Source organism: Cohnella rhizosphaerae (genome assembly GCF_029525575.1).
Lineage (GTDB): Bacteria > Bacillota > Bacilli > Paenibacillales > Paenibacillaceae > Cohnella > Cohnella rhizosphaerae.
The window spans coordinates 1-57,671 of record NZ_JAPDIA010000008.1 but is presented as its reverse complement, the minus strand read 5'-3'; the positions used below and the strand labels follow the sequence as shown (position 1 = coordinate 57,671).

The following is a 57,671-nucleotide window of genomic DNA, read 5'->3' as shown; positions in this document are numbered from 1 at the left end:
ATCTTATAGCGTCAACGCCGGCGACGCATGAAGAAGGCTTGCTCCGGACCGTTCGTCCGGTGCAAGCCTTCTTTGCCTTTCGCTATCGCCGCTCTAGAATCCTTGCGTCTTCAGCCATGCCGCGGCAGCCGACGTCCAGCCGGACGCGTACGGATGGTCCTCCGCCAGTCCGATGCCGTGCACGCCCTTGCTGTATACGTGCAGGTCGAACGGCACGCCTTTCTCCCGCAGCGCGGCCGCGAACAGCAGGCTGTTCTCGACAGGCACCGCAGCATCGTCCGACGTATGCCACAGGAAAGCCGGCGGCGTCTCGGCCGTCACGCGACGCTCCGCGGACATCGCGTCCACGAGCGCCGCGTCCGGCGTCTCGCCGAGCAAATTCTGGCGGCTGCCCGCGTGCGTATGCGGATCTTTGAACGTAATGACGGGATAGCAGAGCACGATCAGGTCCGGCCTGTCCGATGCGCGGTCGATCTCGTCCGCCGCTTCGGGGTTCGGACCTTCCCACTGCGTGCCGGCCGTCGCGACCAGATGGCCGCCGGCCGAAAATCCGAGCAAGCCGATGCGGCCTGGGTCGATGCCGAATTCGGCGGCGCGGGCCCGAACCGTGCGAACCGCGCGCAGCGCGTCGGCGAGCGGCGCCGGATGCTTGTAAGGCGCGACGCGATAGCGCAGCACGAACGCGGATATGCCAAGTCCGTTCAGCCACTTCGCGATCGGCTCGCCTTCATGGGCGGCTCTCGTGCCATAACCGCCGCCAGGGGCTACGATGACGACCGGACGATCGGTCCCCTCGAGCAAATAAGGAAATATAGCGGGCCGATCCTCCGGACCGTCGCCTTCGGCGTAAGGAGCTCCGTCCGGCCAGAGCAAACGTTCATCGGGGGTAAACGCTGTCATTTTCGCACCTCGATCGAATAAGAATCTTTTTTTTCCACTATATCCTAGCATAACGATCTCCGTTTGCCGATAGATTCCGCGCAATTCGCAATCATCCGTTGCCAAGCCCGCCCGCTCGTGCTACTATTGTTAAAATTTAGCGAACGAGAGCTATGGGAGGACGATAGAAAGTGGCCAAATTTTATACGGAGCCTTCACGCACTTTCAGCGAATATTTGCTCATTCCGAATCTGACGAGGCGCGATTGCACAACCGAACGCGTATCGCTGCGAACGCCGATCGTCAAGCACGGCCGCGGCGAACAGCCCCGCCTGGCGCTCAATATCCCCTTCTCCTCCGCCGTCATGCAGTCCGTCTCCGACGATGTCATGGCGGTCGCGCTCGCCCGCAGCGGCGGCATCTCGTTCATTTTCGGCTCCCAGTCCGTCGCCGAGCAGGCCCGAATGGTCGGCAAAGCCAAAGCGTTCAAAGCCGGCTTCGTCGTGAGCCGCTCCAATCTTACGCCGGATCACACGCTCGCCGACGTCAGGGCGCTCAAGGCTTCGACAGGCCATTCGACGGTCGCGATCACGGACGACGGCACGCCGCGCGGCAAGCTGCTCGGCATCGTCACGAGCCGGGACTACCGCGACAGCCGCGACCCGGCCGACAAGCCGATTCGCGCGTTCATGACGCCCTACGCCTCGCTCGTCTGCGGCCGGTCGGGCATCTCGCTTCCGGAAGCGAACGACCTCATCTGGGAGCACAAGCTCAACGTTCTGCCTATCGTGGACGAGACGCAGCGGCTCGAGCACCTCGTTTTCCGCAAAGATTACGACGCGCATAAGGAATATCCCCTCCAACTGCTCGACGCCAACAAAAGCTACGTCGTCGGCGCCGGCATCAACACCCGCGACTATAAAGAACGCGTGCCCGCCCTCGTCGCGGCCGGCGCGGACATCCTCGTCATCGACGCCTCCGACGGCTACAGCGAATGGCAGCGCGATACGATCGAATATATCAAGTCCAACTTCGACATCCCGGTCGGCGCCGGCAATATCGTCGACCGCGAAGGCTTCAGGTATCTCGTGGCGGCCGGCGCCGACTTCGTCAAGGTCGGGATCGGCGGCGGCTCCATCTGCATCACCCGCGAGCAGAAAGGCATCGGCCGCGGACAGGCTTCCGCGCTCATCGAGGTCGCCGAGGAGCGAGACCGTTATTATGAGGAGACCGGCATCTACGTGCCTCTATGTTCCGACGGCGGCATCGTACACGATTACCACATCACGCTCGCGCTCGCCATGGGCGCCGACTTCGTCATGATGGGCCGCTACTTCGCCCGGTTCGACGAGAGCCCGACGCGCAAGCTCAAGGTCGGCAACAACTTCGTGAAGGAATTTTGGGGCGAGGGCTCGAATCGCGCGCGCAACTGGCAGCGGTACGACAGCGGCGGCAAGGAAAACCTGCTGTTCGAGGAAGGCGTCGACTCGTACGTGCCTTACGCGGGCGGCTTGCAGGAGAACCTGGACAAGACGCTCGGCAAAATCAAGTCCACCATGTGCAATTGCGGCTCGATCAGCATCCCCGAGCTGCAACGCGAGGCCCGCATCACGCTCGTGTCCGCGACCAGCCTCGTCGAAGGCGGCGCGCACGACGTCATGATCAAAGAAACCGGCTTGTCCGGGGACTGATACGCGAAAGCTCGGCCCGCATTCAAGCGACGGAATGCGGGCCGAACCGGTTGTCTCGGGGACGGAACGTTGCTTTTTTTTCGATGCATGCCATTATCCCGTTCGCTCAGGCAATCGCCCTCTCATTCGTCTCGTTGCACGCTTGTCCGCCTTTTTGCTTCTTCAATTACAAGTTCAATGTAAACCCCCGGTCCGAGACAGAGCATGCGCTTATCAATAAATGCAGTCGTCTGCCCAACCTCCGCTTTTGATGCAGGATAGCACTAAAACCGCCTTCCGAGCGCAACCCTTCTCATCCCAGCCCCTTCGAACGGACGGATAAACAGCGATTCGAGGAGAAGTGCCTCCTGAGCGAAGGGGATAATGGCATGAACGCCAAAAACGAGCCCATTGATCTGCGGCGAAAGCCGAACCGGCGACCTTTGTTACTAGACGCTTCGCGAATAACGCGAATGCGTCGTCCGCGTCTCGCCGGGTACGAAGGTTCCCTATCTTCCTAAATAATAAAAAAACCCAAGGCAGCACTCCCCTTGAGTTCATAACCCCCCGCAACCTGAATCAGCCGAAGCGCCCGCTGATATAATCTTCGGTCCGTTGGTCGGACGGATCGGAAAACAGCTTCTCCGTCGCGCTGTACTCGACGACCTCTCCGTTCAGGAAAAAGACGGTCTGATGGGACACGCGCGCCGCCTGATGCATGTTGTGCGTGACCATGACGATCGTGTAGCGGTCTTTAAGCTCCTGCGCGAGCTCCTCGATCTTGATCGTGGAGATCGGATCGAGCGCCGACGTCGCTTCGTCCATGAGCAGCACGTCGGGGCCGACCGCAAGCGCGCGGGCGATGCAAAGTCGCTGCTGCTGACCGCCCGAGAGACTGAGCGCGGAGCGCTTCAGGTGGTCCTTGACCTCGTTCCAGAGCGCCGCGGAGCGCAGGCTGTTCTCGACGATCTCGTCAAGCTCGCGCCGCTTCGTAATGCCGTGCAGCCGCGGCCCGTATGCCACGTTGTCGTAGATCGACTTCGGAAACGGGTTCGGCTGCTGGAACACCATGCCGACTTTTTTGCGCAGCGTCTCCACGTGTACGTCTCCGCCGTAAATATCGGTCCCGCCGATCTCGATGCTGCCTTCCACCCGCGCGCCGGGAATCATGTCGTTCATCCGGTTCAGCGTGCGGAGCAGCGTCGATTTGCCGCAGCCCGATGGACCGATAAACGCGGTTATCGCCCGCTGCGGAATTTCCAGCGAGACCTGCTTGAGCGCCTGAAAAGCGCCGTAAAACAAATCCAGCTTGTTGATTTCGATGAGCGCCGTTGCTTGCACGATAAATTCCTCCTTGACTACGATCGATACGATAAGTCCGATTAGATCGAGCCAGCCGAAAAAGGGCTAGCCCTTCATCCTGCGCGCCTTCATCCAGAGCGGCACGCGGAATACGAGGTTGATCGCGAGTACGATCATAATGAGAACGGCCGTCGCCTTCTGCGCGATGTCGCCGGCGTCGGGGACGATCGCTTCGGACTGGACGTACCACAGGTGCACGGCTAGCGTCTCGCCCGGCGACAGCAGGTTGAAGTCCCATAACTCACCGGAGGTGGTGACGCCAGCCGTCAATATGATGACCGCGCTCTCGCCGAAGGCGCGTCCGGCGGTCAGGCAGATGCCGGTGATGATGCCGTTCAGGGCGACCGGGATGAGCACGGTGCGAATCGTCTGCAAATGCGTGGAGCCGAGCGCGAACGAGGCGTTCTTAAGCTCCGTAGGCACCGACCGCAGCGACTCTTCGGTCACGCGCGTCAGCATCGGCAGGTTCAGGAAGGCAAGACTGACCGCTCCGCCGAGTATGGTCAGATCGAGGTGGAAAATGTCCACGAACAGCGAAATGCCGAACAGGCCGAAGATGATCGAAGGCACCGAAGAGAGCCCCTCGACGCAAATGCGGATAAATGCGATAAAGCGGTTGTCCGGCGCGAATTCCGCCAGATAAATGCCCGCGGCCATGCCCAGCGGGATCGAGATCGCAAGCGACAGGAACAGAATATAAAACGAGTTGAACAGCGCGGGGCCGATGCCGCCGCCTTCTTCGATCTCGCTCGGCAATCCGGTCAGGAAGTCCCAGCTCAGATTCGGCAAACCCTTGCGCAGCAGCATGAACAGCAGGCCGAGAATAAAAAAGGATGACGAGAATGCCCAGCGCCCAGACGAAAACGTTAAAAATCCGGTCGTTTCTGGCGGCGGCGCTTGACGATCTCGCGAACGCGTTCGGGCGGCGAACGGCCGCGGCTCCCGGATTGGAGCCGGGTACCGGCGCGATCGGCGCGCCGTTTTTGGAGGAGTCGCTCACGAGGCCTTCGCTCCCTTCTTCTGGAGCAGACGGACCGCGACGATCAGCAGCAGCGAGATCGCGAGCAGCAGGAAGCCCATCAGATACAGCGCATAGTTCCAGGTGGAGTCGAACTCGACGCTCGTGATTTGCATGACGATGTTGCTCGTCAGCACGGCCGTCGGCGTGAAGAGGCTGTCGGCGAGCTGCGGCGTGTTGCCGATCACCATGACGACGGCCATCGTCTCGCCGATCGCGCGCGCCATGCCGAGGATGACCGCGTAGACGATGCCGCTGCGCGCGGCAGGCAGCACGACGCGAAAAATCGTCTGAAAGCGCGTCGAGCCAAGCGCGTACGAAGCGTCCCTGTATTTTTTCGGCACCGCCGAGATCGCGTCATCGCTGATGCGGGCGATCGTCGGCAGCACCATGATCGCCAGCACGATCGCGGCGGCGAGCAGACCGTCGGCCAGGTCGCGGCCCGTCAGCTCGCGAAGCATCGGGATCAGTATCGTAAGGCCGAGATAGCCGTAGACGACGGACGGAATGCCGACGAGCAGGTCCATGATGGGACGCAGCGTGCCGCGCAGCCAGACCGGCGTGATCTCCGCCAGAAACACGGCGATCAGGACGGCGATCGGCACGGCGAGCACAAGCGTAAGGGCGGTCAAGGCGAACGTGCCGAATATGAACAGCAGCGCGCCGAAGTGTCCGTTTTCGGGATCCCAGTTGGTCGAGAAGAAAAATTCTTTAAACGAAACCGTCTCGAACGTCATGACGCCCGTCCTGAACATCAGGATCAAAATGCCGAACAGGACAAGGCAAACGAATACGGCCGCGGATACGCAGACGATCTTGAACGTCGAATTGAAAAACTTAAGCCGGGATCTGCGGTCAAGCGGATCGCCGCCGGCCTGGCGCAAGCTGTTGCCCAGCTCCGCCGGCGCGATGACGCGGCTTTGCGCGTTCATCTCAAGCATTGGACGAATCTCCTCTCCCAAGTCAAAACGTAAAGAAAAAGCCGGCCTTAAGCGCTTTGACGCTGCAGCCGGCTCGATGGCGCGATACGATCGTTATGGCCTTGCTTACTTGACGGCGGCCAGCGGGATGAACTTCAGCTTTTTCAGCGAGCCGTTCTGGAACTTGGCGCTCTGAATGTACTCGATGAACGCCTTGGTTGCGCCCGTCGGCTGGCCCTTCGTCATGAAGTAGCCGATGCCCCATACCTTGTACGTGCCGTTCAGTACGTTCTTCTCCGTCGGTGCGGCGCCGTTGATCGACAGAGCCTTCATCTTGTCGGTCACGTACGGAAGATCGATATAGCCGATTGCGTTTGGCGTCGTCTCGATGGCGGTCTTCATGTCGCCGCTCGAGCCCGTTTCCTTATAGTTGTCGCCTTTCGTCATGAAGTCCTGGCCGCCCAGCGCCTTCATTTGGAAGTTGACGCGCGTGCCGGAACCGAACTTGCGGTTGACGACGACGATGTTGGCGTCCGAGCCGCCGACGTCCTTCCAGTTCGTCACCTTGCCGGAGAAAATGTCTTGCAGCTGTTTGGTCGTCAGGTTGCTGACGCCTACGTTCTTGTTGACGACGGCCGCGAATACGGTAACGGCGACCGGGTTAGCCACTTGGCCGTCGAACTTCTTGAATCCGGGCACGTCGACGGATGCATCCCAGTCTACCGCGCCGATGTCGGCGATGCCTTTGCGCACCGATTGAGGACCGGCGATCGAGCTGACCGCGGACGCCGAGATTTTGACCTTCGGGTTCAGCTTCTGGAATTCGCTCTTCGCCTGCAGCGTCAGCGGCAGCAGCGCGGACGAACCGTTGATGACGATCTTGCCTTTTAGCGAGCTGGCCGCGGAAGCGACGGATGCGCCGCCGGCCGTCAGGGAGACCGCGAGCGCGATCAGCGCGGCGGGTTTGAACCATTTTTTCATCGGAATAAGTGCTCCTCTCGTATTTGAAAAAGATTATCGTGCGATCGGCTTCCAGGTGCCGTTCGCGTTCACGTACAGGCCGTCTTCAAGCGCGATGATCATTTGCGAGCCGTTCACGGCCAGACCGGATGCCGAAGCCGGCACATTGTACAGCAGCTTCTTGGATGCCGTCGCCGGATCGATTTCGTAGATCGCGGATTGGGCGTCGCTCACTGCCGTCAGGGCGTAAAGCTTGCCGCCGGACAGCACGAGTTCTTCCACGTCGCCTTCGGCCAGCAGGGTTGCCGTCTTCTTGTCCTTGTCGACCGATACGACCGTAGCGTTCGCGTTTTCGTCCGCCACGCTCACATAGTACACCACGCTGCCGTCGGGAGAGACCACGAACAGCTTGTCGTCCTTCGCCGAGGTCAGCGCGACCGCGGCCGGCTTTTCAGCCGTCGTGTCGAACAGGTTCACTTGTACCTGTTCGCCGCTTGCGTCGATGGCAACCGTATCCTTGTCCAGATCCGTGCCGTCGGCGGTCGCCTTCGGCGGCGTCGTGACCAGGTACGCGAACCGTTTGCCGTCCGGCGAGACGGACAACGCGGACTTGTAATCGACTTTGTCTTCCACGACTTTCGAGATCGTGCCCGTCGCTACGTCAACCTTGGCGATGACCGAGCCCTTGTCGCCTTGCAGGAAGTAGATCGCGGAGCCGTCGGCGGACCATGCAAGCTCGGTCTTGATCGACGTATCGCCCGTGATTTGCTTCGTTTGCTTGCTTGCCAGATCGATCGCGTACACGGCGCCTTCCGCGTCCGTATAAGCCGCCATGGCGCCGCCCGGCGCAACGACCAGGTCCGAACCGCCTTCGCTGGAGAGCAGTTCCGCCGACTTGCCGGTCGCGACGTCCACCAGATAGTCCGTACGCTTCGTGTCCGACTCGACGGAGACGATCGCTTGTCCGGCGTTAACGAAGCGTGCATTTTCGCCGCCCGCGAGCAGCTTGATCGTGTTGATCGCGAGCTTGCCGTCCTTCAGCGCCATCGTGCCGCCAAGCGCTTGTACGAACGGCTTGACCGCTACGAACGAGGTTCCGTCCAGCACTTTCGCCGCTTGATTCAAGTTAATGATGCTGCCGTCGACCGATGCTTGCTTGACCCCCGTCTTAAAAGCAAAGGAATGCGAATCCAGCGTAACCGTCGTATAGCCGTTAACCGTCGACAGCTTCGCGCCGATCGCAGCGACCAGATCGCGTACCGAGACCAGCGTCTCGCCGTTCGACAGCACCGTGCGTACTTGCGCTTCGTTGTAGTTGACGACGAATACGGATTGCTTGACCGTCAGCGCTGCGGTTTTTGCCGTGACCGACTTGCCGGAGACCGCCGAGCTCGCTTGCGCTGCGCCTGCCGTTCCTGCCGCCGCCGTTCCCAAAGCCGCTGCCAGAATCGTTGCCGCGATTGCCTTCTTCATCACCATGTGCGCCCAGTCACCCTTCTTTTGATTGATCTGTAACTCATTATAGGCAGGTTTTGTAAACCGGGATGGCGGCCTATATTTTGGATATGTAAATTTTTCCGCGCGTTATCATTTCGGGCGAATACGGGACTTCGGAAGCGGTTAAAAACCAAAAAAATCCCGGCGACGCCTCCCTTGCGGGAACGTCTCCGGGACCTGACCGGCCGAATCGGCCTGTGTTTTGTATGCCGCTATTTTAGACGTAATCGATTGTCTTCACTTGATTCAAGCAGGCGACTTTAATTTCCGCGCCTTCCGGCAGTCTGCCTTTCAGGACGATTTCGCGCGTTTCGCCCGCACGGAGGTCGAAGTAGTTGTCCGAAAGCGTGCCGGGGAGATCGACGAGCCCGACATCCTTGGCGAACGCATCGGTCGTCAGCGTAAAGCGCGTATCTCCGTTCTCAAGCGTCTCTTGCGTCGTCCGTACGGTCGCAGGCTTCAGCGCAAGCTGATGCGGCTTGCCCAGCAGATACGTATTCGCTGCCAGCAGGCCCTCGCCTTGATACAGGTTCACGCAGACGATCGTCCGCGCGGGATCGAACCCTGCCACGGAGAACGTGCCGACAAGCGTCGACCGGTGACCTGTCCCCTGTACCTCGTTCACGACGGACTGCACGACGCTGTCCGTGCCCAGATCGTAGAACTCGACGACGATGCGTCCTTCGAAGTCGCCGTGATCGTGAATCAGGTACAGCTCTGCCTCGGCGAGACCCGGCGCGATCTTGGCATACGCATTGGGCGATTGGAAGCTGCGTTTCATATAAAAGTAAGAAGGCTTGTGCACCTTGGCGTAGTCGACGAGCGCCCAGCTGATGGACGGCCACAGATCGCTCCACTGCCAGATGAGCGCGCCGGACGTATCCGGCATCCGCGATACCCAGTGCTCGACGCCGAACCGGAGAGCGTTCGCCTGAAGCAGCTGGTTGACGTACACGAACTCGTCCTTCGCAGCCGGCAGCTTGTAATCGCCGACCGTATAGTAGAACAGGCGCTGGATGCCGTTCGGCGCCTTCTGCATCGCGTCCAGCTTCGGATCGCGCAGCGTGCAGCTCGGATCGACCATGTTCAGCAGAAGATTCGAAGGGTAGGACTGCATGCCGAATTCGGATAGAAAACGGCCGTTCACCTGTCGGTACTCCTCGTACGGATGCGTCTGTCCCCATACATGCCAGGAGTGCAGGTCGCCGTAGTTGCCTTCGAGCTTCGTGTGGTCGAACGTTAGCGAATATGGGCTCGACGGCCAGTACGGCCGAAGCGTGTCGGCCGCGCACGCATCGTGCAGCACCTCGAAGTACAGCTTCTCGCCGTAGCCGTGCAAGCGGCGGGCGCGGCTGCGCTCGACGAATACCTGATTCTCGTTGTTGCCGCACCAGAGCACGATGCTCGGATGGCTGCCGAACTCCGAGATGACGTAGTCGGCTTCCTTGCGCACGAGCCCGCTGAACGCGTCGTCGTCGGGATAGTCGCCGCAAGCGAACATAAAGTCCTGCCAGACCATGACGCCGAGACGGTCGCAGGCGTCGAAGAAGTCGTGGTTTTCGTATGTTCCGCCGCCCCATAAGCGGATCATGTTCATATTCGCCGCCGCGATGCGTTCGATCTCGACCTCGTATTCTTCCCTGGTGTCCAGATTCGGAAACAGCTTCAGCGGGATCCAATTGATGCCCTTGCAAAGAATGGGCACGCCGTTCACCTGAATGATAAATTTGCGCCCCTGCTTGTCGTAGGGCATATCGATTCGAATCTCGCGCAGCCCGACCGTGCGGGACATTGCGGCGACCGCCTCCCCCGCTCTCGTCCAGCACCGAAGCTTCCAGCCGGTACAGCGCCTGTTCGCCATGGCCGAGCGGGTACCAGCGCTTCGGCTGCGCGATCTCGAGCGCCGCTTCGTAAGCGCCGACGCCAGGCTCCAGGCCGACCCTTTCGGTCCGCTCGGCGACGACCGTCTCGCCGTCGAAGATCCGGTAGCGAAGCGCGGCTTCTACGGCTTCCGTGCCGGCCGCGGATAATTGGAACGACGCGTTCACGATCGCCTTGCGATCCGTCAGATGCGTGACCGCATAGCCGAGGCTGTCCGTACGGACAACGTCATAGGCTTCGATCGATACCGGCTTGTGAATGCCGACCGTCACGACCCTGGCGCCCCAATCCCAGCCATAGCCGTATTGCGCTTTGCGGCCGAACAGCCGCGCAGGGATGCCGTTCCATAGATTCAAAGGCTCGCCGAACGCGGCTTCCTTCTCCTTGAGCGTTTTCGTCGGCGAAGCGATGCGGATCGACAGCTTGTTTTCCGCCTGCGCGATCCCCTTGATATCGAAGCGGTAAGCGATAAACATATTTTCGGTCGAGCCGAGCGTTCTGCCGTTAAGCGTCACTTCGGCATACGTGTCTACGCCCTCGAGCACCAGTTCGATCGCATCGCGCGACAGCTCGTCTTCGCCTAACGAGAACGTACGGGCGTAAGTCCAATCGTCGTATTCCACCCACTCGATTTTCGGCTCGAACAGCGTATCGAATTCATTGGCAAGGACGCCCTGCTCCATCAAGTCCTTCTGTACGAATCCGGGCACCGCCGCCCGATAGCGTTCGCCTGTGCGCTCGTTCGAAAGATCCCAGCTTCCGTTCAACAACAACGTCGTCATATTTTTGCTCCTAATCCCGGTAGGCAAGATAGTTTATTCTTGCCCTATTGTACCGTATTCGACTCGCAAAATTTAGGCTAATTGTTATTGTAATTGGCTTTTAATTTGAATAAGACGTTTGCAAAAAAAGAGAAACGTTTAAGTCTGCTTCCGTCACTCATCCCAATAGCCAAGAATCGGCTAAAGTTCGTTCAGGATATCGCGCTGCCGGCTGCCTCGGCTTTGCGTTGGGCGCGCAGACGGCGGACGTAATCCATCGGCGTGACGCCGTATTTGTCTTTGAACATTTGCACCAGATGCCGGGGGCTGATCTTGGACAAGCCTGCAAGACGTTTGATCGTCAGCGGCTCGTAGTAGCGCTGTTCGATGTAGGCGCGCAGATGCTCGAGCGCCAGATCAAGCTCGTCGCTTCGCTCCGCGGCCCACTCGCTCATCACGCGGTGCAGCAGCTCCTGGAACATGAACTGGCCGCGAAACCGCTCAAGTCCGCTATCGCACGTCAGACTGCCGTATACGGCGCGGCTCATCGCGTTGAGCGATACGGGCGGAATTCGCAACGGCTCGCAAGCATGCGGAAACGTCGACTTTTCGGCAGAGCCGTCCGCCATTCTTTCAGAGTCCCGGTCTCTTTTTACGTCGAAATCGAATATAAACAGTTCAAGCGGCCCCTCCCCGTCAGGCAAAAACGACCAATGCGCATAAGGCTCGGCGACATATACGGTCCCCTCGGCGAGCGTCAACGAATTGTCCTGGGTCTGGAGCGCGCCGCTTCCCTCAGTCACGGCCAGGAGCGTGTAGCAGGCGGCATCGGCAGAACGCGGCAAGCCCGGACTGCCGTTCCCGTCGACGATCCGAATTGCGCTACGGAGCTTAAACCACAATTGGTCCAACAAGTTTAATCCTTCAGGCTGCATAAGCGATTTCCCCCCTTGCCCGCACGTAATCCATACTGTCGTTCCGTAATTGGAATAGCGCAATACATGGTCGGCAACGGCATCCTTTCCGGCAAAACGCGCATGATTTGTTTCTATTTTATTGATAATGATTATCAATGTCAAAGTAAAAGTAGAAAAGCCGCCTGCTGCCTTTGTTTGCGCAATGACGCGCAGCGTACGGACTGAGGAGCCCTTATTTTTGTTCCTATCGCGCTTTGCGGCCCGCTCGCGGACCCAGGAGCCTTTATTGCGGGGTTGAAGACCTTTTTTTCCTGGATCTGGGCGAATAACGGCTCTCCAGTCCGATTTGATCGCAATTACACCGTTTTTTACGAAATAGCGTCATCTGAGTCCATCTGGGTCCATCTGGGTCCGGTAGCTTCGCTCGGCTTGCCTTCGCTCGGCTTGCCTTCGCTTACTCCCGCAGTTCTCATATGCCTCTCGCGCTTACCTTGCCGCCTAACGTTATCGTAAGGTTAGCAAGTGAAGCCAGCGGGGGCGATGGGACGCCGTCGCGCCTGTTGCACAGCGTTACTTATCGAGTCTGTGGCGTATTCCGGGACAATGAGGCGCTGTACAGCATTACCTGCCGGAACTGCGGCATATTCCGTGCCGAAGAAGCGTTGAAGGGCATTACTTGTCGACTTTATCGCTTTCTCTCCCATCGGAAAAACCCCCGGGCGAATCTCGCTCCCGGAGGTGATGAATATGTTATCAATTGTGGTTCGGAAATAATCCGCGCGCCCAACCGCTACGACAGTCGCGACAACTGTCCGCCGGCCGGTCGCTCGCCCCGTCTCATCCGATCCGTTCCCTTTCGGCCCGCGCGCGCGCGGGGGGCGGCGTCACCTCGCGCTCCTTGCCCGTATCCGCGGAGCGGTAGATCTCTTCGATGACGGCGACGACGCTGCGCGAGTAGGCCATCGAGCAAGCCGGTTCGCGGCCGTCCCGGATGAATTGGAGCAGATCGTCGAGCTGAAGCTTGAACGCGTCCTCGCCCGCCGCCACCGGGATCTCCCGATAGTCGCCGCCGTCGCTCACCCGCAGCCCTTCGCGGGGATTGAGCTTCAGGATGCCACCCGTGAAGACGAATTCGGTCTCGTCCTTCGGCGCGCCCGGATACCCGGATTGCGACAGCACCGCGGGCAGGCCGTGCTCGTTTTCCAAAAACGCGATGCCGCCGCCCTCCACGTCGCCCCGCGTGCCGTGGCCACTGACGGCGGCCTTGACCTTGACGATGCGCCCGCCGCCGAGCCACTGAATCTTATCGACGGAATGCGCGCCAAGGTTGGCCAGAATCCCCCCCGCCCGCCTTTGCTTTTTCGAAAAACCAGTCCGGCCTCGCATCGCTGAAATAATGGAAGTCGCGCGTATCGCGTATCATGGCGAGCATGCCCAACCGGCCGCTGTCGATCACTTCCTTCGCCGCGAGATTGATGGCCAGATAGTGCTGCGTATGGCCGACCATGACGCGGCTGCCCCCCGCCATCGACGCGCCGATGATCTCGTCGCATTCGCGTACGTTAAGCGCCATCGGCTTTTCCAGCAGCATATGGCAGCCCCGCGCGGCGCAGAAGACGGCAGCTTCCAGGTGGAGGAAGTGCGGCAGCACGATAATCGCCGCGTCGGGCTTCTCCCGCTCCACCATCTCCCGGTAATCGCCGTACGCGCGCAGCCCGTAGATCGCCGCCCATCCCTCCGCGCGTTCCGTCGCCAGATCGGCTACGGCCACGGCCTTAAACGCCGGATGCAGCCGCAGCGCTTCCAGATGATGTCCGGCGATCGCGCCGCCGCCGATCAATACAACCCGGTAGGACACCGCTGTTCCCTCCTTTCGCGAATGGCATTAGAAGCCGAGACCGCTCAGATCCGCCACTTTTCCTTCCTGCTCGGCTTCGTACAGCCGCCAGATGACCCGCAGTCCTTCGAGGCTCGTACGCCCGTCCGTCAGCGGCTTCGTTCCGTTCTGGATGCATGACAGAAAATGCTCGATCTCAAAATGCGTAAATTTGCCGCCCGATTCGTCTTCCATGAGCAGCTCGGTTTCCGAAGCGTTTTCCATATTGGCGTTTTCCGGACGAATATTCGTATGCGCGTACAGCTTGCGCTCCGAGATGTGCGCCTCCAGCATGCCTTCCGTGCAATGCGCGTGAATGCTGTAGCCGAGCCGCGTTCCTCTCGCTCCCCACGTACCGAAGTGATAGCCGAGCGCGCCGTTCTCGAAGGCGATCGCGACGTTGCTCGTCCCTTCCTTTTCCATCCACGGCGTGCCGAAGTTCGTCCCCAGATGCGTGCCGCGGACCGGCTTGCCCATGAACCACAGCATGAGATCGATGTAGTGGCAGCCGTGGCTGAAAAACTGCCCGCCGCCAAGGCGATCGGCCGACAGGCCCCAGTGCCCGTCCGGATAATGCGTATACTGCTCCGTCCAAATGGACAGCTGGAACAGCTCGCCGTAAACCTTAGCGTCGATCAGTTCCTTCAGCTTGACGACCAGCGGCCAGAAACGGACCGGATAGGCCGTCATCAATACCTTGTTCGCCGCTTCCGACGCGCGAATCAGTTCGAGGCACTCGGCCTCCGTGTTGCACATCGGTTTTTCCATGAGCACATGCTTGCCTGCCTGCAGGAAATACATGCCCGCTTCGAAGTGAAGATCGTGCGGCAGCACGACGAGGACGGCGTCCACGAGCTCGGTCAGCTCGCGATAGTCCTCCACCGCGACCGGCGCGCCGTACAGCTCCGCCGCCTTCTCCGCCCGCTCCCGCACGATGTCGCATGTCGCCGCGATCTCCATCCGGTCGGACAGCTTATGAAAGCCGAGCGCATGCGTATCCGACATGCCGCCGCACCCGATAATGCCAAGCCTGATTTTGCTCATCGCTAATCACCTTTCGATGCTGGTCTTGGTTATTGCCTACCTCTACTTTAGGCAATCCCCCCACGGAGCCAAAAGCGACGAATCCGACCTTTGGTTGCCTTTTAAGACTTCTTAGGGATCAGCGACTTCCGCGGTTCCAGGACTGGTTTGGGGCTCTACGCTATCGTCGGCCGCCCGCAGGCAACGGCAGGGGCGTTAAGGCGTCAGCGTGGCGCCCGGATCGGTCACCGTTTGCGTCACGACGCCGTTTTCGCTGCGGATGTAGGCCTTCGACCCATTATACGTATAGCTCCCGTACTGCCGGGTCGTCCCCGCGCCGTCGTGCGCGATCAGATAGGTGTCGGTATACGTATGGCCGCCGTCCGTAATCGTCATTTGAAGTCCCGAAGCCTGCGAAGGCGAGAGCGCCGTCCCGTTCTCGGAGACGCCGAGCCGGGTGACGGTCACCTTGGGCGACATCCCCTTGGCGCCCGGATAGAGGATCGTATCGTAAAAGGCGTTGCCCGTCGCCGTTTTGACGATTTTGATATAAGGCGCCTTCTCGTACCGGCCGGCGTTGTAATACACCCAGCCGGTATAGGCGTCGACCGAAGCGACGGCGCCCGGATCCGCGGGGACGATCGTCATATTGTTATGAATGCTGCCGACAAAACCGATGTTGTCCACGTCGATCGTGCCTGCTGCGCTGCCGCCGTTGCGCTCCACCCGCAGCTCGAGCGACTTGACCTGCGGTTCGCCCATGACGATGGCCGGGTTCGCTTCAAGCGCGAAGTCGCTCCAGGGGGAAGTAGACGGTGCTCCACCCCGTCGAAGCGAGCGAGATCGCCGGCGAGATGTAGCCGTTCAGCAGCAGCCGGAGCTTGTTGCTCGCGTCCCCGTTGCCTTTAACGCGGAGCGAGACGCCTGCGTACAGCCCGTTCGTGGCGATATAGCTGCCGGTCTTCAGCGCGGCGGACTTCGTCGCGCCGGCGCCCATAGAGAAGCTAAGTTTCAGCGCGTTCGCCCCTTCGAACTTGTTCGCCGAATCGAGGGAGAGCGTCATCGCCGGATCGGCCGCCGACCAGGTGTCCAGCCCCATATCGAACGTATCCTTCTCCTGGTAGTAATCGAAGAACCCCAGCTCGTCGATCTGCACGACCGGATTCAAGGCCGTCGAAGACGATCGGATGAAGCGCGTCTCGACGAAGTTGACCTGCTTGACGTCCGCCGACGTGAGCGCCAGCGACGTATTGCTCGCGTTGACGAAGCTGCTCCAGGGCAGGTAGTACAGACGCCAGCCGGAATAATTCATCGTATAGCTCTGCTTCAGCCGCCAGACGTTGGTGGCAGTCCCGTTCGTCGTGCTCATATAAAAAAGTGAAGTTGATCGGCGTGCCCGTCCCCTTGACCGCAAGCACGACCCCGCCCGTCTTCGAGGCGTCGTAGCTCTGCGTCTTGCGGATGTAGTCGAAGTCGCTTGAGGTGCCTCCCGCCGGGAAAGAGAGCGTGTACTTCAAGCTCTTCGCTCCCGAATAGAACGAGGCGGTATCGATGGCGGGCGAGCTGAGCCGGCCCGTCCAGCCGCTCAGGCTGCCGTCTTCGAAGTTCGCGATGCGCTGCGATTCGAAGTTGTCGATATCGTAGAAGTCGTAGAAACGGATATCGTCAAAGTAGACGGTGCCGGAACCGGTGCCCTGGAAGTGAAAGTCGACCGACGTAATGCCCGAAGTCTGACCCGGTCCCATCGCGATCGTGCTGTCGGTCTCCTTCGCGAACATCCGCCACGGCAGGATGAATTGCTTCCAGCCCGCGTAGTTCAGCGACAGCGTCTGGCCGTAGATCCAGTTGCCCGACGAGGTGAGCAGGTACGGCTTGACGGCATCCGCGCTGGAGTTGCCCTTGATCCACAGCGAGATGCCCGAGACGGCGGTCGCGTTGTACGGCGCGTTTTTGCGGAACCAGTTGCTGCCGAGCGACAGGTTGTAATCGACCTTCAAGCCCCGCTGCCCTTCGTACTTCTCCGTATCGACGTTCGCGATCGTCGTGTAGGCCGATTTGGTATAGGCGGACAACGAATTGACCTCGAAATTGTCGATCGTGTCGTTGACTTCGATCGCCTTGGTCGTCGCGTTCACCGAGATCGCGGACGGCGAAAAGTGAAATTGCTGCGAATACGTATGCGAGACCGCGGGGTCCGTCGGCGTCAGCAAGTCGTTCATGATCCAGTAGTTCGGCTTGGCAAAATAAACGTTGCGCTCGGAAGCGAACGGCGCCCGATTGGCGGCGATCGGCGTATCCAGGCTGCTGTAGTCGACGCTTGCCGCCGCAAAATCGTGGATCGCGTCGGTCTCCCAAGCCTTCTCTACCGGCGTCGGATACTGCGAATTGACGTAGTTGTCCATGAAAACCGTATTGTGCGCATTGTAGACAAAGTAGGAAGGATAATTCTCCCAGTCGGAATAATTGCCCTTGCCGGGATCGACGATCATCGGCTCCCCGTTCGATTCGGCAATGATGTTCAGCTGGTCCCGATGATAGTGGCCCGCCAGATATGGCGCCGCGTCAAATACGAAGTAGTGGCCGTCGTTCCAGCCCGTGCGCATCGCGTAGTACTTCGAGTCGTCCAGCCGGACCGACGTAAAGCTCGGCACGGTGGCCGTCACGTTGGCCAGATTCGCCTGCGTCGCGGGCGAGAGCGACCAGAAGTAGGCGCTGCCTATTTTATTGTCGCTCAAATACTTAAAGTCGCCCCGGCTGTACAACGCGGCCCCGAGCGAGAGCAGCGAACGGCGATTGAACGGCTGGCTGTCGCTGATCGGCGGCGTATTGCCCTTCGGGTCCATCATTTTCATGTCCACTTCGAACATTTTCTCCAGCTTCGCGTCCATCGCTGGCGAGAACGGGTCGCCGCCGATGTCGCCCAGCGACTTCATGCGGAAAAACGTCTCGATCATCCATTCGTGGTAGCCGAACGTCAGCTCCTTGAAGAAGCCGTCGCTTAGCACGCCGTCGTCCAGTTGCTCCTGCAGAAATGCTTTGGCACGGGCGTTCCAGTCGGCTGCATGCGAGAATTCGGGGAACATGACGGAAGCCGCGTACAGTCCGTAGCATTCGATGATCTGCATGTTCCCCCGGGCGATAGGCGCCCTCGTAGCCGTACAAGTATTCCGCTTGATCGAGCAGCGATTGAAGGAACAGGTAATTGTCCTCGGCGGTGAACGTCGGAGACTGCACGAAGAACGCATACGCGCCGACCCAGTTGTCCATCCGGATTCCGGTATCGAGCCCGCCCCACAGATTGCCACCCGGGACGTAAAACGAGGCCAGATCGCTGTTGCTGAACGTGCTGAACAGGATCGTGTGCGGCATCGGCGCGTCCCGGTAAAAGTCGCGGAGCGAAGCGACGAACGCCGCTGCGTACGATTCGTCCGCGACGCCGAGCGTGCTGTTCCAGTAAGCTTTGCCGAGATCGAGCCACCAGCCCGTGCGCGCCAGATACTGGGTGAACACGTTGTTCCCCTGCTGCCAGACGATATCGCCGTCGCCGTCGGGATCGAGCTGCCTGTGATCCCCTTCGAACGTAAAGTCGTTGTTTTTGGCCAGCCCGGCCGAAGCGACGATCGCGTCGATCGTATTCGGATACTGGGTATTAAAGGCGTTCATGATCGACGTACGATCGGACCAATTGTAAAAATAGGAGGGGGGACGTTCTGGCCTGCATGTAAGCGAGCAGGTCGGCTTTGGCGCTCTCGTAGTCCTTGACGGCGATATCCGCCTGTACGGCCGACATCGCCGGCTGCGACAGGTCGAGATTCGCGAACAGGTCGTGCGTGTCCGTGAACAGCACCGAGTCGACGTAGACGGTCGATGCGGTCGTCGCACCCGCGTGCTCGATCGACAACGATACTCGGTCGATGTCCGCGAGGTCCGCCGCCGTAGGCGAGACGAAGGCGCCCTGGTAGAATTGTCCCCAGTAGATCGGGATGCGCCGCCAGCCCTCGAAGTCCAGGGCGAACGGCTTGGTGGCAAAGGTCGCTCCCGCTCCGGTATGCAGCCCGGCCGAGAAAAGCTGGCCGGAGCCGTCGCCCTTGACGAGCAGCGAGAGGCCGTTCCATTCGCTCGCGTCCGCTTCGGTCGCGAAGCCGTAGGTCGCCGTCGATACCGAACCGGCCGGCTGCCCGGCGAAGTCAGTATCGATGCGCAGCGCGGCCGCCCCTTCGAACACTTCGCCCGCCCCGGTGCTCTGCGACAGCGTCGAGCTGGCGTCCGCGGTCCACCCCGAGATGCCGTTCTCGAAGTCGGCCACCCGGTCTTCGGCCCAGCGGATGTCGTCCAGGTAGAGCGTGCCCGAGACGGACGGCGCGGTCTCCCCCGAAGCGACGCCCGATCTGGAAGGTCATCTGCGAGACGGAGCTCATATCGGCCGCGGTCGCGACCACGGACAGATCGCCGCTTTTGCGAAAGCCCGACCAGGGCAAGAAGATTCTCGTGAAATCGAAGCTGCCGAACTGCATCGGCGCCGTCTGCCACGTCCCGGTGGCGGTCGTCACCTTAAACGTGTAGCTGCCGACGACGTCCGGTCCCTTGAGCCGGAACTGCAAGCCGTTATAGACGCTCGCATCGACGCCCGGCAGCGTCTTGGATACCGAAGCCGTCGTCGTCGACGCGTCCAGCGCGAAGTCGAGCGCCAGACTGTAAGCCCCCTCGTAAGCGACCGGCGACGCGCTCATCGACGTGATGCCGGACGAGCTCGTCCAGCCGGACGGCGAAGGCCCCGGGAAGTCCTCCACGACCTCGTAATTGTCCACCGCTGCCGCTCTGTCCGGCATCGCCAGCAGCAGCGGTCCGGCAAGACCGAGCGCCAACGTCAAGCTAACGAGCCTGCTCATCCCTTTCATCCAAGCTTTCATAAACCCTTCTCCCTTCGGTCTGATGTGAAGACAGCTTCATTGAATCAGCTTCGACGCCCGGCGGATAGGCCGGGATCCGACCTTTCTGTTCCATTTCCGCCGAAGTCGCAGGCGCTTTTGCGCTCGTGCGGCTGCATACTCGCGCGCTGACATAGGGAGATGGGCGCTAATACTGTTTTGCGCTTATCGGGGCCTTTCCGAGTGTCGCTGAGGTGGCGTTAGTGACATTTTGCACTCATCTGCGCCTTTCCGAGCGTCGCTGAGGTGGCGTTAGTGACATTTTGCACTTATCGGCGCCTTTCCGAGTGTCGCTGGGGTGTCGTTAGTGACATTTTGCACTTATCGGCGTCTTTCCGAGTGTCGCTGAGGTGGCGTTAGTGACATTTTGCACTTATCGGCACCTTTCCGAGCGTCGCTGAGGTGGCGTTAGTGACATATGGCGCTTATCGGGGCCTTTCCGAGTGTCGCTGAGGTGGCGTTAGTGACATTTTGCACTTATCGGCGCCTTTCCGAGCCTCGCTGGGGTGGCGTTAGTGACATTTTGCACTTATCGGCGCCTTTCCGAGTGTCGCTGAGGTGGCGTTAGTGACATTTTGCGCCTATCGGCACCTTTCCTAGCGTCGCTGAGGTGGCGTTAGTGACATATGGCGCTTATCGACATAGCATTTTACTATTTTCCGGGTTACTTCCCTAAAGGCGGTGGTTTCTACGGGAGTTGCGCGGTTTTCCGGCCCCGCTACCATGAGGCTGTCACGTCAGTTGATGGCGCGGAAAGGGCGTTTTGACAGTTCGAAAAAAAAGCCCTTCGCGTGACCGCAAACCATGCGAAGGGCACTTCCGATAGAGGATCAATCCCGCGCCTCGTCGCGATACTCGGAGACGGATTTGCCCGTTACCTTCTTGAACGTCTTTGCGAAATAGCTCGGGTTCTGATAACCGACCCGGAAGCCGACCTCGTAGCTCTTGGTCGAGACGTCCTTCAGAAAACGCTTCGCCTGGTCGATCCGGTAATTCGTCAGGTAGTCGATAAAGCTCTGACCCGTCGCTTTTTTTGAACAGTCTGCTCAAGTAGTCCGGATTCATGAACAGCGAGTCGCCGATGTCGTGCAGCGTGATTTGCTCGTGGTAGCTCTTCTCGATCAGCTTTTTGATATGGTTCACGATCCGGCTGTTGTGGCGGTCTCGGCCGTCCAGAATGAGATCGACCATGAGATCGATGCGCTCCCTGAACCACTGCTTCAACTGATGCAGCGTCGCGAAGTCCGCGAGGTTCAGATAGAGCAGGCGCTTTTCGTCGAAAATATCGGATACGCCTTCGTGCTGCGATTGGAACTGTCTGCACAAAATGATGATCATCTCGAGGCATATCTTGTACACCTGGGCCGGGAGCAGCCGTTCGTCGGACAGCGCCGAGCGGAACAGGTCGTCCACCGCCGCGGCGGCTTCCCTTTTGCTTCCCGAATCGATCGCCGCGATGAGCTTCTTCTCGTATTCGGCCGGGTATTCGGCGGATATGGGCTCGTCCGGCATCGCACGGTAAAGGAGCACCGTCCGATAGCCGCGGAAAAAAACCGCCTGCAGCGCGACCAGCGACTGCTTGTAGGACTCGTTCGCCTGCGTCAGGCTGCGGACCGGCTCGCCTATGCCGATATTGGCGACGACGTCCTCCCGCTCGAGCATCGCGATCGTTCGCCTGCCCGCTTCCGCAAGCTCCTGCCGGAGCGTCCCTTCCCGTTCGAGCGGGCAGACGCAGAGCACGACCAGATGTCCCAGCTGATCGGCCGCGACGAACGCATCGAGCGTGCCGTCGAACTGGCGGAGCAGCCGCTCCTCCAGCCCGAACGGCAGATTGCGCTCCTTCGCCTCTTGCGGCTTGACGGTCGCGACCGCGTATAGGAAGGTTCCGGGGCGAAACGGCAGGCCGGCTTCCGCAGCCGCTTCCGCCAGCTCCTCCTCTCCCTTGCAATGCCCGTACACGATGTCTTTGATCGCTTTCTCCCGGAGCAGCTTCGAGCTGACCCGCTGTCTGGCCTTATTGGACCGCTCCTCGTCCAGCTTCCGCTTCAGCTTGCCGAACTTCTCCTTCAGCTCCGGGAGCTTGGTCGGCTTGAGGACATAATCGAACACGCCGAGTTCGATGGCCCGCTTCGCATACTGAAAATAATCGAAGCCGCTTAGAATGACGAACTGCAGCTCGAAGCCGCGCTCCTTCGCTTGTTCGATCAGACCGATCCCGTCCATCACCGGCATGCGGATATCGGTCAATACGACGTCGGGGCGTTCGGCCGACGCTTCGATCAGCTTCAGCGCATCCGCGCCGTTCGCCGCTTCGCCGATCAGCTCGAAGCCGAGCGACGGCCAATCGACGATCGTCCGGAGCCCGACCCTGATCTTCTCCTCGTCGTCCACGATGACCAGCTTGTACATCGACATCGCTTAACTCCCCTCCGCTTCAAAAAATGGCGGCGCGCCGTAAGCGTCCCCGTCCTCGTGGATCGGAAGGCGGATCACGATCGTCGTCCCCGCGTTCTTCGCGCTGAACACCTCGATACCGTAAGACTCGCCGTAATACAACCGGATGCGCTCGTGCACGTTCCGAATGCCGATGCCCGCGGGCTGGGACGGGCGCTGCTCTTCGATCGAGCTGCGAACGGCCTCCAGCTGCGCCTCGTCCATGCCCAGTCCGTTGTCCGCGATCTCGAGCTCCAGACCGCCGTCCGCCAGCTTGCCCTTGATCGAGATCACGCCGGGGCCTTCCTTCAGCTCCAGACCGTGATAGATCGCGTTCTCCACGAGCGGCTGCAGGATCAGCTTCAGCGTTCGGTACCGGTACAGCCGCTCGTCGATCTGCCACTCCACTTCGAACTTGTCGCTGTACCGTTCCTTTTGCAGAATCAAGTAGTTTTTGACATGGTCGATCTCGTCCTGGAACCAGACGATCTCCTTGCCCTTGCTGATGCTGAGGCGAAGAAGGTCGGACAGGGCGGTCACCATCTCGCTCACCTTGTTCGGCCCTCCCGTCATCATCATCGCTTCCCAGTTGATCGATTCCAGCGTATTGTAGAGAAAATGCGGGTTGATCTGGGCCTGCAGCGAATTCAGCTCGGCTTCCTTGCGCCGGATTCCTTGCATGTAGGTTTCCGCCATAAGCTCGTTCAGCCTGCGCACCATATCGTTGAAGCCGTCCGCCAGCTGCCTGACCTCGTCTCTCGAGCGAATGTTCGCCCGGACGCTCAGATTGCCGCCCGCCACCTGCTCCATCCCTTGGTTAAGCTGCCGGATTCCCCGCATGAGATAACGGAGAAAGGCGTATATGCCTGCCGAGATCGCGAGGAAATCCGCCAGCATCGAGCCCCAGAGCAGCAGGCTGTTCTTGGGCGTTTGCGCGTTCAACAGCCCGTTCGGGATCCGTTCCGCCAACAGCCAATCGGACGCCGACAACGGCTCGGTCAACGTGATCCGTCCCGCCTTTTTTTCCGACGGCGCATCGCCGTACGGGCTTTCGGCCCCAATGCGGGATTTCCACGGATGCGACAGAACCGTCCCGGCTTTGTCCGTCAAATAGAGCGCGGTGGACGTTTCCTCCGGACGCGGATCGTACAAATTTTGCAAAAGCTGCTCGTTGAAGGACAGCACGACGAACCCGATCGAATCGAAAAAACCGACGCCGTCGTAGTTAGTCAGCGCGACGAGCCTTTTTCCGTAAGCCGCGTAGTAGGAGCCGCAAGCCGGCGCGGACGGGAACCAAAGCGTGCGATTGCTCGGGTTGTCCTCGAGCCGCTGCAGCATGCCGCCTGCGAAGGAGGGCGCGCAGCCCTTGCTGTATATGAGTTTCCGGTCGGCGTCGTACACCGCGACCGACAAGGTGCCGGATGCGACCGCCTCCAGCCGCATCGCCGTGCGTTCGGCCGTTCGCGCCCATTCCTCCGCGCCGATCGCGCCGGACGCATACCGGGCCGCTGCGGCGTTAAGGCTTTTTTCCCCGAACAGGTATTGAAGCTTCTGATCGTACGAATCGAGCTCCGCGTCGATGCGCCGCGCGGTGAACTTCAATTGATTCTGATGATGGCTCAGCGTCTGGGAACGAATCGACTTGCCCGCCTGCTCGTTCATGATGAGGATCGACAGGACCATCGGGAGGATGACGATCGACGCGTAAATCAGCGTCACGCGAACCTTGCCCGACAACCCGCGGCTGCCCGCGAGGCGGGAGCCGGAGAACGCTTGGCCGTCCGGCAGCCGGCCCGTTGTCAGATCGCCGATCTGGCGGCGCACCTCGTCAAGAGAGGCCGTCAGGCGCCCCGACACGAATAACGAGAAAAGAAACGTTAAAAAGAAGGAGAGCAGCCCGACCATGACGATCAGAATACCGACTTGGGAGATCTCGTTCAGAAGCGCATGCATGCTCGTAAGACTGACGAGGACGAAAAGACCGTTGGCGGTTCGCTGGGAGGAGACGATATAGGCGTCGCCCCCGATCCGGCGAACGTCGAGCGTTGACGCTTCGCGAAAAAGGGTGGAATCGGGGTCGAGCTGCGCGGCCGCAGGCGCCGCTTCCCCGGTCCCATAGACAAGTCTTCCCGTCAACGTCGCGAGACGAAGATTCACTTGATTGCCTTGAACGAAAGACGGCCACACCGATTCGCGCAGGAAAACGGCCACGACGCCAAGCGTCGGGCCGGCAGTCTGTTCGCGGATCTGCCTCAGATAGACCGGCTTCGCGGCGCCGCTGCCGCTCATGATCCAGCCGGAGAGCGGGTCACGCTCCTCCCACGCCGCGCGGCTCCAATCAAAGCCGGCGCGGCTGAATTCGTAGCCGGTGGAGAACTTGAGATCGCTGCCCGCCCCGGCGGGAACGATCTGCGCATATTCGACTTCTTTGTTCATCTTGACGGCGAACTCGTTTAAGGCGCGTTCGACCGCCGCTCCCGAGCCGGACGAGCCGCCGGTGCGGGCGTATTCGCCCAGCAGGTCGGTGATTTGCGGATCCTCGGCGATGAGCTTCGTCCCCTCGGACAGACGCGCGAAGAAGGAATCGAGATTGCCCCCGATGGAGGCGACCTGCGACCGGCTCGTATCGTAGGCGTTCTGCTTGATCGCGTTGGCGTAGACGCTGTAAAACAGCGAGCAGGTCATAAAGTAGCACAGCAAAGAAAAACCCGTGACGAACAGCGTAAGCTTATGCCTGATGTTCAGTTGCCACACCCCCGCCGGAACGAATGAGAATGCGGTTCGCCGTACTTTCTTTTCTTATTACTATAACGAAAAATGTCGAATTTCGTCGATCTTTTTTCAAAAGAAAGTCCGGTTACCCCTTCGTTCCCGAGAACGCGATTCCCTGCACGAAGTATTTCTGAGCGGCCGCGAACAGTACGAGAATTGGGATCAGCGAGCAGACGACCCCCGCCATGATGCCAGGGTAGTTCACGTTGTAGATGTCGTCGACCATCACCTTAAGGCCGAGCGGAATCGTATACAACCCGGGGCTTCTTAAGTAGAGGAGCGGCGTCTCGTAATTGTTCCACGTCGCGATGAAGGTAAGCACGATCAGCGACACCATGGCGGGCTTCGTCAGCGGCAGGATCATGCTCCAGTAAATTCGCAGATGCCCCGCTCCGTCGATGCGCGCGGATTCGGTCAGATCGTCAGGGATGCCGCGGTAGAACTGTCGGAGCAGAAATACGCCGAACGACGAACCGAGAAACGAAGGCAGCCATAGCGCGGCGTGCGTGTCGAGCAGGCCGAAATTCCGGTATAGGATGAACGTAGGGATCATCGTCACCTGAAAAGGCACCATCATCGTGGAGATCTTGATCAGGAAGAACAATTCCCTGCCTTTAAAAGCGATTTTGGAATAAGCGTAAGCGGCCAGCGAACAGGAAAAGTAGGTGCCTACGATGACGATCAGCGCGACCTTAAACGAGTTGAAATAAAAAAACGGCGAACTTGACGCCCAGGCTCGATCCGGACCAGATGTACCGGTACCCGTCCAGGTCGATCGGATCGGGGATCCATCGGATCGGGAATTCGAACACGTTCTGCGCGGTCTTGAAGGAAGTGGACACCATCCATAGAAAGGGAATGAGCATCGAAGCGGCCAGCGCGTACCGGAAAGCGTATTTGAGCAGCGTTCCCATCGTTATCCTCCGGTGACTAGTGATTAACCCATTTTTTCTGGCCTCTCCATTGAACGAGAGTGATCAGCAAAATGAGGACGAACAGCAGCCAGGACATGGCCGAGGCGTAGCCCATCTTGGAATAGCCGAACGCGACCTTGTAAATGTAGAAGCCGATGACGGTACTGGAGGTTCCGGGTCCGCCGTCGGTTAGAATCTGGATGTTCGACCACATGAGAAACGTATCGATGATCGAAATGATCAGGATAAAAAACGTGACGGGAGCGAGCATCGGCACCGTAATCCGGAAAAATTTGTGCCAGCCGGATGCGCCGTCCACTTCGGCCGCTTCGTAAAGATGCGCGGGTATTCCTTGCAGTCCCGCCATATACAGCAAAATTTTGTACCCGAGCGTCTGCCACGTCAGCACCATGAAGATCGAAGGCTTGACCCAAGCGCTGCTGCCGAACCAGCCTGGCGGATGGTGGATGCCGATGCTGCGCAGCAGTCCGTTGACCGCGCCGTCCGACGGTTGAAGCAGTTGGAACCAGATGAGCGAAACGGCCACGAAGCTCGTAATGTAGGGCAAATAAACGACGGAACGCACGAGGTAGCGTCCCACGAATTTTTCGTTCAGCACGACGGCGCAGACGAGCGCTAGCAGCAGCTGGGCGGGCACGAGGACGAGGAAAAACAGATTGTTCCGCAGCGAAGCAAGAAAGCGGTCGTCCTGGAAGGCGTCCGCGAAATTCGCGAAGCCGATGAAGCGGAGATCGTGCCAGGACGACATCATGTCCCAGTCGGTAAAGCTGATGACGAGCGAGAACAGTACGGAGAAAAGCGTGAAGACGCCGAACCCGACAATGTTGGGCAGGATGAACAAATAGCCTGCGATCGTTTCTTTCGTCCGATATTTAAGCCGCAGCGCGATCCTCTCCTTCGGAAGCAAGCGGGGGGCGCGCACGCCCCTCGCCTTGCTTCCCGATTCCGATTATTTCTTCTCTTTGGCGTAAATTTTCTCCGCAGCCTTTTGCGCGTCGGCCAAAGCGTCGTCCACGCTTTTCTCGCCGGCCAGCATGAGCGACAGCTGATTGTTCAGCTCGTCGAGCATCATGGAGGAGTATGCGTATTGATCGCGGTATTTCGGGAAAATCGGCACGATCGACGGATCGAGCACCTGCTTGTAGAGCGCGGACCGGTCTTTGCCCTGCACGATGTTGCCGTCCTTGTCCTTGTAATAACGCCAGCCGTCGATCAGCACGTTCTGATCGGCGTTCGTCCAGGTCGGTACCCGGTGAACCGCCTTCGCCGACAGCTCGGCGCCCTTGGTGCTGTACCATTTCAGGAACTGATAGGCCTGCTCGGGATGCTCGGAATTTTTCGTCACGGCGTAGCTGACGACGATGTTCGTCGCTTGTCCGGCCGGAGCGCTCGCGTCCCAACGCGGCATTTTCAGAATGACGAACGGGTCCTTGGCGTCCGTCTCCTCCGTCAAGTTGCCTTGCAGCTTGAACGTGTCCATCTGAAGCGCGCTGCTGGAGGCGCCCATCATCGTCGCGAACTTGCCCTTGAGCATGTCGTACAGGGCGATCACCTTGTTCGCCTTGACGTCGGCTTCGGTCGGAATCGTCTTGTCGACGAACATCGCCTGATAGAAATAATCGGCCGCCTGCTTCAGCACCGGATCGTTCGCGTTCGGCGTACCGTCCTCCTTCACGATGTCCCAGCCGCCGTAAGTGGCGATGTCGAAAATGCCCGTCGCGACCATCGGCGCGCGCTGCCAGTGAATGCCGCCGTAAGTGGTCGTCTTGCCGTCAGCGCCTTTGATCGTCAGCTTCTTGAGCAAGTCGAAGTAGTCCTTGAACGTCCATGTGCTATCGTCCGGCACGGGGACGTTCGCCGCCTGCAAAATGTCCTGGTTGAGCCAGACCGCGCTCGGTACCGCGATGTTGGCGATGCCGTAGACGTCGCTGCCGACCATCGTGGCGCGCCCGTATTCCCCGAACTCCTTCAGGTATTCTACGCCGTCCTTCGTGAGCAGATCGTTCAGCTTGTAATACAGCTTCGGCGCCTTGTCGCGGAACGAATCGCGCTCCATGTAAGCCAGGTCGATCTTCTCCCCGCCCGCGATCGCCACGCGGATCTTGTCCAGCGAATCGTCGCCGGAGAGGACGACCATCTCGACCGAGATGTTCGGATGCGCTTTGCTCCATTCGGGATAAGCGGCGTCGAATACATCTTTGTCCGAAGGCGAGATCGTGTAAAACTTCAGGCTGACCGGCTCTTCGGATGACGGCGCTTCGGCCGAAGGCGAAGCGCCGGCCGAGCCGGAGGCCGCTGGCGCCGACGGCGCGGAGGCGGACGGCGATCCGGAGGCGTTGCCGCCATTGTTGTTGCCGCCGCAGCCAGCCGCGACCAGCATCATGCTCGCGATGAGCGCGAGCGAAAAACTTTTCTTAAACCGTTTCATAGGAGTCCCCCCTCAAGTAAGATTACCTTACACTTCATATTTAAGCGGTTTTGGGCAACGTTCAAAAGCGAGGTAAATTACTTTTGTATTCCTTTTACGACTTTTTGCAACCGCGGGGCGCGATCTCCGCCAGCCCGAATGACGGCATCGGCCCGAACAGCCGGATACCATCCCGCACGCCTACCTCTTTCAATGACGGTATGGCGGCTACCTCACCCTGAATGATGTTAGATAATCGTACATTTAGCTGACTAAATCGTCTCAAAAGACAAGTCTTCCTCCGGCGACAGGTCAGCGGCTTTCACCTCCAGATAGCTGCTCCTCCTTTGACATCTCGCGCTGCACGCCGACGACGAATGTCATGGAAACCCGGTTCAACCGTGCCTTCATTATAAAAAGAAAGCGATTGCAAGCTCTAGCTACAAATCCGACTTTTCGTTTCGATTTCCAACTGATTGTCCGATGCCGGGAAACGACAAACAAGACGCGAAGATGCGAGTGGCGCCCATATGCCGTCATATTTACTCTTGAACAACGCCAGGACTGCGAACTTGCCGGCTTGACGTTCTCGCGCTCGCGGCCTATATCCAATAGCTGTTGAAACGTTGAAACGCATTTATTTCCTTTGGTCACGACGTTATTGGCCCAAATAAGTGTTGAAGCGCAATTAAATTCCCACTTTCGCGCGTTTTGCCCCGGTCTTGGACCAATTAAATGCGGTTGAACACTTATTTCCTCCCCAGCCCCGATCAGCGCGCCGATTAAATGCTTTTCAACACTTATCGCCCCCCGGCGGGCAGCATTCAACACCGAATTTTATACTTTCTGATAAGTAAAAAAAAGGCGCCTTCGGATCGCAACGGAGGCGGTCCAAACGCGTCTTCTTAACGGCTACAAGCGCACGGAAGCGAACTTCGACGAAACCCATTCGGCGGCGCCGTCCGCGAGTTCGGCAATCCTTCTTCGCTTCGGCATCCTGCGAGATCCGGCGAACGGAGCGATGGATTCGCCGCTGCGGAGAAGACGTCCGGCCTCCCCCGGCAGAGACGGCGCGCTCGACGGTCGCCCGGCCGACTCTCCGATGCCGCCAAGCCGTTCGCGGTCGAGCAGCGGGTATTCGTACAGACGTCCTTCGTACACGGTCTCCAAAGCGCCGTGCGTTCTGAAATGATCGGGCGATACGAGCGCCGAGGGCCGCTCCCAGAGGCGAACCCCCCGCTTGACGCAGCGCTTCCGCGACGAATTCCGAACAAAAATACGCATCGTCCGCGCCCATCTCCCGGTCAAGCAGCACCCCCAACAGTCCGATCAGATTGTAGCTGTACCGTTCCGGTTGGCGTTTGAACGCGTCCACGACGCGGCGAACGCGCTCGAACGCGGGTTCCGACACGCGCAGTCGCAGCAGCGCGCACCGCGTGTTCGGGAAATGCCTGAACGTGCCCGCATAGACGTCCTCCTCGACGAATCCTCCCGCAAAAGGATTGGTCGGTTTCTTTCTTCCGAAGCTGTATATTTCGCTTAGATCCGCGCCGAAAACGAGCGAAGCATGATTGTAAGGCGCAGCCGTGAACCGTTTGATCATCGTGGTGAACATCGTCCCCGTATCGGTCAACAAAATATAGAGGCTCTTCTCCCGATGTCTCTCGCGCATGCCCTCGATCATTTTCGCCCGCTCCCCGCCATTGATTCTCTATGGCTTTAGCTTATCAAAGCGCCGACGCGCCGAAATCTGGCGCAGGTGCGGTTTGCGGGACAGACTTTGGTCTTGGAACAAACTGGACTTTGGAGAAAAGTCCTGCTGCGCAAGCGCATAAAAAAAACGCAACCGTTAATCGGCTGCGGGGCGATGCGCGAAAAGAAAAACGATTTAGAATACGAAGTCTTCGTCGCGGAGCTGTTGCACGTTCGTCGTGCGAACGTAGCCGTTGCCCTTTTTTGGAGAAAAAGTCGTGCTGCTTGGTCCGCGTGCTGAGGCCGTTCTGGACGATCGGATTGATGTCCTCGTCTTCGAACAACGGCTCGAGGCCCATGTTCATCATCGCCTTATTCGCGTTGTAACGGAGGAAAGCTTTGACTTCGCCCGTTAGACCGAGCGTGCCGTACAGGCTCTCGGTGTACCGCTCCTCGTTGTCGTGCAAATAACGGAGCAGTCCCTTCAGCGTCTCGTAGGCGGCCGTCTGCTCGTCCTCATCCAGCTTCGCGTAGATCTCTTGCGCCAGCAGACCGACATAGACGCCGTGGATGCTCTCGTCGCGCAGGATCAGGTCGATGATCTCACCGCTGCTCGTCATCTTGCCTTGTCCGGCCAAATAAAGCGGGTAAAAGAAGCCGCTGTAGAACAAGTAGCTCTCGAGCAGCACCGAGGCGCCCATCGCGAGGTACAAATCCTTCGGCGTGTTGATGTTGTTGTAATATTGGGCGATCGTCTCCGCCTTCGTCTGCAGATGCGGGTTGCGTTCGACCCAAGCGAACACCTGGTCGATCTCTTCGGTCGTGGCCAGCGTCGTGAAGATGCTGGAGTAGGACTTCGCGTGAATCTGCTCCATCATCGCCATGAAGCCGAGCACGGCTTTGCGCTGCAGCCCTTCGACATGCTCCAGAATCTTCGGCATGCCGACGCCGCCCTGCACGGTGTCGAGCAGCGTGAGCCCGCCCAGCACCTTTTTGTACAGCTCGCGCTCGTCGTCGTTCAATTCCATCCACGACATTTTGTCGTCGGACAGCGGGATCTCCTCGTCCGTCCAGAATTGCATGATGTTCTGGTTCCAGAACATCGCGGAGAAGTCGTCGTCGGGACGGTTCCAGTTGACCGCCTTGTGCGTTGCCATAGCTCTAATCTCCTTCACGTTCGCCTGTCCGTCTTAGACGGCGCAGGCGATGCATTCTTCGACGGACAGACGGTTCGTCCGCGTATAGTAGAGGGACTTCAATCCCAGCTTGTCTGCGTAAATGTAGTAGCGGGCCAGCTCGCGCGTCGTCACGTTGCTGTTGACGTGAAGTACGGTGGAGATGCCTTGGTCCACGTGCGCCTGAATCTCGGCGATCAGGTCGAGCACCTTGAACTGGTCCATCTGATAGGCCGACTTGTAATAGAAGAAGTTGTCCTGACGCATGAACGGCATCGGATAATACGTCGTCGAATTCGCGTATGTGCGCGTCTCGATCTGCTCGACGATCGGCATGACGCTCGAGGTCGCGTTCTGAACGTACGAGATGCTCTGCGTCGGCGCGATCGCGAGACGGTACGCGTGGTACAGACCGTGCTGCATGACGTCGGCCTTCAGCCGCGCCCAATCCTGCTGCGTCGGGATCGCGATGCCGTCGAACAATTCCTTGACCTTATCCGTGCGCGGCGTATAGTCGGTATCCAGGTAACGGTCGAAGTACGTGCCTTTGGCATACTCGGACTTCTCGAAGCCGTCGAACGCGATGCCCGATTTTCTTGCGATATCCATGCTCTTTTCGATCGAATGGAAGTTGATGCTCATGAAAAACGTGCGGGCGAAATCCTTCGCTTCTTCGCTCTCGTAAGCGATCTTGTTTTTCGCGAGATAGCCGTGCAGGTTCATCGCGCCGAGGCCGATCGAATGCAGCTCGCGGTTCGCCTTGGCGACGCCCGGCGCGTTGGCGACGGTCGTCATGTCGCTCACGGCGGTCAGGGCCATGACGCCCTCGTGAACCGATTCCTTGATTTTCTTGTGCTCCATGACGTTCGCGATGTTCAGCGAAGCCAGGTTGCAGCTGATGTCGCGGCGGATGACGTCGGGACGGCCGTAGTCGCCGATCTCGCTCGTCTCCTGCAGCTGGAAGATCTCCGTGCACAGGTTGGACATCTTGATCGAACCGATATCCTTCAGCGCGTGGTTTTTGTTCGCGTTGGAGCGGTTCATGATGTACGGGTAGCCGGATTCGAGCTGCGTCGTCGCGATCTTGACGAGCATGTCGCGGGCGGTCATGATCGCCTTCTTCTTAACGCGGTCGTCGGCAAGCAGCGTGTCGTACATCTCGTCGAGGTCCATGTCGTCAAGATGCGTGCCGTATGCCTTGAACACCGTAAAAGGCGCGAATACGTGCAGCGGCTTGTTCTCCTCGGCCAGCTTGTAGAACTTCGATGGAACGATCAGGCCGATCGACAGCGTCTTAAGGCGCGTCTTTTCGTCCGCGTTGATCTTCTTGCTGTCGAGGAACTCCATGACGTCCCAGCCGAAAATGTTGTAGTAGCCGGCGCCTGAGCCTTTGCGCTGCCCCATCTGGTCGGCGTAGGAGAACGCGTCCTCCATCAGCTTGAGCACCGGCATGATGCCCTTTGCGGCGCCCTCGACGCCTTTGATGCTCTCGCCGCGGCCGCGCAGCTTGGACAGGTTGACGGCGACGCCGCCGCCGATCTTGGACAGCTGCATGCAGGTCCCGAGCACATGGTTGATCGAATTGAGCGCGTCGTCCATCTCCAGCAGGAAGCAGGATACCATCTCGCCGCGGCGGCTCTTGCCCGCGTTCAGGAAGGTCGGCGTCGCGGGCTGCACGCGCTGTTCCATCATCGCCTGCGCCAGCAGGTGCGCCGCATTGACGTCTCCGCGCCCCAGATGCAGCGCCACGATCGCGACGCGGTCCGGGTAGTGCTCCAGATAGATGCTGCGGTCGTTGCTCTTCACCGCGTAATCGGTATAGAACTTCGAAGCCGCCATATAGGAAGGGAACTTAAAGTCGTAGCCGTGCGCGACCCGGTACACCTCTTCGACTTCATGCTCCTTGTATTTCGCGAATACGTCCTCGTAATAGTCGTTCTCGATCATATACTTAACCTTGGACAGATGCCCGGTGAACGACAGGCTGCGCTGCTTCACTTCTTCCATGAACGCCTCGACGGCCTCAAGATCCTTGTCCAGTTGAAAAAATCCGTCAGCGTCGCGCTGCATGAGCAGGTTGTTCAATTCAATATGCCGCAACTGCGCTCACCTCCCGCTTGAAATTGTCGACGTCGCGCTGCGTGCCCGACAGTTCGAACTTGTAAAGCACCGGCACCCCGTACCGCTCGGAGATCGTGTCCGCGCTCTTCGCGAATCCGTCGCCCCAATTGCGGTTGCCGCTGGCCGATACGCCGATCATCTTGCTTGCGTTGCGCTCCAGGAAGGAGACCACGTTGTCCGGCACCTGCCCGAATCCGGTCGTATAGGTCACGAGGACGAACGGCTCGTCCAACGTCTCGGTTCCGTCGATCGGCACCGCCGGCAGATTCAGCTTGTTAATGAACCTCCGAACGTTCCCCGTCTTCGATGCGTATGCGATCAGCATGGCGAAACCCTCCTGAAAGTTTGAAAATATGTAATAAATTAGAAGAATCGGCACGCAGAAATCCGCTGCTCGGGCACCACGAAAAAGCTTTCGCTTATGCTGCGGCGCAGCCCTCGAAAACTTGCCGAATATCCTGTTGTTCGAACCCTCCGGCACCGACTGGCCGGGTCAACCTATCGCCTTTTCCGCTACGGATTATTAACCAACCGCCACGGAGTTCAAACCGATATGTTGAGGACATTTATAAATCTATATCAATATATTGTGGCTGTCAATCCATGGAGTGGCCTAAAATTTATAAGTTGCAGGCAGGAATTCGCAAAACCCGCGTCCCGCAAGGGCTGCGGCGATTGCGATCGATTCGCAAAAAAAACGGCAGGCCGACGATGGATGGCGTCGGCCCGCTCCTACTACATATAGGGGAAGTTCTTGTCCGATTTGTCAAGGGATTGTTTTCGGAATTTTTCGCCGTCAATTGCGCATCCGCTGCCTGAACTCTTTTGGCGAATGCTGGTTGTGCCGCTTGAACAATTTGTAGAACTGCGCCATGTTCCAGATGCCCACCTCGAAGCTGACCTCCATGATGCTCAGATCGGTCGTGAGCAGCAATCGCTCCGCTTTTTTTGATCCGGTTGTAGTTGACGTAATCCACGAACGGAATGCCCATCGTCCGTTTGAACGTTTTGATGAAGTGATGGTAGCTCATGCCCAGCAGGCGGCGTACGTCGTCCACCGCGATCTTTTCTCCGAGCCGGGTCTCTACGTAATCGAGCACGGGCCTCATCCGCGCGATGCCGGCTTCTTCGGTGCCTCGCAGCACGCCGCGGTCGTCGCCCCGGAGCAGCAGCAGGAGCAGGCGCTTGATCGAAGCGCTGACGGCGATCTCGTAGCCCGGTTTCCCGCCGTACGTCTCGCCGTAGATCTCCGCGATCAGCGCATGGGCCTCCGTTTTGGCGGCCGGATTGCCTTCGAATATGTAATTGAGGTCATCTAGCGGACCGGTCAGCTCCGAAAAGTGATGGAGGTACGGCAGGATGCTCTGGTCGAAATGGCGCACGAGATCCACCTGGAATACGATATATCGGACAGCCTCGCCGATCGCGCTCCAGGTCCGGTGCGGCCGGGAGGAACCGATCACCATCACGTCCCCCGGTCCGAGCATCGTCAGCGACGTCATCGTCTGCACCTCGAGACCGCCCTCGAGGATCGCCAGAAACTCCACTTCTTTATGATAGTGCCAGGGCCAGGCGTCGGTAGGTCTGCGAACCCGCTCTACGCCTTGAAGCTCCCATACTTTGAGGAACAGCAGCGGATTTTGGTATACGACTTTTTCATTCACCGCATCGGCGTGGGTGTCGACGGCGTTCGGCATTTTCTATCGTTCACCTCGTAGATAGCTTCATCAAGCAGTATAACACTTTTGAATACAAATGAATTAAGATCAGACATATTCCGGCAAGCTCCGATTGACTATACTGAAAACAAGAAAGCATATACATGAATACGAGGATCGGGAGGCAGCATCTAAATGGCACAGCGCATCAGAGTCACGGTTTGGAACGAGAACCGCCACGAAAAAACGAACGAAAAGGTACGCGAGGTATATCCGGAGGGCATTCACGCCGCGATCGGGCAAGGGCTCGGCACGGATGCGTTCGAGGTACGCTACGCAACGCTCGACGACGACGAGGAGCACGGCCTGTCCGAGCAAGTGCTGAGCGAGACGGACGTCCTCTTCTGGTGGGGACATATGGCGCACGGCGACGTCAAGGACGAGATCGTCGAGCGCGTGCACGGGCGCGTGCTGCGCGGCATGGGACTCATCGTGCTTCACTCGGGTCACTTCTCCAAGATCTTCAAAAGGCTGATGGGCACGTCCTGCGATCTCAAATGGCGCGAAGCCGACGAAAAGGAACGGATCTGGGTCGTGGCGCCCAACCATCCGATCGCCGAAGGCATCGGCGAGTATATCGACATCGAAGCCGAGGAAATGTACGGCGAGCACTTCGACATTCCGGCGCCGGACGAGCTGATCATGGTGAGCTGGTTCGAGGGCGGCGAAGTGTTCCGCAGCGGCTGCACGTTCCATCGGGGCCAGGGCAAGATCTTCTACTTCCGCCCGGGGCACGAGACGTATCCGACCTACTACAACGAACAGGTGCGCCGCGTGCTCGGCAATGCCGCCAAGTGGGCAGCGCCTTCGACGCGCGAATATCCGAAGTACGGCAACCACAAACCGCTCGAAGCGATCAAGCCCAAGTCCTGATCTATGCGCTTAAAAGACAGTCCCGCCGGTTCGCGCCGGCCGGGCTGTTTTTTTACTGCTGTTTTTACAGCTGTTGTTTATCGGAAGACTTGGTCCCGGGCGTCCCTTCACTGCCGGGGGCAACTACGGTAGAATAGAACGATGCCTCCGTGACGGGACATGAACGATATGGGACGAAATGGAGATGAGAAGAATGACGGAATTGACGGGTCATCCGGGGAAAACGAGATCTCCCTCCGAAGCCCGCATCCTTGTTATGACCGCCGTAGAAGCCGAACGGGACGCGGTGCTCCGCGGCCTGGACGGCGACGGCCGCTTCGAGGTGCGGCTGTGCGGCGTCGGACCGGCGAGCGCCGCCGCCCGTACGGCCGTCGCGCTGGGAAGCGGCGACCCCTGGACGCTCGTCGTGAGCGCCGGCATCGCGGGCGGGTATCCCGAGGTGGCGCCCGTAGGCACGCTCGCGGTCGGCACCGACGCCGTCGCCGCCGACCTTGGCGTCGAGACCGCGGAGGGCTTCGCTTCGGTCGAAGAGCTCGGCTTCGGCGCCTCGAAGCTGGCGGCCGACGCCAAGCTCGCCGAAGAACTGCTGCAGGCGCTCAATCGGGCCGGCCTGGTCGCCGCCTCGGGCCCGATCGTGACGGCGTCGACTGCGACCGGCACGGCAGCGACGGCGGCCGTTCGCTCCGCGCGCGTGCCCGGCGCCGTGGCCGAGGGCATGGAGGGCTACGGCGTTGCGATCGCGGCTACTTACGCGGACAAGCCGTTTATCGAATTGCGGGCGATCTCGAACGCGGTGGGTCCGCGGGATCGCGACGCCTGGCGCATCGGCGACGCGCTGACTGCGCTGTCCGCCGCGTTCGCTATTTTGAAGGAGGTCGAACTGAATTGAATATCGCGTATTCTCCTTGTCCGAACGATACGTTTGTGTTCCATGCATGGTCGGCGGGTCTTATCCCCGGCGCGCCCAGCCTGAACGTGACGTACGCCGACATCGACATCACCAACGGCTTGTCCGAAGGCACGGAAGGCCCCGAGGTGATGAAAATCTCCTATGCGGCGCTGCCGTGGACGCATCCGGATTACGCGCTTGTGCCTTGCGGAGGCGCGCTCGGCCGCGGCTGCGGACCGCTCGTGCTCACGGCCGGCGGCGCTGCGGACGGACAACCCGATCCCGCCCTGCTGTCGGGCAAGACGGTAGCCGTTCCGAGCGAGCGCTCGACCGCCTATCTGCTGTTCCGCTTGTGGGCGTCCCGGAACGTCCCGGGGGGCGTCGGACGCATCCTGGTCATGCCTTTTCACCAGATCATGCCCGCGGTGCAGCGCGGCGAGATCGACGCGGGCCTCGTCATCCACGAAGCCCGCTTCACCTACAAGCAGTACGGCCTTGCGATGCTGCAGGATCTGGGCAGCTGGTGGGAGCGCGATACGGGCCTGCCGATCCCGCTCGGCGCCATCGTCGCGAAGCGTTCGCTCGACCTGGAGGCGGTGGCCGGGTGGATTCGGGCTTCCGTCGACTATGCATGGGCGAATCCCGATGCTTCGCGCGAATATGTGATGTCGCACGCGCAGGAGCTGTCGCCCGAAGTGGCCAAGTCGCATATCGACTTGTACGTGAACGGCTTCACCCGCGATCTGGGCAGGGACGGCTTCGCGGCCGTCGACGCGCTGCTCGGGCGCGCCGCCGCGGAAGGCCTCGTGCCCGAATCGCGCGTGGCGGCGCTTCGTCTGCGTTAGCCCGCTTCGTCTGCACAGCGGCGCTTCGTCTGCGCAGATGCCGAACGCTCGCCAACCATTTCGCACGCCAAACGGCCGCGCACGTCCTTTATGGACGTTTGCGGCCGTTTTTTTTGTGCGGAACGGCGATTCACATGGCCGTCTGGCGTGTATGTACTAAACAGCTAAACAGGCTGCGATGCGCAGCAACTGGAGGTTATGCGAGTGGCGTCAAGCAGGTCTCAAGTTCCCTTCGAGGCGGTCAAATCGGCGGTCGCAGGTTCTGCTACGTATGCGTCGGGGGGCCGGTTCGGGCCGCGCAGGCAGCGCGATTTTGAGCTGTTGCTGCTGGACGCGGGCGAGATGCGCGTCACGATCGACGGCGCGCCTCAGCAGGTCAAAGCCGGACAAGCCATCTTGTTGAAGCCGGGACACGTAGAGTCCTTCGATATAACAGGCAACGACGTGACGCGGCACAATTGGGTCGCCGTGCAGATCGACAAGCGTTCGCTCCCTGGCGGAGATGCGGGCGAACCGCCCGACGTATGGCCCGTGTCGCCTGAAATGAATAAACTCGTCGAACTCATCCTCACCGTGCAGAACGAACTGCCGAGCGACGGGGCGATCATGCGAAGCCTCGGCGCAGCCGTGCTCCGGCTCCAGCCCGAGGCGGACGGCGCGGCGGCGGAGGGCATCGAAACTTCGCCCGCCTCGCCCGCCGTGGAACGGGCTTTGGCCTGGATCCGGTCGCACTATGGCGGCGAGATCAAGCTGAGCGACCTGGCCTGGGAAGCCGGGGTGACGCCCGAGCATCTCGTGCGGCTTTTCAACAAATACGAGCATGAGACGCCGATCCATTATGTGTGGCGGTACCGGACCGAGCGGGCCGTCGAGCTGCTCGAGCATACGGGACTGCCGGCCGCGGAGATCGCGCGCCAGTGCGGGTTCAAGACGCCCCATCATTTCTCGCGCACGCTCAAGCAGATCACGGGACGCACCCCGTCGGAGATCCGCAGGGCCAGCTGGAACGGCGAAGAGCTCTAGCCTTCGCCCGCTTCCGCATGGCCGGCCTCGGCGCTGCCTGAAGCCCGGACTCCGAAGAGCGCTTTGGCGATCCGGTCAAGACCTTCCTCCAGAATCTCGCGCCGGGTCGCCAGATTGATGCGGATGCGTCCTTCTCCCTCGCTGACGAACGCACCGCCCCCCGCTCACGGCGACGCGCGCTTCGTCCACCAGCAGACGGCCCAGCTCGGCCTGGCTCAGACCGAACGGACGCAGATCGACCCACAGCAGATATGTCGCTTCCGGCACGTAGACGAACGCTTCGGGCAATCGTGCGGCGAAAAACGCGGCCGCGAACGACGCATTTTCGCGCAAGTACGCCAGGCATGCCTCCAGCCATTCTTCCCCTTCCCGGTAAGCCGCTTCGGCGCCGGCGATCGACAACGGATTCGGACTCCGGTAACCGAGCGCTTGATCCAGCCCTTTCCGAAGCGTCTCGTCGGTCGCCACGGCGAACGACGTATGCAGTCCCGCCAGATTAAACGTCTTGCTCGGCGCGATGAACGTCACGGTACGCTCCGCCATCCCGGGCAGCGACGCGATCGGCTTGTGGACGCCCGCCAGAATCAGGTCCGCATGAATCTCGTCGGACGCGACCGTTACGCCGTAGGCGCCGCATAGCTCCGCGAGCCGGTTCAGCTCCTCCTCCTCCCACACGCGTCCGGTCGGATTGTGCGGGCTGCACAGAAGCAGCAAGCTTCGCTCCCGTCAGCCGCAGCTTGGCCTCCAGGTCCTCGAAATCCATCGTATACCTGCCTTGCTCGATTTTTAACGGATTCAGCACCAACTCCCGCCCCTGGCCGGTCACCGCCTCGCCGAAAGGCCCGTATACCGGCGGCTGCACCACGACGCTGTCGCCCGGCTGCGAAAAAGCATGTACCGACGCCTTGAGAAGCGTCACGACGCCCGGCGCGAACAGCAGGTCGCTCGTGGCGACCTTCCATGCGAATCTCCGGTCCAGCCAGCCCGCCACCGCCTCGAACAACGAAGCCGGCAGTTCGGTATAGGTGAACAACCCTTCGTCCACGCGGCGCCTTAGCGCGTCCACGACGGGCGCGGGCGCCTCGAAGTCCATGTCGGCGACCCAGAGCGGCAGCAGATTTTCTCCCTTGAATAGGCGATCCGCTCCGGACCATTTGAACGAATCCGGGCGCCGAAGCTCCACTTTTTTGTCAAACCGGTTCATAGCATCCCCTCCTGTTCGTCTTGCCGGCCGCGGGCGGGCTTGCCCAGCCTGAACGATTGACCGGCGACCGCGAGAAATGTCAGGCGGCCGTCCTTCTGCTCGAACGGCACGGCTAGGCCCGCTCCGTCCTCGAACGCGGCCGATTCGCTCCCCGGCAGCCTTACCGCGCAGTAGCCGTCCCGGTCGGCCGCGATGCGGACCTCCGTCCAATCGCCGTCACGCCAATCGATATCGACGCGATAGCCGCCCCGCGCGCGCAAGCCGCGCACGCTGCCGTCCGGCCACGCCGCGGGCAGCGCCGGAAGAATCCGAAGCTCGCGCGCATGGCTCTGCAGCAGCATCTCGGCGATGCCCGCCGCTCCGCCGAAGTTGCCGTCGATCTGAAAGGGCGGATGCGCGTCCAGCAGGTTCGGATACGTGGACTTCGCCAGCAGCTGCGCGACGTAGCGGTGCGCTTCTTCGCCGCTGCCGAGCCTTGCCCACAAATTGACGAGCCAGGCGCAGCTCCAGCCGGTATGTCCGCTGCCCGCCGCCAGACGGAGCTCAAGGCTGCGGCGAACCGCCGCTGCCAGCTCGGGCGTGCCGATGCGGTCGATCTGCTCGGCCGGATACATGCCGTACAGATGGGAGAAGTGCCGATGGCCCGGCGACTCCTCCTCGAACTCCTCCGACCATTCCAGCAGTTGCCCCTTGCTGCCGATCCGGAACGGCTCGATCCGGTCCAGCGCGTCCTGCAGCTCGGGCCGCCACGCTTCGTCCAGGCCCAGCTCCGCGCCGGCGTCGATCACGCTTTGCAGAAGTTCGGACAGAATGGATAGATCCATCGTCGTGCCCGCGGAGAGGGCGCATTCTCGGCCCTGTTCGTCGAGGAACAAATTTTCGGGCGTCGAGGCGGGCGAGGTGACGAGCTTCCCCGAACCGTCCGGCACGAGCCAATCGAGCGCGAAGCGCGCCGCCTCCTTCATGATCGGATAGAACCGCTCCGCCAGCGCTGCGCGATCGCCGCCGTACAAGTACCGCTCCCATAGATGCCTGCAAAGCCAGGCCGCGCTCATCGGCCAGAGCGACCAGCTGGCGGAGCCTTCCACCGGATTCGCCCTGCGCCAGATGTCCGTATTGTGATGCGACGTCCAGCCCCGCGCCCCATAATGAATTCGCGCGGTCTCCTTGCCTTTTACGCTTAGCTCGCCGATCAAGTCGTACAGCGGCTCGGCCAATTCGTGCAGATCGAGCGCCTCGGCCGGCCAATAATTCATCTGCGTGTTGATATTGATCGTATAATTGCTACGCCACGGCGGCGTCAGATGGTGGTTCCAGATGCCCTGAAGGTTGGCGGCCTGCGTGCCGGGCCGCGAGCTTGCGATGAGCAAATATTTCGCGTAATGAAAGTAGAGCTCGACCAGCCGGGTGTCCGCGCCGCCAACGCTTAAACGCGCGAGGCGCTCGTCCGTCGGCAGCGCGGCCTGCTCGTCCTCGCCTGCGGCGCACAGCCGAAGATCGGTTCGGTCGAAAAAAGCGCGGTACGAATCCGCATGCCTTTCGATCAGCGCATCGTACGGCATCGGCGAGACGTCCGCCAGCTGCTGCATACATCGTGCGACGGGGTCCGGTCCCGCGGCGGGATCGCTGTCGTACCCGGCGAAGCTCGTGGCCGCCGTCAGCAGCAGCGTCGCCCGCGACGCGCCGGATACGCGGAGGCGGCCGTCATCCCCCCGTCTCGGCCCGACCGTCCGTATCCACGACGCGAATGGCGACGGCGAACGAGGTTCCCCGACCCGGCGCATAGACGATCTCCGGAGCGATGGATACGGGCGCGCGGCCGCTCAGCGCCAGGCTGCCTCCCTCCATCTGCGACGTCTCGGAAGGGTGCGGGGTCTCTAGCGATGCCGTGAAGCCGAGCGCGCCCGGCCTGCTGGCCGTCAGCCGCACGACCAGCGCCTTCTCGGTCGCGGAGACGAACGTTTCCCGCGAGAAGGCGACGCCGTCCTCATCGTAAGACACCGTGTGCAAAGCTTGCGAGAGATCCAGCTGCCGCACGTATCCGGAAGGCGCTTCGGGCAGCAGCGCATCCACGTCGATTAGCAGATTGCCCAGGGGCTGATAAGCTTCCGTATCGACGCTCAGCATATTCGCTTCGGCAAGCTGCTGCGCTTCCCAATACTTTCCTTCGGCGATCAATTCACGGCAACGCGCCAGATGCGGCAGCGCGCCGTGGTTGTTCGTGTCCGCCGGCTCGCCCGACCAGAGCGTGTCTTCGTTCAGCATCAGCCGCTCGCGCCGCGGGTCCCCGAACACCATCGCGCCGATGCGCCCGTTGCCGATCGGCAGCGCTTCGTTCCAATCCAACGCGGGCCGCTTGTACCAAAGCGTCCGCGCTCCGTCTTTATTCATGCGTAACATTCGTTTTCCCTCTTTTCGATTGCAGCCTGTTCCGGCAACCTGCCGGACGAATACCTCCATGCTATCAGAAGGGATCGGGAATGTGAACGCCTATTTGGATACGCTGCGGTATAATGGAAGGATAGATCGGAGGGTTGTGCGTGTACTTAAGCATATTGGACCAGGCGCCGCTCGTCGCCGGCCAGAGCCCTGGCGACGCGCTGCGGTGCTCGGCGGCGCTCGCGCAAGCCGGCGAACGCCTCGGCTATTCGCGCTACTGGCTTGCCGAGCATCACGGACTCGGCGGGCTCGCTTGCTCGACGCCCGAAGTCATGCTCGGCATGATCGGCGCCGTCACCTCGCGCATTCGGATCGGGGCAGGCGCCGTCCTGCTGCCGTATTACAAGCCTTATAAGGTCGCGGAGACGTTCCGTCTCCTGGCTGCATTATTCCCGGGACGGATCGATCTCGGCGTCGCCAGATCTCCCGGCGGTCCCGCGGAGATGTCGATGGCGCTGTCGGACAACTACCTCGAGCGCGCGCTGCGGATGCCGGACGACTTCGCGGCGCTCGTCGGCTACCTGAACGGCGAAAAACCCGGTACGCCGGGAACGGGTCGCGGGGATTACGATCGCGCGGCGATCGCAGCCGAAACAGACCGTCCGCCGACGGGCAGCGCCTGCGTCGGGCCCGTGCCATGGGTGCTCGGCACGAGCGTCAAAAGCGCGCGCCTGGCGGCCGCGCACGGCACTGGCTATGCTTACGGCTATTTTATGAATCGCGAAAACGCGCGCGAAGCGATCGCCGCCTATCGCGACGGCTTCGACGGGTCGCGCGGAGATCGCCCTTACGTGGTGCTGGCCGTGTCGGTCGTATGCGCAAAGACGCGGGAACGGGCCGAAGCGATCGCCTGCGGGGTGAAGGCTTGGCGCTTGCTGGCCGGTCAGGGCCGTGGGGACACGGGCATTCCCGGTCCGGCCGAAGCTGCGCGCCTGCTCGGCGAGTCGGGCAAGGCGGCGGTGGACGATCCCGACGCCGCGCATGCCATGATCGTCGGCGGGCCCGAGCAGGTTCGCGACCGGCTGCGCGCCCTGCGCGAGACGTACGGCGCGGACGAGCTCATGATCGTTTCTTACGCGCACGACTTCGCCGACCGCGTTCGCTCTTACGAGCTCATCATGGAAGCCTGCGCGGAAGGCTAACGCGCTCGTTCGGTCAGCCGCTCCGTCAACCAGGGCCATAGCGCCGCGAGCGTCTCTTCCATGTTCGTTCGGCCCTCCTCCGAAAGGTAGGGGGGAACGGTCGCGAAAATAATCGGCATGTCCGCCGGCGATCCGGACGGCGGCGCGGGCGCCCGGCGCATGAAGATCGCCCCGCCAGCCCGGCAGCAGCCTGCCTGCGTTCCTGCCCCAACCGCCGAAGGATCCGATCCGGCAGATCGGATCCGCCGTCTTGCTCGCGGCAGGCATGCCCGTCCGTGCCGATGCAGGCGTCTTCGAACGGTTCGCCGCGCCGCGCGACTCCAGCGTCCGCTCCGACTGTACGTACAGCACCGCGTCCCGCAGCGGTCCGGGGATGCGGCACTTCGGCGAACCGATCATGACGACAGGGCTCGGCAGTCCCCCCTTCGCGCGCAAGCAGCAGCCCGGACGCATGCACGGCAGCCACTCCGCCGGCGCTGTGGCCGACGAATACCGCAATCTCCTTTCGTCGATCGGACGTGCGCTCCCCGTTCGCAGCTAACGCATGATCCGTTTGTACCGCACCCGTTTCCGCTTCCGCTTTTTCGCGGCGCCGCCCGGAATCCGATCCGCCCATGTCTCCTTCCGGTTCGGACCGGTCCCGATCCAGCGCTACCAACGTGCGGCCTCCGCCGATGGAACGCCCGTATCTGCGATACGGAAGCATGATGTCGAAGCGGGCTTCCCGAATTTGCGGCAGCAGCCGTCTGTGCCAGTCGCCGTAAGGAAAGAGCACGCGGCTTCGTACCTCGCATCCGAGCGCGGACAAACGCGCGGCGAGCGTCCCGTTCAATCCGTCGAGGAAGCGTGGAGCGCTTCGCACGCCGTTGAGTACATACAATCGCAGCAGCAAGCCATCGCTTTCGATGCCGTGCATCGTTTCTCTTGCCTCAATCATCCTGCTCCTCCCCGTGCGCCGCCGCATACCGCTCGGCCTGCGCGATCCGCGCCATGTCGCTCGGATGCGTCGATCGCAGCCACTTGACCAACAGCGGCGGATTCACGTCGCTCAGCGCGGCGACCGCCAGCTTTTGATGCATCGTCACCGCGCCGTCGGCCGTTCCTAGCAGGTCGAGCGCGTACCGGTCCGCGGCGGCCTCGGCTTGTCTGGACACCGCGTTCGAGATCGGCAGCGCCGCGAAATTCAGCGCGGACAGCAGCAGCAGGATGAGCGGCAGCGCGTTCATGTCCGTGGCGCGGTGAATCCCCCACGCTTTGCCCTTCGTCCGGACGACGACATTGTAGATGCGGCCGCCGATCCAGAGCAGGGCGAATGAACTGCCTATCGCGCCGACCGCGCTCCATTCCAGGTGATGCTTGACGTAGTGGCCCATCTCGTGCGCCATAATCTGCATGATCTCCGGACGATCCAGCTTGGCGATCGCCGTGTCCCACAGCACGATGCGAAGCGAGCCGCCGATGCCGGATACGTAGGCGTTGATCGCGTTCGTCTTGCCGGACATATGCACTTCGTACACCCGATCCGCGGGAATATCGGCCTTGCCCGCCAGATCCAGAATAGCGGCCTCGAGCGCGGGATCGGACAATTCCGCGAACTTGTCGTAGAGCGGGTCGATGACCACAGGCTGGACGTACATCATGAACAGCGTAAACGGCACGGACAGAAGCCATAGACGAAGCCACCACCGTCCGCCGCGTGACATGACCCATCGGGCTGCGGCGTACACGAACGCCACCGTAACGTATCCGATCATGAAGTCGATTCCCCGGTCCTCCAGCCAGCCCCCTGCAGTCTGCGTCGAGATGCCGTAGCTGCGCGATACCGAGTAGCCGGCAATCTTCAGCGGCAAATAAAGCAATGTGGACGCCGCATAGACGAGCATTACGTAAAAAGGCAGGCGCAGAAAAGCCGGCAGCTTGCTTTTGTCGATCCGCGCCTTCCAGGCGCGCGACCAGCCCCCGGTCAGCAGGAACAGATAGATCGCCCATTGCCAAGGCCAGCTGAAGAAAAAAAGGCCGTTTCGGATGGCGTTCAGCGTCGCGCTCTCGCGGAGCTGATCGGCCGAATAAAAAAGAGAAGGGTCGGCAGCGGTGCCTCTGTATGCTTCCGGTACCGCAATCGGCGACGTATACCCAACGTACAGGAGCACGATCGCCGCGCAGCCTGCCAACCACAAGCCGTACGTTCGAAGCTGCGAGCGGGTGGACATGTCGTCTCTCCTTGCCGGTCGTTTTTCTTCATCATAAAAGCTGGCCGTCCCAATTGCAAAAAAAGAACGGAACCCCCTATGATCGTATCAACAACATTCAATCGCCAAATACCGGAGGTTCCGCCGCATGCAGACGCACCCGCTTCAATTCGTCATATTCGGAATATTAATCGTTGTTTTCGGCGTCGCCGACCTCATCTTCTTGAATCCTTACGTCGGCGCCGTTCTCGTGATCGCCGGCATCGCGCTGGCCGTCTACGGCTGGCGGCGGGTAAGGGCCTCCAAGAAATAGCGGCCGCCCCGGGCATGAAATCGATCCGTATAGGCTATAGCATAAGCCGATCTCCGCGATCCACATACACTGACTGAGCAATGAGCATTTAACCTCGGACACGGTGGTGATAGCGATGGGATATCCGGTTGAAGGCGGCGGCTATGGCAGCGGCGCGGCGTTCGCGCTCGTTATGTTCGTTTTGCTCGTCATCATTCTGCGGGTCGGCTTTTTCTAATCGATCCGGCCAACGAAAGAACGGCCTTGAAGGGGAGCCATTCGCCCTTCAAGGCCGTTCGTGCGTCATTCGCAGACGCGCGCGCCACGGCGGTATCAGCCAAGCCAGCCGTTGCGTTCCGCGATCAGCGTCGCTTCGATTCGGTTTTTGGCGTCCAGCTTCTGAATCGCCTCGGACAGATAATTGCGCACCGTGCCGTGCGACAGGAACAGCCGCGACGCGATCTCGCCCGCCCCAAGCCCCGCGCCGGCCAGCTTCAGTACTTCCCGCTCCCTTTCGGTGAGCGGATTTTCGGCTTCCCAAAGCTGCATGGCCAGCTCCGGGCTGACGGCGCGCCCGCCGCCATGGACCGAGCGCAGCGCGGCGCCCAGCTCGTCGATCGGCGAGTCCTTCAGCAGGAAGCCTTTGACGCCGGCCCGCATCGCGCGCTGAAAATAGCCCGATCGCGAAAACGTCGTCAGGATGACGACCTTGCAGCCATGCTTCGCTTCCTTTATCCGTTCCGCGACGTCAAGCCCGGTGAGCTTCGGCATTTCAATATCCATTACGCACAGATCGGGGTCGAGCGTTTCGATCATGCGAAGCGCCTGCTCGCCGTCGGCCGCTTGTCCGACGACCTCGATGTCGTCCTCGAGATCGAGCAGCGCGCTCAGCGCGCCCCGCAGCATCCCTTGATCCTCCGCAACGATCACTCTCACGCGCCATTCGCCTCCTCAACTCCTGTTTTTTCCACGAGCGGCAGCTTAATGACGAGCTGCGATCCCATCCCCGCCTGCGAACGCCATTCGAGCTCTCCCTCGATCAGGCGCAGCCGCTCCCGCATGCCTCTCAGCCCTGAGCCGCCTGTCGTCTCGGCACCGCGACCGGACGCGCAGCCGCGGCCGTCGTCGCTGACCGTCATCGCGATGCCCGCGTCGAATTTGACCCATTCGATGGTGCACGAAGAAGCGCCGCTATGCTTGACCGCATTCGTTATCGCCTCTCGCAGGCACATGGCCATGATGTTGTCGACGAGCGGCGGCAAGCCGGCAAGATGTTGTTCGCCGCTCGCCTGCAGCCGGATGCCCGCGGCCTGCAGCAGCATCGACGCATGCGCGGCCTCCTCCGTCGTCGTTGCCGCATTCATGCCGGATACGAGCTCGCGCAGCTGCTTCAGCGCCGCCCGGCTCGTATGTTGCACGTCACGGATCTCCGACGCAGCGCGTTCCGGACTTTTGGCGATCAGCCGCTCGGCCAGCTCGCTCTTCAGCGTGATCAGAGACAGCGTATGCCCGAGCGTATCGTGGAGATCGCGCGAGATGCGCTGCCGCTCCTCGCTTTTGGAGAGACGGGCGATCTCGTCGTTGGCCAACGACAATTTGTTTTTAAGCTCGTTCGAGCGCCTGGTCATCTGCATGCCGAGCGGCACCGTCAGCATGATCAGCATCGCAGGCAAATATTGAAAGATATCGTTCTCGTTTTCATACAAGCCGTAATAAGCCGCGACCGTTCCAAGCAGCGCCAGCATGGCGCCCATGCCCGCGATTCGTTTCCACTTTTCTTTGAGCGTGCCGACGAGCGGCGACGGATAGAAGGTGAGAAAAACGAAGTTTTCCCCGAACTTCCAACAGAAGACGCCGACCATCGCGAGCAGCAGCAGCGCAGCCGTAAATCGGAAACGCGGCGCCCTGAAGCTGAACAGATAAGTGCCGACGAACAAGCTGAGCAGCAGCAGGCTGGGCAGCATTTGCGCGATCGGCATCTGGAGTATCGTCTCGAGCGGAAATGCCAGATACACGAGCCAAATAAGGGAAAAATAAAGGGTCGGCCCGTTTCGCGCCTGCCCGCTTCGTTGCTTCATGCTACACCGCTTCCTGCTTTTTCATGATATAGGACGATATTATCACGAAAACGAGCGCATAGGCAGCCAATATTCCGAAGCCGGCCCATTCGGGATGCCCGCCCCCCTACGAGATTCCAGGCGCCCTGGCCGACCCGATAAGTCGGGAGCCATTTCGCGATATTTTGCATGATCTGCGGAAACGTAGCGGTCGGCACCCACAAACCTCCCATGACGGACATGCCCAGATATAAAATCATGCTCAGCACCTGAACCGCGTCCGCGTTGCGCATCGAGCCGACGAGCGTAGCGAGCGCCATGAAGGCGAAGCCGCCAAGCCAGATCCACAGCCCGCTCTCCACCCAGACCGCCGCGGACAGATCGATGCCTTTGGATAGGCCTGCGACCGAGAAGACGAGCACGATGATCACCAGGTTGATCAGCGCTTGGGCGACGATCTTGGACAGTACATAGGAGCCCGAAGGCAGCGGCGTAATTCGCAGCAGGCGAATCCACCCTTGCGCCCGTTCTTTGGCGATGCGGGGAGCGAACGAGGTGAGGCTCGCGCCGATGACGCCGTAAGCCGTCATGGACATGAGATAATAAGGGATCCAGTCCGTGCCGTCGACCGTGGCGTCCGCGTTCATCGTGCCGGTGAAGATAAAGAATAAGGCGATCGGCATCATGACCGAGAAAATGACGAACCGCTTGTTTCTGGCCGTGCGCAGCATTTCCGATTTGCATTGCGCCCAGGTGGCGCGCGCCGTCTGATTCATAGGAACAGCTCCTTCAATAATGTTGTAAACGGGACGCTCACTTTATTCAGCCTTGCTCACGAGCGCCTGGAACGCTTCTTCCAGGCCGCCGCTGCCGATCTCGATATCGCGCATATCCGTACGCCTGCCGATCAGCTCGGCGATAAGCCGATCCGTATCCTCGCTCATCAGCTTCACGCGCCTGCCGCTTCGGCTTAGCTCCTTTACGCCCGGAATCGCCCGCAGCTCCTCGTCGCTTGTCCGTTCGCCGGCCGTAAACGAGATGACGCGCCCAGTCGTGCGGGCTTTAATCTCGCTCGGCGAACCGTCCGCGACGATCCGGCCGTCGCTTACGACGACGATCCGGTCCGCGATGCTGTCCGCTTCCTCCAGGTAATGCGTCGTCAGCACGATCGTCTTGCCGCGGTCGGCCATCTTCCGCACCGTGTCCCAGAACAGCTGGCGCGAAGTGACGTCCATGCCGACGGTCGGCTCGTCAAGGAACAGCACCTCCGGATCTCCGGCTAGTGCGAGAGCGAAGCCGAGACGTCGCTGCTGCCCGCCCGAGAGCGCCGTAGCCATCTTCCCCCCGTTCCGCTTCGAGCGCGGAGATCCGGAGCAGATCGGCGAGCGGAAGCGGCTTGTCGTAAAAGCCGCGGAACAGCTCGATCGTCTCGGATACCTTCAGATTGTCGATGACGCTCACTTCCTGCAGCATCGCTCCGATTCTTTTCCGCACGCCAGCCTCCCGGGGATCGCCTCCGAGCAGCCTGACCTTCCCTTCCGTCGGCTGCAGCAAGCCGAGGATCATCGAGACCGTCGTTGTCTTGCCCGCGCCGTTCGGCCCTAGCAAGGCCAGCACGCTGCCTTTGGATACCGTAAGCGACAGTCCGTCTACCGCGCGTTTGCCTTTATATACTTTGCTGACCCGTTCGAGCTCGATGACTGGGTTCATTCTATCTTCCTCCATTCGTCTGACCGCTAGAATCAGTGTATCGTTTGGAAAAACGTTCATGCATTCACAACCGTAATCTTCCCGGCATGACAACTGTCATATGTAATCGGGATCGTTTCGCTTTCCCCAGCCTTCCCTTCCCCCGTCCGAATTAGGTACAATAGGGAAGTCGGACCAGCACGACTCGTCCTCCTATTCTATATGGCAAAGGAAAATGCGAACCCATGATCATCCAACCGAAAACCCGCGGCTTTATCTGCACGACCGCGCATCCGGACGGCTGCGCCATCCAGGTTCAGCGTCAAGTGGAATACGTAAAAGGCAAGCCCGCCGTCAAAGGCCCGCGCAATGCGCTCGTCATCGGCGCTTCGACGGGCTACGGCCTCGCTTCCCGTATCGTCGCCGCCTTCGGCGCCGGCGCGAACACGATCGGCGTCTACTTCGACAAAGCCGCCGAAGGCGCCCGCACGGCCTCTGCCGGCTGGTACAACTCGGCCGCCTTCGAAGAAGCGGCTTCCGAAGCCGGGCTGAAGTAGTTCAGCATCGTCGGCGACGCCTTCTCCGACGAGATCAAGGACAAGACGATCGCCACCATCCGAGATGAGCTGGACCAGGTCGATCTCGTCGTCTACAGCGTCGCATCGCCGCGGCGGACGCATCCGAAGACGGGCGAGACGTTTTCCTCCGTCATCAAGCCGCTGGGCGGCACCTACACGAACAAGACGGTCAACTTCCACACGGGCGAAGTGTCGCTTGCCTCGATCGAGCCCGCCACCGAGGACGAAGTGCGCCAGACGGTCGCCGTCATGGGCGGCGAAGACTGGGAGATGTGGATCGACGCGCTTCGCGATGCGGGCGTGCTGACCGAGGATGCGACGACCGTCGCGTACACGTACATCGGGCCGGAGATCACGCATGCCGTGTACCGCGAAGGCACGATCGGACGCGCCAAGGAAGATCTCGAAGCGACCGGCCTTCGCCTGAACGATCGGCTGTCCGCGACCGGCGGACGCGCTTTCGTCTCGGTGAACAAGGCGTTGGTCACCCAATCGAGCTCCGCCATTCCGGTCGTTCCGCTTTATATTTCCGTTCTGTATAAGGTAATGAAGGAAAAAGGACTTCACGAAGGCTGCATCGAGCAAATGTACAGACTGTTCTCCGAACGGCTGTACGGCGGCGGCGAGACGGCTGTGGACGAGAAAGGCCGCATTCGCATCGACGATTGGGAAATGCGCCCGGAAATACAAGCCGAAGTGGAAAAGCTGTGGGCGGCGCTTTCGACGGAGAACGTGTACGCGCTGTCCGATCTGGAAGGCTACCGCAAGGAATTTTTCCAGCTGTTCGGCTTCGAGACTGGCGCCGTCGATTACGACGCGGATGCCGAGCCTGACGTAGCCATCGCGAATTTGCGCTAGACGAGAGAGGGAGCCCCGCGTTGGGCTCCCTTTATTTTGCGTTATACGATGACGCCGACAAAGGCAAGATCGAAGCGCGTGCCTGCGCAGTCCGGCTTGTTGCCGTGCACGACCTCAAGCTCGACCTCGTGTCTGCCGCTAGACAGACTATCGGCGAGCGTCTCCAGCTTCAGCCATCCGGCCGGTCCGCACCAGTCCGGGCGCTCCCTGGACGATACCTGCCACTCCCCGCCGTCGATCCGATATCGGCATTCGGCCGACAGCTTGCCGAAGTCGAACGCCAAAGCGAGCCCTCTCCCCCTCGAACGAAAAAGCGAGCTTGGCTTCGATCGCCGACGTCGACAGCGCGCGGTCGATCCATTCCAGCGTCACCCATCGCTTGATCGTCCAGGGACCTTCCGTTCGGATCTCCTCGAACGGCACGAATGAGACCTGCTGCCAATGCCCCGGATCCAACGGCTCCGGCAAGCTGGAGACAGCGTTGGCGACGCTGGCCGCGGGCGCTTCACTCGTATGCGCAAGCGCCGACCGCAAATAGCCGATGACGCTCTCGCCATAGCTGAAGCTGCCCCGCTCCGTCGGATGAAGACCGTCCGGGAGCCATTCTTCCCAGCGAAGGAACCCGGCCTTTACTTCATTAAACGCATGCAGCCCCATCCATACCGAACTCAGCGCATAATGCTCCGCCAGCGCCTCGAACTCCTCGATGCTTGGCGGCATTCGCCCTTCCGACATCGGTTCGTACATGTCCTGGCAGTAGGTATAGACCAGCACGACATCGGTCGTCCCGCTCGCAAGCAACTGTCTGAGCAAGCCTTCGCGCGTTTTTTGCCGGCGTTCGGTCGCTACCCCGTTATCGTTCACCGCGAACTCCACGAAAACGAGGTCGCACCCCCGATCGATCAGGTCCCGCTTGGCGCGAAAGCACGCCAGATCGCTCCCCGTCGCTCCGATGCCCGCATTCTCCACGGCAATTCTAGCGTCGGGACAATTGGCGACCAACCAGCGCGAGACCGGCTCCGGCCAATTGTGTGCGCCTCGTCCGTCCGTGATCGATCCGCCGATAAAGCCGACCGTAAGCCCGCCCTCCACCAGTTTCCGCTTCGTATTCGACAATGCTCCGCGAACGCGAACGACTTCTTGTCTGCTTGCTGCTCCCCGCTCCACTTGACCGCTTCCTCTCTTATGTCCTGCTAGACGTTATTTTAACAGCACTTCGCTTAATGGCAACCGGCATTATTGCGTTTTTTACTTCAATTTTGTTTAATCTCTCGAATTTGGGTAATAGAAGATATCCCCTTACGATATGGAGGTCATCACAATGGTACTCGTACTCGGAATCCTAGCAGTCATCGTAGCCATCGTACTTTGGTTGGCCAAGGCAGCGGTCGAATTCGTCTGGTCGTTCGGCGGCATCGGCCTGATCGTCCTGATCATCGGTCTCGTCCTTCTGTCCCGCGGCCGCAGAAACGCATTATAACGACTCACACTACTTAGAAGAAGCCGCCGGCGCATGCGCCGGCGGCCTTTTCGTGTCTTTTTTTGACGCTTGCCGTTTGCGGACTCCAGGTCCGTTATTTCCTTTTCTTTCCCCATTTTCGCGAGTCTCCGGACCCAGTTGCCGCTATTCGCACGGTCGGGGGCGATTTCAAGCGACTTCGGCGCCAATAACGACTTTCCGGTCCGCAACTTACGCAAAACGATGGATATCCGCATAATAACGGCCACTGAGTCCGCTAACCCATCCGAAGCCGCGCGTCCCGCCCATAACGTTCGCAAAACACAAAAGAAAACCACCCTCCGAAGAAGGTGGTTCGCTTTGTCCTGCTATTGGCCTGGCGACGTCCGACTCTCCCAGGACCCTGCGGTCCAAGTACCATTGGCGCTGGAGGGCTTAACGGTCGTGTTCGAGATGGGTACGCGTGGGACCCCTCCGCCATAATCACCAGACCTGTTGTGCAGCGAAGCGCGCAAACGGTGTAGCCTGTTCAGGCTTAACCTCCTGTTTGGCATAAGCCAACCAGCTTGGCAGCTTCACAGAGCTTGCGCCCTGAAAACCGGATGCGAAACGAATTTGCGCTAGAAATGCTCTTGCCTGTGCGGCTTGCCGTTTGTTCCTCGGAAGGAACGGTAGGATAAGCCCTCGACCGATTAGTACTCGTCAGCTACACATGTTGCCATGCTTACACCCCGAGCCTATCAACCTGGTGTTCTTCCAGGGGTCTTACATACTGGGAAATCTCATCTTGAGGCGGGCTTCGCGCTTAGATGCTTTCAGCGCTTATCCCTCCCGCACTTGGCTACCCAGCGATGCTCCTGGCGGAACAACTGGTACACCAGCGGTGCGTCCATCCCGGTCCTCTCGTACTAAGGACAGCCCCTCTCAAATTTCCTACGCCCGCGACAGATAGGGACCGAACTGTCTCACGACGTTCTGAACCCAGCTCGCGTACCGCTTTAATGGGCGAACAGCCCAACCCTTGGGACCTACTTCAGCCCCAGGATGCGATGAGCCGACATCGAGGTGCCAAACCTCCCCCGTCGATGTGGACTCTTGGGGGAGATAAGCCTGTTATCCCCAGGGTAGCTTTTATCCGTTGAGCGATGGCCCTTCCATTCGGTACCACCGGATCACTAAGCCCGACTTTCGTCCCTGCTCGACTTGTAGGTCTCGCAGTCAAGCTCCCTTATGCCTTTGCACTCTTCGAATGATTTCCAACCATTCTGAGGGAACCTTGGGGCGCCTCCGTTACGCTTTAGGAGGCGACCGCCCCAGTCAAACTGTCCGCCTGACACGGTCCCTTCACCGGATTCACGGTGACAGGTTAGAACCTAGATACGATCAGGGTGGTATCCCAACGGCGCCTCCATAGAAGCTTGCGCTCCTACTTCAATGGCTCCCACCTATCCTGTACAGACCGTACCCAAGTTCAATATCAAGCTACAGTAAAGCTCCATGGGGTCTTTCCGTCACGTCGCGGGTAACCTGCATCTTCACAGGTACTAAAATTTCACCGGATCTCTCGTTGAGACAGCGCCCAAGTCGTTACGCCATTCGTGCGGGTCAGAATTTACCTGACAAGGAATTTCGCTACCTTAGGACCGTTATAGTTACGGCCGCCGTTTACTGGGGCTTCGGTTCACAGCTTCGGGTTGCCCCTAACCGCTCCCCTTAACCTTCCAGCACCGGGCAGGCGTCAGCCCGTATACTTCGCCTTACGGCTTCGCACAGACCTGTGTTTTTGCTAAACAGTCGCTTGGGCCTATTCACTGCGGCCCCCTCGGGCTATTCACCCTACCGAGGCACCCCTTCTCCCGAAGTTACGGGGTCATTTTGCCGAGTTCCTTAACGAGAGTTCTTCCGCGCGCCTTAGAATTCTCTTCTCGCCTACCTGTGTCGGTTTGCGGTACGGGCACCTTTTCCTGGCTAGAGGCTTTTCTCGGCAGCGTGAGCACGGAACCTTCGGTACTGTAATTTTCCCCTCCCCCATCACAGCTCAAGGTATTAGTGTGCGGATTTGCCTACACACACCCCTTACTGCTTGGACGAGCTATTCCATCAGCTCGCGTTCTTGCCCTCCTGCGTCCCCCCATCGCTCGTAACGGATTACGGTGGTACAGGAATTTCAACCTGTTGTCCTTCGACTACGCCTTTCGGCCTCGCCTTAGGTCCCGACTTACCCTGAGCGGACGAACCTTCCTCAGGAACCCTTAGGCTTTCGGCGGACAGGATTCTCACCTGTCTTTTCGTTACTCATACCGGCATTCTCACTTGAATGCAGTCCACCGGTCCTCTCGGTCCGACTTCTACCCGCATTCAACGCTCCCCTACCCAAGTCGTAGTCTCTCCCCCCCCCCGCGGGGGGGTTGTTTGCCGGCGCCGTTTTGGTTAATCTTTTTAAACAACCTTGGCGGGTGTTTTTGAAAAAATGCCCCGGCGTTCCAACAAAACAAAGTGAAGACTACGACATGCCATAGCTTCGGTGGTGTGTTTAGCCCCGTTACATTTTCGGCGCAGAGTCACTCGACCAGTGAGCTATTACGCACTCTTTAAATGGTGGCTGCTTCTAAGCCAACATCCTGGTTGTCTTCGCAACTCCACATCCTTTCCCACTTAACACACACTTGGGGACCTTAGCTGATGATCTGGGCTCTTTCCCTCTTGACGACGGATCTTAGCACTCGCCGTCTGACTCCCGAGCATACATCCATGGCATTCGGAGTTTGACTGGACTTGGTAACCCTTGGCGGGCCCCGCACCCAATCAGTGCTCTACCTCCATGATGCTAAATCTCGAGGCTAGCCCTAAAGCTATTTCGGGGAGAACCAGCTATCTCCGAGTTCGATTGGAATTTCTCCCCTACCCCCACGTCATCCCAGAGCTTTTCAACGCTCACGAGTTCGGGCCTCCAGTAAGTGTTACCTCACCTTCACCCTGCACAGGGGTAGATCACCCGGTTTCGGGTCTACGACTACGTACTCAAGCGCCCTATTCAGACTCGCTTTCGCTGCGGCTCCGTCTCTCCGACTTAACCTCGCACGTAAACGTAACTCGCCGGTTCATTCTACAAAAGGCACGCCATCACCCCTAGATCGGGCTCTGACTTCTTGTAAGCGCACGGTTTCAGGTTCTTTTTTCACTCCGCTCCCGCGGTGCTTTTCACCTTTCCCTCACGGTACTGCTTCACTATCGGTCGCCAGGGAGTATTTAGCCTTGGCAGATGGTCCTGCCGGATTCCCACGGGGTTTCTCGTGTCCCGCGGTACTCGGGATCCGTCTCGGAGGGAGCAGACTTTCGGCTACGGGGCTTTTACCCTCTATGCCGGACCTTTCCAGATCTCTTCGCCTAACCTGCTCCTTTGTAACTCCATGTGAGACGTCCCACAACCCCTGAGAGCAAGCTCTCAGGTTTGGGCTAATCCGCTTTCGCTCGCCGCTACTGACGGAATCACTCTTGTTTTCTTCTCCTCCAGGTACTTAGATGTTTCAGTTCCCTGGGTGTGCCTTCTCATGAGCTATGTATTCACTCATGGATGACTGGGCATGACCCCAGCCGGGTTTCCCCATTCGGACATCCCCGGATCAAAGCCTGCTTACGGCTCCCCGAGGCAATTTCGCTGTTCGCCGCGTCCTTCTTAGGCTCCTGGCGCCTAGGCATCCTCCGTGCGCCCTTAATAGCTTAACCTAACGCTCCGAGTTGTCGATGTCACTGCGTTCTCCGATCAACCCGCCAACCTGCTTGCGCAGTCCGGCCGATCCTCGAAAGGCTGTTCCATTCGACATCTCTTCGCTCTCAGCAAAGTCTACACAAGGCATTGTAGAGAATTTCTAATTTGCGCATTTTCGTTTCGCTATCCGGTTTTCAAGGTGCAAGCAAGTGATCGTAAGATCAGCTTGCTGAAGGATTTCTCCTTCAAAACTGAACTCGAGCGTTAAAGCCACGGACTTTCGTATTGCCCCGAAGGGCTCCTTAGAAAGGAGGTGATCCAGCCGCACCTTCCGATACGGCTACCTTGTTACGACTTCACCCCAATCATCTACCCCACCTTCGACGGCTGGCTCCCTTGCGGGTTACCCCACCGGCTTCGGGTGTTGTAAACTCTCGTGGTGTGACGGGCGGTGTGTACAAGACCCGGGAACGTATTCACCGCGGCATGCTGATCCGCGATTACTAGCAATTCCGACTTCATGCAGGCGAGTTGCAGCCTGCAATCCGAACTGAGACCGGCTTTGGTAGGATTGGCTCCGTCTCGCGACTTCGCTGCCCGTTGTACCGGCCATTGTAGTACGTGTGTAGCCCAGGTCATAAGGGGCATGATGATTTGACGTCATCCCCGCCTTCCTCCGGTTTGTCACCGGCAGTCGATCTAGAGTGCCCACCCGAAGTGCTGGCAACTAAATCCAAGGGTTGCGCTCGTTGCGGGACTTAACCCAACATCTCACGACACGAGCTGACGACAACCATGCACCACCTGTCTCCTCTGTCCCGAAGGAAAGGCCTATCTCAGACCGGTCAGAGGGATGTCAAGACCTGGTAAGGTTCTTCGCGTTGCTTCGAATTAAACCACATACTCCACTGCTTGTGCGGGTCCCCGTCAATTCCTTTGAGTTTCAGTCTTGCGACCGTACTCCCCAGGCGGAGTGCTTAATGTGTTAACTTCGGCACCGAGGGGTGGACCCCCCCAACACCTAGCACTCATCGTTTACGGCGTGGACTACCAGGGTATCTAATCCTGTTTGCTCCCCACGCTTTCGCGCCTCAGCGTCAGTTACAGTCCAGAGAGCCGCCTTCGCCACTGGTGTCCTCCACATCTCTACGCATTTCACCGCTACACGTGGAATTCCGCTCTCCTCTTCTGCACTCAAGTCTCCCAGTTTCCAGTGCATCACGGGGTTGAGCCCCGCACTTAGACACCAGACTTAAAAGACCGCCTGCGCGCGCTTTACGCCCAATAATTCCGGACAACGCTTGCCCCCTACGTATTACCGCGGCTGCTGGCACGTAGTTAGCCGGGGCTTCTTCTCAGGTACCGTCATCGAACCAGCAGTTAACTGGCCCTTATTCTTCCCTGGCAACAGAGCTTTACGACCCGAAAGCCTTCCTCACTCACGCGGCGTTGCTCCATCAGGCTTGCGCCCATTGTGGAA

General features: G+C 59.9%; 44 protein-coding genes, 3 rRNA genes and 7 pseudogenes (1 of these 54 running past the window's edge). 11 read left to right on the top strand and 43 right to left on the bottom strand.

The genetic code is table 11. The features are described 5' to 3' along the window. On the top strand, positions 1-9 hold the final stretch of the coding sequence (locus OMP40_RS23455) for an alpha/beta fold hydrolase (protein WP_277535075.1). It extends 915 nt beyond the left edge of the window; 9 of the gene's 924 nt are visible here — the last part of the coding sequence; its start codon lies beyond the left edge, outside the window; the stop codon is at positions 7-9. A gap of 84 nt (positions 10-93) precedes the next feature. On the opposite strand, the gene OMP40_RS23450 is transcribed toward OMP40_RS23455, so the two are convergent. Further along, positions 94-900, bottom strand: a complete 807-nt coding sequence (locus OMP40_RS23450; protein ID WP_277535073.1) for an alpha/beta hydrolase — start codon at positions 898-900, stop codon at positions 94-96. A 170-nt stretch (positions 901-1,070) separates the two neighbouring features. Between OMP40_RS23450 and OMP40_RS23445 the strand changes: the two genes are divergently transcribed. Next, on the top strand, positions 1,071-2,570 hold the full coding sequence (locus OMP40_RS23445) for an IMP dehydrogenase (RefSeq protein WP_277535071.1): 1,500 nt from the start codon (positions 1,071-1,073) through the stop codon (positions 2,568-2,570). Positions 2,571-3,128: 558 nt separating this feature from the next. Here the strand turns inward: OMP40_RS23445 and pstB are convergent. The 28 genes and pseudogenes from pstB to OMP40_RS23300 all read right to left on the bottom strand — a co-directional run bounded on the left by pstB (position 3,129) and on the right by OMP40_RS23300 (position 34,924). Beyond that, complete coding sequence (gene pstB, locus OMP40_RS23440; RefSeq protein ID WP_277537982.1) at positions 3,129-3,893, bottom strand: phosphate ABC transporter ATP-binding protein PstB; 765 nt, start codon at positions 3,891-3,893, stop codon at positions 3,129-3,131. Positions 3,894-3,956: 63 nt separating this feature from the next. Beyond that, positions 3,957-4,718, bottom strand: a complete 762-nt coding sequence (pstA, locus tag OMP40_RS23435) for a phosphate ABC transporter permease PstA (RefSeq protein WP_420872035.1) — start codon at positions 4,716-4,718, stop codon at positions 3,957-3,959. A 189-nt stretch (positions 4,719-4,907) separates the two neighbouring features. Beyond that, positions 4,908-5,870 carry a phosphate ABC transporter permease subunit PstC gene (gene pstC / locus OMP40_RS23430; RefSeq protein WP_277535068.1) on the bottom strand — a complete coding sequence of 321 codons (963 nt, stop codon included), beginning with the start codon at positions 5,868-5,870 and terminating at the stop codon, positions 4,908-4,910. A gap of 105 nt (positions 5,871-5,975) precedes the next feature. Next, positions 5,976-6,830 carry a phosphate ABC transporter substrate-binding protein gene (locus tag OMP40_RS23425; RefSeq protein WP_277535066.1) on the bottom strand — a complete coding sequence of 285 codons (855 nt, stop codon included), beginning with the start codon at positions 6,828-6,830 and terminating at the stop codon, positions 5,976-5,978. Positions 6,831-6,863: 33 nt separating this feature from the next. Beyond that, complete coding sequence (locus OMP40_RS23420) at positions 6,864-8,282, bottom strand: stalk domain-containing protein (protein WP_277535063.1); 1,419 nt, start codon at positions 8,280-8,282, stop codon at positions 6,864-6,866. 241 nt (positions 8,283-8,523) lie between these two features. Beyond that, complete coding sequence (locus OMP40_RS23415; protein WP_277535061.1) at positions 8,524-10,098, bottom strand: glycoside hydrolase family 2 protein; 1,575 nt, start codon at positions 10,096-10,098, stop codon at positions 8,524-8,526. 76 nt (positions 10,099-10,174) lie between these two features. Further along, positions 10,175-10,969 (bottom strand): annotated as a pseudogene (locus tag OMP40_RS42185) (glycosyl hydrolase 2 galactose-binding domain-containing protein); the annotation flags it as partial. A 191-nt stretch (positions 10,970-11,160) separates the two neighbouring features. Further along, positions 11,161-11,862 carry a helix-turn-helix domain-containing protein gene (locus OMP40_RS23405; protein WP_277535057.1) on the bottom strand — a complete coding sequence of 234 codons (702 nt, stop codon included), beginning with the start codon at positions 11,860-11,862 and terminating at the stop codon, positions 11,161-11,163. Positions 11,863-12,702: 840 nt separating this feature from the next. Next, entirely contained in the window at positions 12,703-13,251 is a 549-nt protein-coding gene (locus OMP40_RS23400) for a Gfo/Idh/MocA family protein (RefSeq protein WP_420872034.1), read from the bottom strand. After that, positions 13,169-13,723, bottom strand: coding sequence for a Gfo/Idh/MocA family protein (locus OMP40_RS23395; protein ID WP_277535053.1), 555 nt, complete (start codon positions 13,721-13,723; stop codon positions 13,169-13,171). Before OMP40_RS23395 ends, OMP40_RS23400 begins: the two co-directional genes overlap by 83 nt. 27 nt (positions 13,724-13,750) lie before the next feature. After that, on the bottom strand, positions 13,751-14,785 hold the full coding sequence (locus OMP40_RS23390) for a Gfo/Idh/MocA family protein (protein ID WP_277535050.1): 1,035 nt from the start codon (positions 14,783-14,785) through the stop codon (positions 13,751-13,753). 195 nt (positions 14,786-14,980) lie between these two features. Beyond that, the gene (locus OMP40_RS23385; protein WP_277535048.1) at positions 14,981-15,526 is read right to left on the bottom strand and encodes a hypothetical protein; all 546 of its coding nucleotides are present in this window, start codon (positions 15,524-15,526) and stop codon (positions 14,981-14,983) included. Between the two features lie 19 nt (positions 15,527-15,545). Further along, positions 15,546-15,827 (bottom strand): hypothetical protein, encoded by a 282-nt coding sequence (locus tag OMP40_RS23380; RefSeq protein WP_277535046.1) that lies wholly within the window; start codon positions 15,825-15,827, stop codon positions 15,546-15,548. Then, the gene (locus tag OMP40_RS23375) at positions 15,769-17,847 is read right to left on the bottom strand and encodes a heparinase II/III domain-containing protein (protein ID WP_277535044.1); all 2,079 of its coding nucleotides are present in this window, start codon (positions 17,845-17,847) and stop codon (positions 15,769-15,771) included. The genes OMP40_RS23380 and OMP40_RS23375 overlap by 59 nt, the downstream gene beginning before the upstream one ends. A 79-nt stretch (positions 17,848-17,926) precedes the next feature. Then, positions 17,927-18,427 (bottom strand): annotated as a pseudogene (locus OMP40_RS23370) (heparinase II/III family protein); the annotation flags it as partial. Continuing rightward, positions 18,414-18,989, bottom strand: coding sequence for a CIA30 family protein (locus OMP40_RS23365; protein ID WP_277535043.1), 576 nt, complete (start codon positions 18,987-18,989; stop codon positions 18,414-18,416). The pseudogene OMP40_RS23370 and the gene OMP40_RS23365, both read right to left, overlap by 14 nt. Then, entirely contained in the window at positions 18,952-19,674 is a 723-nt protein-coding gene (locus tag OMP40_RS23360) for a hypothetical protein (RefSeq protein ID WP_277535041.1), read from the bottom strand. The genes OMP40_RS23365 and OMP40_RS23360 overlap by 38 nt, the downstream gene beginning before the upstream one ends. 750 nt (positions 19,675-20,424) lie before the next feature. Beyond that, complete coding sequence (locus OMP40_RS43165) at positions 20,425-22,107, bottom strand: response regulator (protein WP_277535040.1); 1,683 nt, start codon at positions 22,105-22,107, stop codon at positions 20,425-20,427. A gap of 3 nt (positions 22,108-22,110) precedes the next feature. Beyond that, positions 22,111-24,879 carry a cache domain-containing sensor histidine kinase gene (locus OMP40_RS23350; RefSeq protein WP_277535039.1) on the bottom strand — a complete coding sequence of 923 codons (2,769 nt, stop codon included), beginning with the start codon at positions 24,877-24,879 and terminating at the stop codon, positions 22,111-22,113. Positions 24,880-24,982: 103 nt separating this feature from the next. After that, the gene (locus tag OMP40_RS23345; RefSeq protein ID WP_277537980.1) at positions 24,983-25,522 is read right to left on the bottom strand and encodes a carbohydrate ABC transporter permease; all 540 of its coding nucleotides are present in this window, start codon (positions 25,520-25,522) and stop codon (positions 24,983-24,985) included. A 67-nt stretch (positions 25,523-25,589) separates the two neighbouring features. Further along, positions 25,590-25,811, bottom strand: coding sequence for an ABC transporter permease family protein (locus tag OMP40_RS23340; RefSeq protein ID WP_277535038.1), 222 nt, complete (start codon positions 25,809-25,811; stop codon positions 25,590-25,592). 16 nt (positions 25,812-25,827) lie between these two features. Continuing rightward, entirely contained in the window at positions 25,828-26,739 is a 912-nt protein-coding gene (locus OMP40_RS23335; protein ID WP_277535037.1) for a carbohydrate ABC transporter permease, read from the bottom strand. Between the two features lie 42 nt (positions 26,740-26,781). After that, on the bottom strand, positions 26,782-28,260 hold the full coding sequence (locus tag OMP40_RS23330) for an ABC transporter substrate-binding protein (RefSeq protein ID WP_277535035.1): 1,479 nt from the start codon (positions 28,258-28,260) through the stop codon (positions 26,782-26,784). Positions 28,261-29,032: 772 nt separating this feature from the next. Continuing rightward, positions 29,033-29,923: a hypothetical protein gene (locus OMP40_RS40330; protein WP_338131225.1), complete on the bottom strand. Its 891-nt coding sequence runs from the start codon at positions 29,921-29,923 to the stop codon at positions 29,033-29,035. Between the two features lie 204 nt (positions 29,924-30,127). Then, positions 30,128-31,088 (bottom strand): annotated as a pseudogene (gene nrdF, locus OMP40_RS23315) (class 1b ribonucleoside-diphosphate reductase subunit beta). Positions 31,089-31,121: 33 nt separating this feature from the next. Continuing rightward, positions 31,122-33,206 (bottom strand): class 1b ribonucleoside-diphosphate reductase subunit alpha, encoded by a 2,085-nt coding sequence (gene nrdE / locus OMP40_RS23310; protein ID WP_277535032.1) that lies wholly within the window; start codon positions 33,204-33,206, stop codon positions 31,122-31,124. Next, on the bottom strand, positions 33,193-33,552 hold the full coding sequence (gene nrdI / locus OMP40_RS23305) for a class Ib ribonucleoside-diphosphate reductase assembly flavoprotein NrdI (protein ID WP_277535030.1): 360 nt from the start codon (positions 33,550-33,552) through the stop codon (positions 33,193-33,195). Before nrdI ends, nrdE begins: the two co-directional genes overlap by 14 nt. A 471-nt stretch (positions 33,553-34,023) precedes the next feature. After that, positions 34,024-34,924: pseudogene (locus tag OMP40_RS23300) on the bottom strand (helix-turn-helix domain-containing protein). A 156-nt stretch (positions 34,925-35,080) separates the two neighbouring features. Between OMP40_RS23300 and OMP40_RS23295 the strand changes: the two are divergent. The 4 genes from OMP40_RS23295 to OMP40_RS23280 all read left to right on the top strand — a co-directional run bounded on the left by OMP40_RS23295 (position 35,081) and on the right by OMP40_RS23280 (position 38,575). After that, on the top strand, positions 35,081-35,818 hold the full coding sequence (locus OMP40_RS23295) for a ThuA domain-containing protein (protein ID WP_277535028.1): 738 nt from the start codon (positions 35,081-35,083) through the stop codon (positions 35,816-35,818). 184 nt (positions 35,819-36,002) lie between these two features. After that, complete coding sequence (locus OMP40_RS23290) at positions 36,003-36,707, top strand: futalosine hydrolase (protein WP_420872033.1); 705 nt, start codon at positions 36,003-36,005, stop codon at positions 36,705-36,707. Further along, positions 36,704-37,552: a 1,4-dihydroxy-6-naphthoate synthase gene (locus OMP40_RS23285; protein ID WP_277535026.1), complete on the top strand. Its 849-nt coding sequence runs from the start codon at positions 36,704-36,706 to the stop codon at positions 37,550-37,552. The genes OMP40_RS23290 and OMP40_RS23285 overlap by 4 nt, the downstream gene beginning before the upstream one ends. A 204-nt stretch (positions 37,553-37,756) precedes the next feature. Next, positions 37,757-38,575, top strand: a complete 819-nt coding sequence (locus OMP40_RS23280; protein ID WP_277535024.1) for an AraC family transcriptional regulator — start codon at positions 37,757-37,759, stop codon at positions 38,573-38,575. A 75-nt stretch (positions 38,576-38,650) separates the two neighbouring features. On the opposite strand, the gene OMP40_RS23275 is transcribed toward OMP40_RS23280, so the two are convergent. From OMP40_RS23275 to OMP40_RS23260, 4 genes and pseudogenes are all read right to left on the bottom strand, one after another. Beyond that, positions 38,651-39,250 (bottom strand): aminotransferase class I/II-fold pyridoxal phosphate-dependent enzyme, encoded by a 600-nt coding sequence (locus OMP40_RS23275; RefSeq protein ID WP_277535022.1) that lies wholly within the window; start codon positions 39,248-39,250, stop codon positions 38,651-38,653. Positions 39,251-39,317: 67 nt separating this feature from the next. Beyond that, positions 39,318-39,668, bottom strand: a pseudogene (locus OMP40_RS23270) (aminotransferase class I/II-fold pyridoxal phosphate-dependent enzyme); the annotation flags it as partial. A 107-nt stretch (positions 39,669-39,775) separates the two neighbouring features. After that, entirely contained in the window at positions 39,776-41,563 is a 1,788-nt protein-coding gene (locus OMP40_RS23265) for a glycosyl hydrolase family 95 catalytic domain-containing protein (protein WP_277535020.1), read from the bottom strand. Beyond that, positions 41,484-42,179: a glycoside hydrolase family 95 protein gene (locus OMP40_RS23260; protein ID WP_277535017.1), complete on the bottom strand. Its 696-nt coding sequence runs from the start codon at positions 42,177-42,179 to the stop codon at positions 41,484-41,486. The genes OMP40_RS23265 and OMP40_RS23260 overlap by 80 nt, the downstream gene beginning before the upstream one ends. Positions 42,180-42,319: 140 nt before the next feature. Here OMP40_RS23260 and OMP40_RS23255 point away from each other — a divergent pair, with 140 nt between their 5' ends. Continuing rightward, positions 42,320-43,360: an LLM class flavin-dependent oxidoreductase gene (locus OMP40_RS23255; RefSeq protein WP_277535015.1), complete on the top strand. Its 1,041-nt coding sequence runs from the start codon at positions 42,320-42,322 to the stop codon at positions 43,358-43,360. Between the two features lie 25 nt (positions 43,361-43,385). Here the strand turns inward: OMP40_RS23255 and OMP40_RS23250 are convergent, their stop codons facing one another. Then, a complete protein-coding gene (locus tag OMP40_RS23250; RefSeq protein ID WP_277535013.1) occupies positions 43,386-44,297 on the bottom strand; it encodes a hypothetical protein in 912 nt (303 codons plus the stop codon). Then, the gene (locus OMP40_RS23245; protein WP_277535012.1) at positions 44,290-45,570 is read right to left on the bottom strand and encodes a M48 family metallopeptidase; all 1,281 of its coding nucleotides are present in this window, start codon (positions 45,568-45,570) and stop codon (positions 44,290-44,292) included. The genes OMP40_RS23250 and OMP40_RS23245 overlap by 8 nt, the downstream gene beginning before the upstream one ends. Positions 45,571-45,697: 127 nt before the next feature. Between OMP40_RS23245 and OMP40_RS23240 the strand changes: the two genes are divergently transcribed. Continuing rightward, the gene (locus OMP40_RS23240; RefSeq protein ID WP_277535010.1) at positions 45,698-45,862 is read left to right on the top strand and encodes a hypothetical protein; all 165 of its coding nucleotides are present in this window, start codon (positions 45,698-45,700) and stop codon (positions 45,860-45,862) included. 115 nt (positions 45,863-45,977) lie between these two features. After that, positions 45,978-46,079 (top strand): sporulation protein YjcZ, encoded by a 102-nt coding sequence (locus OMP40_RS23235; RefSeq protein ID WP_217596084.1) that lies wholly within the window; start codon positions 45,978-45,980, stop codon positions 46,077-46,079. A 95-nt stretch (positions 46,080-46,174) separates the two neighbouring features. On the opposite strand, the gene OMP40_RS23230 is transcribed toward OMP40_RS23235, so the two are convergent. The 4 genes and pseudogenes from OMP40_RS23230 to OMP40_RS23215 all read right to left on the bottom strand — a co-directional run bounded on the left by OMP40_RS23230 (position 46,175) and on the right by OMP40_RS23215 (position 49,608). Then, complete coding sequence (locus tag OMP40_RS23230; RefSeq protein WP_277535008.1) at positions 46,175-46,777, bottom strand: response regulator transcription factor; 603 nt, start codon at positions 46,775-46,777, stop codon at positions 46,175-46,177. Then, positions 46,774-47,919 carry a sensor histidine kinase gene (locus tag OMP40_RS23225; RefSeq protein ID WP_277535006.1) on the bottom strand — a complete coding sequence of 382 codons (1,146 nt, stop codon included), beginning with the start codon at positions 47,917-47,919 and terminating at the stop codon, positions 46,774-46,776. The genes OMP40_RS23230 and OMP40_RS23225 overlap by 4 nt, the downstream gene beginning before the upstream one ends. Beyond that, positions 47,916-48,674, bottom strand: a complete 759-nt coding sequence (locus OMP40_RS23220) for an ABC transporter permease (protein ID WP_277535005.1) — start codon at positions 48,672-48,674, stop codon at positions 47,916-47,918. The genes OMP40_RS23225 and OMP40_RS23220 overlap by 4 nt, the downstream gene beginning before the upstream one ends. Positions 48,675-48,716: 42 nt before the next feature. Next, positions 48,717-49,608 (bottom strand): annotated as a pseudogene (locus OMP40_RS23215) (ABC transporter ATP-binding protein). Between the two features lie 224 nt (positions 49,609-49,832). Between OMP40_RS23215 and fabV the strand changes: the two are divergent. Further along, positions 49,833-51,023: pseudogene (fabV, locus tag OMP40_RS23210) on the top strand (enoyl-ACP reductase FabV). A 147-nt stretch (positions 51,024-51,170) separates the two neighbouring features. Here fabV and OMP40_RS23205 read toward each other — a convergent pair. Then, on the bottom strand, positions 51,171-52,190 hold the full coding sequence (locus OMP40_RS23205; protein WP_277535003.1) for an SGNH/GDSL hydrolase family protein: 1,020 nt from the start codon (positions 52,188-52,190) through the stop codon (positions 51,171-51,173). Between the two features lie 154 nt (positions 52,191-52,344). Between OMP40_RS23205 and OMP40_RS23200 the strand changes: the two genes are divergently transcribed. Continuing rightward, positions 52,345-52,503 carry a hypothetical protein gene (locus OMP40_RS23200; RefSeq protein WP_158543922.1) on the top strand — a complete coding sequence of 53 codons (159 nt, stop codon included), beginning with the start codon at positions 52,345-52,347 and terminating at the stop codon, positions 52,501-52,503. A 353-nt stretch (positions 52,504-52,856) separates the two neighbouring features. Here the strand turns inward: OMP40_RS23200 and rrf are convergent. From rrf to OMP40_RS23185, 3 genes are all read right to left on the bottom strand, one after another. Beyond that, positions 52,857-52,973 (bottom strand): 5S ribosomal RNA (rrf, locus tag OMP40_RS23195). A 181-nt stretch (positions 52,974-53,154) separates the two neighbouring features. Then, positions 53,155-56,208, bottom strand: a 23S ribosomal RNA gene (locus OMP40_RS23190). Positions 56,209-56,497: 289 nt separating this feature from the next. Continuing rightward, a 16S ribosomal RNA gene (locus tag OMP40_RS23185) occupies positions 56,498-57,671 on the bottom strand; the annotation flags it as partial.

Excerpts from the sequence above, each read along its gene's own strand:
- OMP40_RS23450 (WP_277535073.1), bottom strand. The coding sequence starts at position 900 with ATGACAGCGTTTACCCCCGATGAACGTTTGCTCTGGCCGGACGGAGCT.
- OMP40_RS23360 (WP_277535041.1), bottom strand. The coding sequence starts at position 19,674 with ATGAAAGCTTGGATGAAAGGGATGAGCAGGCTCGTTAGCTTGACGTTG.
- OMP40_RS23220 (WP_277535005.1), bottom strand. The coding sequence starts at position 48,674 with ATGAATCAGACGGCGCGCGCCACCTGGGCGCAATGCAAATCGGAAATG.
- OMP40_RS23235 (WP_217596084.1), top strand. The coding sequence starts at position 45,978 with ATGGGATATCCGGTTGAAGGCGGCGGCTATGGCAGCGGCGCGGCGTTC.
- OMP40_RS40330 (WP_338131225.1), bottom strand. The coding sequence starts at position 29,923 with ATGATCGAGGGCATGCGCGAGAGACATCGGGAGAAGAGCCTCTATATT.
- OMP40_RS23400 (WP_420872034.1), bottom strand. The coding sequence starts at position 13,251 with ATGCGAGGCCGGACTGGTTTTTCGAAAAAGCAAAGGCGGGCGGGGGGG.
- nrdI (WP_277535030.1), bottom strand. The coding sequence starts at position 33,552 with ATGCTGATCGCATACGCATCGAAGACGGGGAACGTTCGGAGGTTCATT.
- OMP40_RS23290 (WP_420872033.1), top strand. The coding sequence starts at position 36,003 with ATGAGAAGAATGACGGAATTGACGGGTCATCCGGGGAAAACGAGATCT.
- OMP40_RS23330 (WP_277535035.1), bottom strand. The coding sequence starts at position 28,260 with ATGAAACGGTTTAAGAAAAGTTTTTCGCTCGCGCTCATCGCGAGCATG.
- OMP40_RS23295 (WP_277535028.1), top strand. The coding sequence starts at position 35,081 with ATGGCACAGCGCATCAGAGTCACGGTTTGGAACGAGAACCGCCACGAA.
- OMP40_RS23200 (WP_158543922.1), top strand. The coding sequence starts at position 52,345 with ATGGTACTCGTACTCGGAATCCTAGCAGTCATCGTAGCCATCGTACTT.
- OMP40_RS23265 (WP_277535020.1), bottom strand. The coding sequence starts at position 41,563 with ATGCGCCGGGTCGGGGAACCTCGTTCGCCGTCGCCATTCGCGTCGTGG.
- pstC (WP_277535068.1), bottom strand. The coding sequence starts at position 5,870 with ATGCTTGAGATGAACGCGCAAAGCCGCGTCATCGCGCCGGCGGAGCTG.
- OMP40_RS23240 (WP_277535010.1), top strand. The coding sequence starts at position 45,698 with ATGCAGACGCACCCGCTTCAATTCGTCATATTCGGAATATTAATCGTT.
- OMP40_RS23340 (WP_277535038.1), bottom strand. The coding sequence starts at position 25,811 with ATGGGAACGCTGCTCAAATACGCTTTCCGGTACGCGCTGGCCGCTTCG.
- OMP40_RS23425 (WP_277535066.1), bottom strand. The coding sequence starts at position 6,830 with ATGAAAAAATGGTTCAAACCCGCCGCGCTGATCGCGCTCGCGGTCTCC.
- OMP40_RS23415 (WP_277535061.1), bottom strand. The coding sequence starts at position 10,098 with ATGTCCCGCACGGTCGGGCTGCGCGAGATTCGAATCGATATGCCCTAC.
- OMP40_RS43165 (WP_277535040.1), bottom strand. The coding sequence starts at position 22,107 with ATGTCGATGTACAAGCTGGTCATCGTGGACGACGAGGAGAAGATCAGG.
- OMP40_RS23380 (WP_277535046.1), bottom strand. The coding sequence starts at position 15,827 with ATGACGCTCTCCCTCGATTCGGCGAACAAGTTCGAAGGGGCGAACGCG.
- OMP40_RS23420 (WP_277535063.1), bottom strand. The coding sequence starts at position 8,282 with ATGAAGAAGGCAATCGCGGCAACGATTCTGGCAGCGGCTTTGGGAACG.
- OMP40_RS23260 (WP_277535017.1), bottom strand. The coding sequence starts at position 42,179 with ATGTTACGCATGAATAAAGACGGAGCGCGGACGCTTTGGTACAAGCGG.
- OMP40_RS23375 (WP_277535044.1), bottom strand. The coding sequence starts at position 17,847 with ATGTTCCCCGAATTCTCGCATGCAGCCGACTGGAACGCCCGTGCCAAA.
- OMP40_RS23390 (WP_277535050.1), bottom strand. The coding sequence starts at position 14,785 with ATGAGCAAAATCAGGCTTGGCATTATCGGGTGCGGCGGCATGTCGGAT.
- OMP40_RS23245 (WP_277535012.1), bottom strand. The coding sequence starts at position 45,570 with ATGTCCACCCGCTCGCAGCTTCGAACGTACGGCTTGTGGTTGGCAGGC.
- pstA (WP_420872035.1), bottom strand. The coding sequence starts at position 4,718 with ATGCTGCTGCGCAAGGGTTTGCCGAATCTGAGCTGGGACTTCCTGACC.
- OMP40_RS23250 (WP_277535013.1), bottom strand. The coding sequence starts at position 44,297 with ATGATTGAGGCAAGAGAAACGATGCACGGCATCGAAAGCGATGGCTTG.
- OMP40_RS23225 (WP_277535006.1), bottom strand. The coding sequence starts at position 47,919 with ATGAAGCAACGAAGCGGGCAGGCGCGAAACGGGCCGACCCTTTATTTT.
- OMP40_RS23385 (WP_277535048.1), bottom strand. The coding sequence starts at position 15,526 with ATGGGCGAACCGCAGGTCAAGTCGCTCGAGCTGCGGGTGGAGCGCAAC.